At 42.8% G+C, this 57671-nt stretch carries 55 protein-coding genes (2 of these 55 only partly in view); 34 read left to right on the top strand and 21 right to left on the bottom strand.

Features of this window, described 5'->3' with window-relative positions:
- From BB427_RS10815 to BB427_RS10800, 4 genes are all read left to right on the top strand, one after another.
- Positions 1–61: the 3' portion of a hypothetical protein gene (locus tag BB427_RS10815; protein WP_069020695.1), read on the top strand. It extends 236 nt beyond the left edge of the window; the window shows 61 of its 297 coding nt (coding positions 237–297); the start codon falls outside the window, past its left edge; its stop codon occupies positions 59–61.
- A gap of 118 nt (positions 62–179) precedes the next feature.
- On the top strand, positions 180–404 hold the full coding sequence (locus BB427_RS10810; RefSeq protein WP_069020694.1) for a DUF6429 family protein: 225 nt from the start codon (positions 180–182) through the stop codon (positions 402–404).
- A 130-nt stretch (positions 405–534) separates the two neighbouring features.
- Entirely contained in the window at positions 535–990 is a 456-nt protein-coding gene (locus BB427_RS10805) for a hypothetical protein (protein WP_069020693.1), read from the top strand.
- Positions 991–1117: 127 nt separating this feature from the next.
- On the top strand, positions 1118–1669 hold the full coding sequence (locus BB427_RS10800; RefSeq protein WP_069020692.1) for a hypothetical protein: 552 nt from the start codon (positions 1118–1120) through the stop codon (positions 1667–1669).
- A gap of 292 nt (positions 1670–1961) precedes the next feature.
- On the opposite strand, the gene BB427_RS10795 is transcribed toward BB427_RS10800, so the two are convergent.
- Entirely contained in the window at positions 1962–3128 is a 1167-nt protein-coding gene (locus tag BB427_RS10795; protein WP_069020691.1) for a putative manganese transporter, read from the bottom strand.
- Positions 3129–3198: 70 nt separating this feature from the next.
- Entirely contained in the window at positions 3199–4824 is a 1626-nt protein-coding gene (locus tag BB427_RS10790) for a M28 family metallopeptidase (protein ID WP_069020690.1), read from the bottom strand.
- 258 nt (positions 4825–5082) lie between these two features.
- Here BB427_RS10790 and BB427_RS10785 point away from each other — a divergent pair, with 258 nt between their 5' ends.
- The 5 genes from BB427_RS10785 to BB427_RS10765 all read left to right on the top strand — a co-directional run bounded on the left by BB427_RS10785 (position 5083) and on the right by BB427_RS10765 (position 9619).
- Positions 5083–5883 (top strand): DUF3025 domain-containing protein, encoded by an 801-nt coding sequence (locus BB427_RS10785; protein WP_045990068.1) that lies wholly within the window; start codon positions 5083–5085, stop codon positions 5881–5883.
- Between the two features lies 1 nt (position 5884).
- On the top strand, positions 5885–6670 hold the full coding sequence (locus tag BB427_RS10780; RefSeq protein WP_010604694.1) for an ABC transporter ATP-binding protein: 786 nt from the start codon (positions 5885–5887) through the stop codon (positions 6668–6670).
- The gene (locus BB427_RS10775) at positions 6663–7871 is read left to right on the top strand and encodes an ABC transporter permease (RefSeq protein WP_069020689.1); all 1209 of its coding nucleotides are present in this window, start codon (positions 6663–6665) and stop codon (positions 7869–7871) included. The genes BB427_RS10780 and BB427_RS10775 overlap by 8 nt, the downstream gene beginning before the upstream one ends.
- 155 nt (positions 7872–8026) lie before the next feature.
- A complete protein-coding gene (locus BB427_RS10770) occupies positions 8027–9175 on the top strand; it encodes a hypothetical protein (RefSeq protein WP_069020688.1) in 1149 nt (382 codons plus the stop codon).
- A 150-nt stretch (positions 9176–9325) separates the two neighbouring features.
- Positions 9326–9619, top strand: coding sequence for a hypothetical protein (locus tag BB427_RS10765; protein ID WP_069020687.1), 294 nt, complete (start codon positions 9326–9328; stop codon positions 9617–9619).
- A gap of 22 nt (positions 9620–9641) precedes the next feature.
- Here the strand turns inward: BB427_RS10765 and BB427_RS10760 are convergent, their stop codons facing one another.
- From BB427_RS10760 to tsaA, 3 genes are all read right to left on the bottom strand, one after another.
- Entirely contained in the window at positions 9642–10442 is an 801-nt protein-coding gene (locus BB427_RS10760; RefSeq protein ID WP_010604698.1) for a UDP-2,3-diacylglucosamine diphosphatase, read from the bottom strand.
- A gap of 130 nt (positions 10443–10572) precedes the next feature.
- Entirely contained in the window at positions 10573–12300 is a 1728-nt protein-coding gene (locus tag BB427_RS10755; protein WP_069020686.1) for a proline--tRNA ligase, read from the bottom strand.
- Positions 12301–12431: 131 nt separating this feature from the next.
- On the bottom strand, positions 12432–13139 hold the full coding sequence (gene tsaA, locus BB427_RS10750; RefSeq protein WP_069020685.1) for a tRNA (N6-threonylcarbamoyladenosine(37)-N6)-methyltransferase TrmO: 708 nt from the start codon (positions 13137–13139) through the stop codon (positions 12432–12434).
- A 156-nt stretch (positions 13140–13295) separates the two neighbouring features.
- Here tsaA and BB427_RS10745 point away from each other — a divergent pair, with 156 nt between their 5' ends.
- From BB427_RS10745 to BB427_RS10735, 3 genes are all read left to right on the top strand, one after another.
- On the top strand, positions 13296–13478 hold the full coding sequence (locus BB427_RS10745) for a hypothetical protein (RefSeq protein WP_045990062.1): 183 nt from the start codon (positions 13296–13298) through the stop codon (positions 13476–13478).
- Positions 13478–13765, top strand: coding sequence for a hypothetical protein (locus BB427_RS10740; RefSeq protein WP_039495966.1), 288 nt, complete (start codon positions 13478–13480; stop codon positions 13763–13765). Before BB427_RS10745 ends, BB427_RS10740 begins: the two co-directional genes overlap by 1 nt.
- 251 nt (positions 13766–14016) lie before the next feature.
- Positions 14017–15066 carry an energy transducer TonB gene (locus tag BB427_RS10735; RefSeq protein WP_069020684.1) on the top strand — a complete coding sequence of 350 codons (1050 nt, stop codon included), beginning with the start codon at positions 14017–14019 and terminating at the stop codon, positions 15064–15066.
- Between the two features lie 41 nt (positions 15067–15107).
- On the opposite strand, the gene BB427_RS10730 is transcribed toward BB427_RS10735, so the two are convergent.
- A complete protein-coding gene (locus BB427_RS10730) occupies positions 15108–15587 on the bottom strand; it encodes an acyl-CoA thioesterase (RefSeq protein ID WP_010372647.1) in 480 nt (159 codons plus the stop codon).
- A gap of 83 nt (positions 15588–15670) precedes the next feature.
- Positions 15671–17320 (bottom strand): electron transfer flavoprotein-ubiquinone oxidoreductase, encoded by a 1650-nt coding sequence (locus tag BB427_RS10725; protein WP_069020683.1) that lies wholly within the window; start codon positions 17318–17320, stop codon positions 15671–15673.
- Positions 17321–17496: 176 nt separating this feature from the next.
- Between BB427_RS10725 and BB427_RS10720 the strand changes: the two genes are divergently transcribed.
- The 4 genes from BB427_RS10720 (at position 17497) to BB427_RS10705 (ending at position 20627) form a co-directional block, all read left to right on the top strand.
- On the top strand, positions 17497–18249 hold the full coding sequence (locus BB427_RS10720; protein WP_017217459.1) for an electron transfer flavoprotein subunit beta/FixA family protein: 753 nt from the start codon (positions 17497–17499) through the stop codon (positions 18247–18249).
- Positions 18246–19172: an electron transfer flavoprotein subunit alpha/FixB family protein gene (locus BB427_RS10715; RefSeq protein ID WP_045990058.1), complete on the top strand. Its 927-nt coding sequence runs from the start codon at positions 18246–18248 to the stop codon at positions 19170–19172. Before BB427_RS10720 ends, BB427_RS10715 begins: the two co-directional genes overlap by 4 nt.
- Before the next feature lie 100 nt (positions 19173–19272).
- Complete coding sequence (gene fos, locus BB427_RS10710; protein ID WP_069020697.1) at positions 19273–19680, top strand: fosfomycin resistance glutathione transferase; 408 nt, start codon at positions 19273–19275, stop codon at positions 19678–19680.
- Positions 19681–19772: 92 nt separating this feature from the next.
- Positions 19773–20627: a pirin family protein gene (locus BB427_RS10705; protein ID WP_069020682.1), complete on the top strand. Its 855-nt coding sequence runs from the start codon at positions 19773–19775 to the stop codon at positions 20625–20627.
- A gap of 44 nt (positions 20628–20671) precedes the next feature.
- Here BB427_RS10705 and BB427_RS10700 read toward each other — a convergent pair whose 3' ends face one another.
- Entirely contained in the window at positions 20672–21742 is a 1071-nt protein-coding gene (locus tag BB427_RS10700; RefSeq protein ID WP_069020681.1) for a DUF3083 family protein, read from the bottom strand.
- Between the two features lie 248 nt (positions 21743–21990).
- Between BB427_RS10700 and glnS the strand changes: the two genes are divergently transcribed.
- The 8 genes from glnS (at position 21991) to BB427_RS10660 (ending at position 30110) form a co-directional block, all read left to right on the top strand.
- On the top strand, positions 21991–23655 hold the full coding sequence (gene glnS, locus BB427_RS10695; protein ID WP_039495953.1) for a glutamine--tRNA ligase: 1665 nt from the start codon (positions 21991–21993) through the stop codon (positions 23653–23655).
- A gap of 56 nt (positions 23656–23711) precedes the next feature.
- Positions 23712–25538 carry a protein kinase domain-containing protein gene (locus BB427_RS10690; RefSeq protein ID WP_069020680.1) on the top strand — a complete coding sequence of 609 codons (1827 nt, stop codon included), beginning with the start codon at positions 23712–23714 and terminating at the stop codon, positions 25536–25538.
- Positions 25539–25614: 76 nt separating this feature from the next.
- Positions 25615–26088, top strand: a complete 474-nt coding sequence (locus tag BB427_RS10685; RefSeq protein WP_069020679.1) for a DUF1203 domain-containing protein — start codon at positions 25615–25617, stop codon at positions 26086–26088.
- A gap of 144 nt (positions 26089–26232) precedes the next feature.
- Positions 26233–27507, top strand: coding sequence for an RNA polymerase sigma factor (locus tag BB427_RS10680; RefSeq protein WP_069020678.1), 1275 nt, complete (start codon positions 26233–26235; stop codon positions 27505–27507).
- A gap of 131 nt (positions 27508–27638) precedes the next feature.
- Positions 27639–28484, top strand: coding sequence for a YciI family protein (locus BB427_RS10675; protein ID WP_069020677.1), 846 nt, complete (start codon positions 27639–27641; stop codon positions 28482–28484).
- A gap of 184 nt (positions 28485–28668) precedes the next feature.
- Complete coding sequence (locus tag BB427_RS10670) at positions 28669–29058, top strand: YciI family protein (protein ID WP_069020676.1); 390 nt, start codon at positions 28669–28671, stop codon at positions 29056–29058.
- Positions 29059–29072: 14 nt separating this feature from the next.
- A complete protein-coding gene (locus BB427_RS10665; RefSeq protein ID WP_069020675.1) occupies positions 29073–29426 on the top strand; it encodes a DUF1428 domain-containing protein in 354 nt (117 codons plus the stop codon).
- A 54-nt stretch (positions 29427–29480) separates the two neighbouring features.
- Positions 29481–30110 (top strand): glutathione S-transferase family protein, encoded by a 630-nt coding sequence (locus BB427_RS10660; protein WP_069020674.1) that lies wholly within the window; start codon positions 29481–29483, stop codon positions 30108–30110.
- Positions 30111–30200: 90 nt separating this feature from the next.
- Here BB427_RS10660 and fur read toward each other — a convergent pair whose 3' ends face one another.
- The 5 genes from fur to BB427_RS10635 all read right to left on the bottom strand — a co-directional run bounded on the left by fur (position 30201) and on the right by BB427_RS10635 (position 32647).
- Positions 30201–30647, bottom strand: a complete 447-nt coding sequence (gene fur, locus BB427_RS10655) for a ferric iron uptake transcriptional regulator (protein ID WP_010372691.1) — start codon at positions 30645–30647, stop codon at positions 30201–30203.
- Positions 30648–30750: 103 nt separating this feature from the next.
- Positions 30751–31278: a flavodoxin FldA gene (gene fldA, locus BB427_RS10650; RefSeq protein WP_010372695.1), complete on the bottom strand. Its 528-nt coding sequence runs from the start codon at positions 31276–31278 to the stop codon at positions 30751–30753.
- A gap of 14 nt (positions 31279–31292) precedes the next feature.
- Positions 31293–31571 (bottom strand): LexA regulated protein, encoded by a 279-nt coding sequence (ybfE, locus tag BB427_RS10645; RefSeq protein ID WP_010372698.1) that lies wholly within the window; start codon positions 31569–31571, stop codon positions 31293–31295.
- Positions 31571–31792 carry a DUF2788 domain-containing protein gene (locus BB427_RS10640; RefSeq protein WP_010372701.1) on the bottom strand — a complete coding sequence of 74 codons (222 nt, stop codon included), beginning with the start codon at positions 31790–31792 and terminating at the stop codon, positions 31571–31573. Before BB427_RS10640 ends, ybfE begins: the two co-directional genes overlap by 1 nt.
- An 87-nt stretch (positions 31793–31879) precedes the next feature.
- Complete coding sequence (locus BB427_RS10635; protein WP_069020673.1) at positions 31880–32647, bottom strand: alpha/beta fold hydrolase; 768 nt, start codon at positions 32645–32647, stop codon at positions 31880–31882.
- A 136-nt stretch (positions 32648–32783) separates the two neighbouring features.
- Between BB427_RS10635 and seqA the strand changes: the two genes are divergently transcribed.
- The 7 genes from seqA to BB427_RS10600 all read left to right on the top strand — a co-directional run bounded on the left by seqA (position 32784) and on the right by BB427_RS10600 (position 43892).
- Positions 32784–33332: a replication initiation negative regulator SeqA gene (gene seqA / locus BB427_RS10630; protein ID WP_069020672.1), complete on the top strand. Its 549-nt coding sequence runs from the start codon at positions 32784–32786 to the stop codon at positions 33330–33332.
- Positions 33333–33345: 13 nt separating this feature from the next.
- On the top strand, positions 33346–34983 hold the full coding sequence (gene pgm, locus BB427_RS10625) for a phosphoglucomutase (alpha-D-glucose-1,6-bisphosphate-dependent) (protein ID WP_069020671.1): 1638 nt from the start codon (positions 33346–33348) through the stop codon (positions 34981–34983).
- An 82-nt stretch (positions 34984–35065) separates the two neighbouring features.
- Positions 35066–36100 (top strand): succinylglutamate desuccinylase, encoded by a 1035-nt coding sequence (gene astE, locus BB427_RS10620; RefSeq protein ID WP_069020670.1) that lies wholly within the window; start codon positions 35066–35068, stop codon positions 36098–36100.
- A 351-nt stretch (positions 36101–36451) separates the two neighbouring features.
- A complete protein-coding gene (locus BB427_RS10615) occupies positions 36452–37669 on the top strand; it encodes a thiamine pyrophosphate-dependent dehydrogenase E1 component subunit alpha (RefSeq protein ID WP_069020669.1) in 1218 nt (405 codons plus the stop codon).
- Positions 37669–38646, top strand: a complete 978-nt coding sequence (locus BB427_RS10610) for an alpha-ketoacid dehydrogenase subunit beta (RefSeq protein ID WP_010604720.1) — start codon at positions 37669–37671, stop codon at positions 38644–38646. The genes BB427_RS10615 and BB427_RS10610 overlap by 1 nt, the downstream gene beginning before the upstream one ends.
- 9 nt (positions 38647–38655) lie before the next feature.
- Positions 38656–40227, top strand: coding sequence for a dihydrolipoyllysine-residue acetyltransferase (locus tag BB427_RS10605; RefSeq protein WP_069020668.1), 1572 nt, complete (start codon positions 38656–38658; stop codon positions 40225–40227).
- 737 nt (positions 40228–40964) lie between these two features.
- Positions 40965–43892: a TonB-dependent receptor domain-containing protein gene (locus BB427_RS10600; RefSeq protein ID WP_069020667.1), complete on the top strand. Its 2928-nt coding sequence runs from the start codon at positions 40965–40967 to the stop codon at positions 43890–43892.
- A gap of 313 nt (positions 43893–44205) precedes the next feature.
- Here BB427_RS10600 and BB427_RS10595 read toward each other — a convergent pair whose 3' ends face one another.
- The 7 genes from BB427_RS10595 to BB427_RS10565 form a co-directional block, all read right to left on the bottom strand.
- Positions 44206–44454 carry a lipoprotein gene (locus BB427_RS10595; RefSeq protein WP_045988508.1) on the bottom strand — a complete coding sequence of 83 codons (249 nt, stop codon included), beginning with the start codon at positions 44452–44454 and terminating at the stop codon, positions 44206–44208.
- A 12-nt stretch (positions 44455–44466) separates the two neighbouring features.
- Entirely contained in the window at positions 44467–45291 is an 825-nt protein-coding gene (locus tag BB427_RS10590; protein ID WP_069020666.1) for a CsiV family protein, read from the bottom strand.
- The gene (mfd, locus tag BB427_RS10585) at positions 45288–48761 is read right to left on the bottom strand and encodes a transcription-repair coupling factor (RefSeq protein WP_069020665.1); all 3474 of its coding nucleotides are present in this window, start codon (positions 48759–48761) and stop codon (positions 45288–45290) included. The genes BB427_RS10590 and mfd overlap by 4 nt, the downstream gene beginning before the upstream one ends.
- Before the next feature lie 16 nt (positions 48762–48777).
- Complete coding sequence (locus tag BB427_RS10580; RefSeq protein WP_069020664.1) at positions 48778–49668, bottom strand: carbon-nitrogen hydrolase; 891 nt, start codon at positions 49666–49668, stop codon at positions 48778–48780.
- A gap of 5 nt (positions 49669–49673) precedes the next feature.
- On the bottom strand, positions 49674–50711 hold the full coding sequence (locus BB427_RS10575; RefSeq protein ID WP_069020663.1) for an agmatine deiminase family protein: 1038 nt from the start codon (positions 50709–50711) through the stop codon (positions 49674–49676).
- Positions 50712–50825: 114 nt separating this feature from the next.
- A complete protein-coding gene (locus tag BB427_RS10570) occupies positions 50826–51392 on the bottom strand; it encodes a hypothetical protein (RefSeq protein ID WP_069020662.1) in 567 nt (188 codons plus the stop codon).
- A gap of 66 nt (positions 51393–51458) precedes the next feature.
- On the bottom strand, positions 51459–53327 hold the full coding sequence (locus tag BB427_RS10565) for a methyl-accepting chemotaxis protein (protein ID WP_175401272.1): 1869 nt from the start codon (positions 53325–53327) through the stop codon (positions 51459–51461).
- 164 nt (positions 53328–53491) lie between these two features.
- On the opposite strand from BB427_RS10565, the gene BB427_RS10560 reads away from it, so the two are divergent.
- Positions 53492–54451, top strand: coding sequence for a DUF4382 domain-containing protein (locus BB427_RS10560; protein WP_069020660.1), 960 nt, complete (start codon positions 53492–53494; stop codon positions 54449–54451).
- 83 nt (positions 54452–54534) lie between these two features.
- Here the strand turns inward: BB427_RS10560 and ald are convergent, their stop codons facing one another.
- On the bottom strand, positions 54535–55656 hold the full coding sequence (ald, locus tag BB427_RS10555; RefSeq protein ID WP_010372751.1) for an alanine dehydrogenase: 1122 nt from the start codon (positions 55654–55656) through the stop codon (positions 54535–54537).
- Positions 55657–55795: 139 nt separating this feature from the next.
- On the opposite strand from ald, the gene lrp reads away from it, so the two are divergent.
- Together lrp and BB427_RS10545 are read left to right on the top strand one after the other, a co-directional pair.
- Positions 55796–56275: a leucine-responsive transcriptional regulator Lrp gene (gene lrp, locus BB427_RS10550; protein WP_010372754.1), complete on the top strand. Its 480-nt coding sequence runs from the start codon at positions 55796–55798 to the stop codon at positions 56273–56275.
- 114 nt (positions 56276–56389) lie between these two features.
- Positions 56390–57671 carry the 5' portion of a DNA translocase FtsK gene (locus BB427_RS10545; RefSeq protein ID WP_069020659.1) on the top strand. Its footprint extends 1328 nt past the window's final position, so only the first 1282 of its 2610 coding nucleotides appear in the window; the start codon lies at positions 56390–56392; its stop codon lies off the right edge, out of view.

The raw sequence follows: 57671 nt of genomic DNA, 5'->3' as shown, positions 1-57671 counted from the left end.
TGGGTTAACCAAAGAAGAGCTTAGTGCAGCTGCAAGTAAGTTAAAAATAGCAAAATGGTAAATCACATAACAAACACAGCAACCGAAAACCGCAAGCAATGGCCTTGGAAAGCAGGCCATTAAGACGCTTGCGTTTCCGGTTCTGTGGGCGTTATGCCCATCAGGTTTTGGAGTGTTGAATGAATATAGATGAAAATAAAATAGATGAAGCAGCTTTAGCTTTATTACATCTCACTTTGCATGATTATGGCCGAGCTTGGAAACAAATTGACTGGGAAGTTATGAATAGGCTTTATGAAAAAGGTCTAATTTGTGATCCGGTTGGTAAGGCAAAGTCAGTGCAATTGACCGATGAAGGCATTAAGCAATCAGAAGAGTTATTCAAAAAGCTTTTTTCAAAATAGAAGCTATTGGTCATATAACAAAGCAAATTAAAAGCTCGGATAAAAAACAGTTGGCTTTGTTCGTGCCTCACAAATTTTAGCCAACTATTATTAGCCGTTTATTTGCGGCGTTAGAAGCCTATGAGAACTTATGCCTCGTCGTAGAGAATTAAAAGGGGTCGCAAATAACCTCGCTGAATTATTGAGTGGTCGCAATAATGATTACTTAGGCTATTGGGCTTTAGGTCAGCTATTTTTATTTGCTCAAAAGCATGAAGTAGATATGATCTCGCTAGATTTAGTAAATTGTACAGGCGATATCAGTTCACCCTTATTAGAAGATATGTGCAAGTATATGAGTTCTGAAATTACGCGAATACTTAAAGCGCATAAGCTACCCGATGAATGGGTGAAATCAATTTCAGCTAACTTTAGCTTTAATCAAGAGTATCAGGAAAAATATCATTACTGGCGCTCATCGTTAGGCAAACCCTACTTAGTTCAAGTAGAAATTGAAACTGACTTAGGGTATGTAAATAAGGCTACTCAAGGGGGCAATGTACAGCCTCACGACCCTTTAAAAGAACAACGGAGAGGCGGCTTCTAACAAGGCCGTTAAACCAAGGACACAAAACAGCAGGCTTGTGCTCCTTCGTCGCCAATTTTAGCCAACTATTTTTAGCCGTTTATTTGCGGCGTTAGTTTGCAACCATATTTAAGCGCATAGAGGCACTATGGATAGAGTTAAAGTTGTAGCTATTAGCGGTGCATCTGGATGCGGTAAAACATCAACTGTCAGGCAACTATCCAGTAATTTCGATTGCCCTTTTTTACATTTTGATGATTACGTTCATAAATTCAGCTATCCACAAGACATGAAAAAGTGGCGTGAAAATGGTGCCGACGTATCCGAAATCAATACGCCTGATATGATCATTAAGCTTCGGCAATTAATTGAAGGCAATTACTCGTATATTTTTGTCGAAGAGCCATTTGGTAGAGAACGCAGCTGTATTTCTTCGTTGATAGACTATGTGATTTTACTTGATCAGCCTATGGATATTTGTCTTTCTCGGGTTGTTAGGCGAAACATTGAACACGGCTCAAATGATTCACATAGTTCAGTTCTTAAATATCTGGGTAATTACGAAGGGCACTTCAGAGATATTTATATTGAAACGGTAAATCAAGTTCGTAAAAACTGCGACCTAATAATTCAGGAAATTTGCCCTGTTTCAGTAAACGTAGATATTGTTAGCAAGTGGCTAAAAAGTAAAACAAACTAACAAGCGGCTGTTGTGCCCTTTCAGGGCTGGGACGGCCTTTTCGCTGCTTTGCGGCTACAAGTCCGCCCCAAAGCCGGGCGCTAGCCCATAGAAATTTTTATGCGAAACTCACCTAATACAGCCGACGACCTAAAACACTTTTGTCCAAAAATAAGTATATTTGACCGCCCGCTATTCGCTCTTTTCGGCCATTAATTAGTTACGGACGGTCAGATTTGGTTGAACTCATAACCCTAAACAGCCAGATCGTGCTTGAGCCAGCGTCAGATCACTTCGTCGACGTGCTCAAATATTAAGCCAAATTAATGTAGTAGAGGCCGTAGCCCACGATAAATGCAGGCACTGCAGAGTAGATAGTGGCAAATAGCGCCGCCCTTGGTGCCAGTGCTATCGCTGGAAATAACGCATCGCCATCGTTAGCAACGGCATTGGCCGCCAGGGCACTAAATGGCACGACGCCTTGCAGGTACAGCGTTGTAACAACAATTTGGGGCCCACAGCCTGGTAATAATCCGACAAGAATGGCCACCAGTGGTGCATACAGCGCATAGTCTTTAAACCAAACCGCGAGATCAAGCCCTAAATACGCAGTAGATAGCTCGTAAAGCAAAAAGCTTGCAACGACCCAAGCGGTCACAAAGTGCGTGTCCTGTAGTACTCTAGTGAGTTTTGACGGAGGGTCGCATTCACCTTCTTCACAGGTGATATCTTTATAGCTTACGCCTTTTGAATTAAGTGCCCACACACACACAGCAAAAAGACACAATGCTGCTCCAAGCCAAGCAATTTCTGTATCAAAAGGTGCTAAGTCGACGTTAAAAGCAATCGCGAGCGCAATTGCAAGGCTAGGCAGTAAGCCCAGCTTCCACACCTTACGGCTTAGACTAAACGCACGGCTCGCGTGTAAGGTTTCTTCTTCGACCTCATTGATGGTCTGCGGGACACAAAAGTCGGGTTGATGAATTAAGTGCACACATAGCCCACTCACGATACCCACACCAACCCCCATCGCAATGATAGTAAGGCCTGTCAGGGGCTCTTTGGCGAGTAGCAAAAACGCAGCATCTCCCATCGTCGCAGTAAGCACTGCGACAACTGAAGCAAAGCTCGCTTGTTTTTTGGTAAATTGGGTGACCACGATAATCGCACCACCACAGCCTGGCAGCGCGCCCAATATTGACGCCATGGCTATTTCGAGAATAGGGGATTTGGTACTCAGATAACTGAGATTAAGCTGTGGAATTCTGTCAACAAGAAAGTAGTACACGAGCAGGGTAGCGGCAACAAAAACGCTGACTTGAAAGAATGCATCACTCAGTGCGCTGACCACAATTGGTCTCGCCGTTTCAAATGCTAAAAGTACAATAATAACGAGGGGTAAAATTAGCCGTTTGTTGAACAATAAACTCACCTTAGCGCCATGTGCTGGTTGAGAGTATCGAAGTAGAGATGAAAACATAAAGTGCAACCCGTGTATTGTCTAAGTTGCACTTTAATTTCATTTTAAATGAAAATCAATATCATTTGCATTATTTTCTTTGAAACTCTGCCGTTGCTTTCCATTTCGGCCACGCGTCTTGCTCAGAGACATCATAGCCAACTTTAAAGAACAGCTGTAGATCTTGTATCGCGCCGCTTAAATCCCACTCTTCACGGTAGCGGTCACACGGCTGATGATAACAACCACGTAATACTAAACCCATACGTTTACGGTAGGTTTCAGTCTCTTCGTCACGTGCTTCGGTTCCACCACCGGCGTACATGGCAGGCACACCCATGTTCGCAAATGCGAAGTGATCAGAGCGATAGTAACCACCAGCGGCAGGACGTGGATCCCCTGAAACGACACGGTCTTGCGCTTTTGCTGCGGTTTCTAGCATTTCATCGAGTTCGGATTTGCCAATCCCAACTACGCTGATGTCTTTTACTTTACCCAATAAATTTAGGCTATCCATATTGATGTTAGCAACGGTTTTCTCTGCTGGAATAACAGGGTTTGCAGCATAAAATTTAGAACCTAACAGACCTTGCTCTTCAGCCGTCACAGCCAAAAACGTAATTGAACGGCTAGGGCGAGCTGGCAGTTTAGTAAAGGCTTCAGCTACCTCAATCATACCGCCTGTGCCGCTGGCATTATCATGCGCACCGTTATAGATCTGATCGCCTTTACGGTTTGGATCGGTACCTAAATGATCCCAGTGTGCTGAGTAGATGATGTGCTCGTCAGACTTATTACTACCTGGCAGGGTGGCGATAAAGTTATACGAAGTTGATTTTTTGATGGTGTTTTTGACGGTAACTGACGCGCTTAGGTTGCCCATATCAACGTGGTATGCGCCTTCAGCAGCTTTTTGCTTTGCAGTGTCAAAATCAAGTCCTGCCTTTTGAAACAGCTCTTTAGCAACGTCTACCGTTACCCAACCTTCAACCGCAACGCGGTCCATATTGTTATTTTCTTTTTGGAAGCCAAACTGTGGGCCACTCCAAGAGTTTTCTACTACGCTCCAAGGATAAGAAGCCGGCGCTGTTTCATGAATAATGATCGCACCTGCTGCGCCTTGGCGTGAAGCTTCTTCGTATTTATACGTCCAACGACCATAATAGGTCATAGCTTCACCGGTAAATTTACCCGACTCAGGATTAGCAAAGCCAGGATCGTTTACTAGCATCACCACTGTCTTGCCTTTCACGTCTAGGCCTTCGTAGTCATTCCAGTCGTACTCTGGAGCATTTACGCCATAGCCAACAAAAACCAGCTCTGAATCTTTGATTGACTCGAGTTCGCTGATACGGGCCGAGCCCATCACCATGTCTTTTTTATATTCGTAGTTTTTGCCACCGATAGTTAACGTCATATTAGGATCGGCTTCAAGCGAAACAAGCGGCACTTCTTGTAAGAAGCTGTTGCCATTACCAGGCTGATAGCCAAGCGCTTTAAAATGTTTGGTTAAATAGGCAAGCGTTAGCTCTTCACCTTTTGTTGACGGAGCACGGCCGCCAAACTCGTCAGAGGCAAGGGTTTTAATATGGACTCTGAGTTGAGCATCATTAATACTATTGTATGCAGTATCGATGTCTTGGGGGCTATTGCTAGTGCTAACACAGCCCGCCAGCACCGCCATAGATAGAGCGCTGAGCGTCAGTTTAAGTTTCATAATTGCCTTTCTTTTACTTGTTAGGAACCCATAAGTAGTAACATAAAATGCGTAAAAGTTCGAGCGGGACAAGATGGCTAGAGGAGATAGAAATGAATGAAAATCCGTAGCTGGAACAGAACACTGCACAATTTTTAATAATTATCTTAATTTTAGCATGCGATTTAGCCTGTTACGCTCATTTACAATTGGCTTTTGCCAAGTATCAGGCGCTTCAGTAAAATAGTCGGCTAATTGTATGATAAGTATCTCAATCAAATGAAAAAGTTTACAGCGCCTGAGGCGTGGCAGGTTGCATGTTTACATGCTGAGCCATTTTCCCATTTAAATCAGCTTTTTGACTTAAAAAGTCAACAAGACTGGCCAAGCCCCGAGTGGTTGTCTTCGCACGTAAACAGCATTAGCTTGCAACAGTATGATACCCGCTTTGTGGCCGATGAAACGATAGACTTTGGCGATAAATACTATGAAGAGATTATCTTTGAAACCCATCAGGTACCGACGCGTAGTCAAAACTGGCACGACTTATTTGGTGCGTTGATTTGGTGTTTATTCCCAAAAACAAAAGCTTTGTTAAATGCCCTACATATCGAAGAAATAGCACAGTTTGGTTTAAAGCAGCGAAGTAAAAAGCGCAATGCGTTAACACTTTTTGATGAGTGTGGTTTGGTGTTGGCAATCGATGATGATAAATGGCGTGATGCCTTTAAATCACACCAATGGCAGAATGTATTTTACGATAATCGCTCAGAATGGCAGCAAAACCTAAAGCCTTTTGTATTTGGTCACGCAAACTACGAGATGCTAACCAATCCCTTTATTGGGTTAACGGGAAAACTGGTGTGTATCAATGTCGATGCCACATTTTGGCAACTTTCATTAAGCGAACAATATCGTTGGTTAGATGATAAATTGGTCGCACTGATCAATGATGGGCTGCTTGAAGACAATACCAAAATGTCACCCATTCCGCTGCTTGGGATCCCAAACTGGCATGAGCCACAAGATTTAGAATTTTATCAAAATACGGACTATTTCAGGCCGAAAAGAAGGAAATAGCATGATAGCTATCAATGGATTAAAAAAACGCTTCGCCCTGACTCGCGAACACAAAAAGAAAAAGAGTCAGACGGATCCTCGCGAGCGTGATGGTTTTTTTCACAGTGTAGAAGAGGTTAACCTGCACTGTGGGCAAGGTGAAGTACTTGGATTGCTCGGCCCCAATGGGGCGGGAAAAACCACCACTTTGCGTATGCTCTCAACTGCACTGACGCCGGATGCCGGTACTATCTTAGTGGATGGTCAGGATATTGTGAAAAAGCCTGTTGTTGCACGCAAAGCCATCGGTTTTTTATCAGGGTCAACAGGGTTATATGGACGTCTAACCGCCAAAGAAAATGTTGAATATTTTGCACGACTTCATGGTTTAAAAGGAAAAGCATTAAAAGCGAAATGCGATGAGCTGTTTCAGCGCTTAGAGATGGAGACCTTTCTAGATAAAAGGGCTGAACACCTATCGACCGGTATGAAACAAAAGACCAATATAGCAAGGGCGGTGGTACATAGCCCTAAAGTCGTGGTACTAGATGAGCCTACGACAGGCCTTGATATTATGACCACACAAACGGTTATCTCTTTTATTCGCGACCTCAAAGCGCGTGGTACACCCGTTATATTTTCTACCCATCACTTAGATGAAGTCGCGTTATTGTGCGATAGGGTGTCTGTTATCGATAAAGGGATCACCTGTTTTGATGGCAGTTTGGCTGAGTTTAAAGCAAAGGGGCAAAGTGAAGAGCTAAATCAGGCATTTTTGAATTTGTTAACGGGAGCACAGCATGTTTGAGGTATTTTTAAAAGAAATTAGAGAGCTGCTGCGCGACCGCAAAACACTGTTTTTTGTGATTGCACTACCGATGTTGGTATTTCCCGTGGTTATGGCTTTAGTCGGCTTTATGGCTTCACAAGCCGCCATGGAAGCGAAGCAAGAAGTCCATACGTATTACATCGTAAATGAAGCTTATGCTGAAAAGTTCTCTGAGCAGGTTTTTTATCATAAAAGTTTTAAGAAATATGCTGGTGAGCTCAAGCTTGATAGTGTCGAAGCGCTGAGTGATGCGGTACGAAGAGGCGTGATCGATGTTGGGGTTTTTATTCCATCCGATCCGGTTGAAAATCTAGAGTCTGGCGTAAAAAGTGAATGGAAAATCGTGTTTAACGATGCGCAATCTATCAACTTTATTTATGACCGTTTGTCTAAACTTGCTAAGAAGTTTTCTGATGAACTCAGAGCGGCGAAGTTAACCTCACTGGGGTTGTCGCAAGCGGAGCAAGTGGCAGTGCTCCAGCCTATATCGATTACTAAAGTGGATACTGCTGACAAACGCGAAAATTTAGGCGAGAAGTTAGGTGCGTTTATCCCTTACATGTTAATTCCGTTGGTATTGATGGGGGCAAGCTATCCAGCTATTGATTTAGGCGCTGGAGAGAAAGAGCGTGGCACCTTAGAGACGCTGTTATTAACACCAATCTCACGCACAGAGCTGGTGTTAGGTAAGTTTTTAACCGTATTGAGCAGTTCAATATTCTGTGCGCTTATCACGGTTTCCAGTATGGCGCTGTGGATAGGGATTGCCAGTAGCTTTGTCGAACTAGATGTTATTAAAAACGCCTTCTCGTCGGTTGCATTATTAGACTTTGTGTTGATTTTTGCGTTGTTGCTTCCTGTTGCTGTGATGCTTTCGTCGCTAACACTTGCCATCTCAATTTACGCCAGAACCTTTAAAGAAGCACAAAACTACATGGGGCCACTTAGCATGGGGATCTTCATTCCCATTGTGATGTCTTTAATGCCAAATATGGAGTTAACCGCAAAAACCGCATTGATCCCAATTACCAATGTCGCATTAGCGATTAAAGAAATCATCAAAGGCACAGTTGATTATGGCTACGTCGCATTAATTTTTGGCGCTTCTGCCGTTCTAGCGGCGGGGTTACTCGTGTGCTGCGTTAAATGGTTTAATAAAGAAACCGTTTTGTTTAGGTAAAGCTTCAGTTAGGTGTGAGTCATTGAGAATTATGGCGTTTTTCTGTACGATAAACGCCTTGTTCAGCGTTTAACTTTTTGTAATTTAGTCTTCTACCTGTTTAGGTAGCTTGTGCAAGTAGTAGGTTTCAATATTAGTCACTCAAGGAATGTAGGATGACATCAACCACGGTACTTAAGTCAGTCAGTGAATCAGTTACTAACGGCATTGCCATTTTATTCTTGTTATCGTCGGTGTTGCACTTAGTCGGGTCAAGTTTTTTGGAAGCTCCGATCTACTTAGTGATTTCATTGTTACTATTTTCATACCGTAATCGATTGATGTTTGACCCTGCACAAAAGCAGTTTGTTATCACTAAACAACTATCGTTATTGAATGTAAGTGTTTGGCGAATAGACGAGTGTGTGATACCGCTTGCTACTGTGACTGATGTATCTTCGGGTGGAAACAAGCAACTCAATTATATTGGTATAAGTTATCTATCAGAAAGTGAGGAGCCTGCGGTCTATTCATTTTCGTGTTTGCGGCAAGCTGATAAACTCACCGCGCTTTTGTCTGCATCAGGTCTTGACCATAACGTTCAACCGACGGCAGATGCGGATGCAGATAGAAGATCAGCTACGCGCTCAACTCCAACTAGCCTTGCAAGATTATTTCCTTTATTTATGAATAGCAATCGCGATATTGAAGCACGATTCTCCGTGTTACGATGTGCACTCCCGACGCCTAAGCATAAGCTGCATATAGTTTGGATGGTGGTAGGGGCTTTTGGTCTAATGACCTGCTTTATTCTTTACTCGTCACAAAATTACTTTGCTGGTTTAGTATTTTTGGTGCTCACGTATTTGAGCTATTGGTTGACGTCTTTACTCATCAGTAATAAACACTATTTTGTTTACCAATCGCCCTGTAACCAAATTAAGGTTGAGGAAAATAGTTTGCTGCTACCTGCGTTACTGTTTACAGATAAACAAGCACGAGAGGTAAAAAAGGATGAAGTTAACGATATTAAGGTACACTGGAATACGTTTACAGTTAGCGACTTGGATAGGTTAACCGCGTCGACTCGTCGTAATCATATTGTTGATTTGATCTTTGATACTGAGTATGGCGCAACGATTTCACTCTCTGGTATGAGCGTAGAAGCTGAGCCACTCTTACTTGCGTTAACGCATTGGCAATATCCTTTGTCTATTGAGCGTACGGATAAAGCGGTGTTCCCAATGGTGAGGCACTTTCAATATGGTATTTTTGTGTTTATTTTGGGTATAATTGTTTGGGCAATGACCACATTTGTGATATAACGCACCTGACGAGAAGCGGAGATTGTTTTCATAAAACGTCTTTTTAAGTGATAAAGCTTGGGTAATTCCCCATTCTTGGGCAACAAGTATTGTTAACAAACGGCGATTGTGTATTTCGAATATAACTTCGCTAAAAATAAGTGAAAGCATATGAAGAAAAATCAGGATTGTCCTCAAGCGCTGTTTGAGGACATGTCGCGAAAGGAAGCGATACTAAAAGAGTTTAATTCGCTGAGGCCTAATAATAAGCGACGATTCTACCAGATCATCGGTATGCTAACGGCAGTCGTATTTTTAATTTATCGCTACCCAGAAATTATTGAACAACCCGTTTTATACATCTTTTTGATTTTAATGATGAGCTTAAGCGCAGAGGCATACGTGCAAAACAAGCGTGTCAATAAACGCATCGATTTACTGCATAAGCTATTAAAAGAAGAGTGACCGGAAGAACTGAAGCCGCTAACTAAGCGGCTTCAACATTATCGGTTTTAACATTGTCAATTTCAACTACGTTGAGTACGGACTGTACATCTGACCAATGCAGCAATTCGATACGACCTTCTTGGTTTTCAACCAATGCCGTGCAGTTTTCTATCCAATCACCATCGTTGCAGTACACAATACCATCTACGACACGGATCTCTGGTTGGTGGATATGCCCGCAGATAATACCGTCGACACCTTGTTTCTTCGCTTCATGAATTGCTGCATTCTCGAATGCGGCAATGGCCTCTCTGGCTTTATGCACGCGTTTTTTCAGCCAAGATGCAAGCGACCAATAATGACCGCCATATAAGCGCCGTACACGATTGGTCCAGCGATTTAAGAAGAGTAGAAAATCATAAGCGGCATCCCCAATGATACTGATCAATTTGTTGTATCTTGTTGCCGAGTCAAAATCATCACCGTGTAGTAATAAAAACCGCTTACCTGCGGAAGTGGTATGAATAAAGGTTTTATGCACTTCGACTTTAAAAAGCGTTTGTCCAACGTAGTTTCTGAAGGTTTCGTCGTGATTACCCGGTATGTAGATAACGCGTGTACCAGATCCCGCTTTTTTTTGTATGCATTCTAATACCTGATAGTGGGATGGATCCCAAAAAAACTGGCGTTTCATTGACCATAGATCAACGATATCACCAACCAGATAGAGTACATCACATTCAGTTTTGTTGAGAAAATCTAGCAAGAACTTCGCTTTACAGTCCTTGTAGCCCAAGTGTACGTCTGAGATCCAAATACTCGGATAGTATGTTGTTTTCATGGCTTGGCTCTTTAGCGTAATAATGACAATGCTAAGAGGCAAAGATGACAGTGGCGGGGCAGTTAGGAGAAGCTAATATGACAAAAGAGCATACACCTGTATGCTCTTTTATTATACAATTTACGTAGGCTTATTTGCTTTTAATTGCATTAACGATTGTTTCAACCGCAGATCCAATATCCAGCATTAGTTTTTCGCCAGTTTGACGATTTTTCAGCTCAACCTTATTTTCATCAAGGTTACGCTCGCCAATCACTAGGGTATAAGGAATACCGATAAGTTCCATATCGTTAAACATAACCCCCGGACGCTCTTTACGGTCGTCGAATAACACATCAATTCCCGCATTTTGTAGATCTGCATAGAACTTTTCTGCGATCTCTGGAATACGGTGAGACTTATGCATATTCATTGGCACGATTGCCAACTCAAATGGCGCAATAGCAACAGGCCATTTGATACCGTAATCATCGTTATTTTGCTCGATTGCTGCGGCAACGATACGAGAAACGCCAATACCATAACAACCCATGGTTAATGTTTGGTTTTTCCCTTCTTCGCCAAGTACACCAGCTTTCATCGCTTCAGAGTACTTAGTACCAAGTTGGAACACGTGACCTACTTCGATACCACGTTTGATAAGGATTTTACCTTTACCACAAGGGCTTGGATCGCCTTCAACCACGTTACGGATATCTTCAACAGTATAAGCGCTTACGTCTCTGTCCCAGTTGATCCCACTGTAGTGAACACTATCTTTGTTTGCACCAGCAACAAAATCAGCCATGATAGCTGCGCTGCGATCGACAATAACAGGCATTGAAAGACCAACAGGCCCCAAAGAGCCTGGTTTTGCACCAATAGTGTTAACAATGTCTTCTTCGCTCGCCATCTCTAGCGGTGAATCCACTAGTGCTAATTTCTCAGCTTTAAGCTCATTTAAATCATGATCGCCACGAACGATAAGTGCGACAAGGCCGCGTTTACCATCTTCGTCTGGGGCGCCATACACGATGAGTGTTTTCACACCACGGTGTGGTTTAACGCCATGTTTCGCTTTTAGTTCAGCGATGGTGAAAGCTTCTGGTGTGTCAAACGTGTTAAGTTCTTTACTTGGCGCTGGGCGAGCTTCAGTTGGTGCAAGCGCTTCTGCCTTTTCAATGTTTGCAGCGTAGTCACTTTCATCACTGAATGCGATTGCATCTTCACCAGACTCTGCAAGTACATGGAACTCATGCGATAGGTTACCGCCAATTGAACCACTGTCAGCAATAACAGGACGGTAGTCAACGCCTAAACGATCAAAAATGTTACAGTAAGCTTGGAACATCTTGTGATACGTTTTTTCAAGACACTCATCAGTCATGTGAAATGAATAGGCATCTTTCATGGTGAATTCACGCGCGCGCATCACACCAAAACGTGGACGAACTTCGTCACGTACTTTCGTACTGACTTGATAAAGTGTGATCGGCAGTTGCTTATAGCTGTTGATTTCGCGACGTACAAGATCAGTGATCACTTCTTCATGCGTTGGACCAAGTGCAAATGGACGGCCATGACGGTCATTAATACGAAGTAGTTCAGGACCAAACTGTTCCCAACGACCTGACTCTTCCCATAGCTCTGCAGGCTGGATCACTGGCATTAGCAGCTCTATCGCTCCCGCTTTGTCCATTTCTTCACGGACAATTCTCTCTACTTTGCGGAAAACTTTTAGGCCTGATGGTAGCCAAGTATAAAGACCTGAAGCCAATTTACGGATCATACCCGCTCTAAGCATTAGCTGGTGGCTTACCACCTCTGCATCAGACGGCGTCTCTTTTAGAGTCGCTAATATATATTCACTCGTACGCATTCTTATTCCAGTATAAGTTACTTATTGTTCTCTTATTGGCGGCTATTCTAGCAGTGCAGTAGCCGCTTAAAAAGCTTTAATACCTAAACATCTTCATAATTTATAAGTTTATTGGCAAGCCGCTGAATTTACTATTTTGCTAACGAAATTTCAGTGACATGGTTATGCTCACCATCCACTGTCCAGCGGATATTAAAATCATACAAACTCATACCATAGTCCTGCTGTGATGTGCGTTTCTTTTTATAAGCTGGACGAGGATCTTGCTTCAGTACATTGGTAATGAATTGCTGAAGTTCAGGATAGCTTTTTTGTTTTTCAATAAAAACAATAGCCTCGTCTGAGAAACTAACAGACATTTGCGTTTCTGGCCGAGTATCAGCAAAGCCTGCTGTGGCATCCACCAAGGCATCTGAATAGGGGAGATACGGCTTTATATCAATGATTGGTGTACCGTCCAATAAATCTACACCGGAGAGCAACAGATCCAGCTGACCATTTTTATATTCTACGCCCTCAAGCTTTACTGCACTCATGCCAATCCCGTTGGGTCGAAAAGTCGCTCTAGTCGCAAACACGCCTTTACGTTCATTGCCACCGAGTCTCGGAGGGCGTACAAGCGCAGAGTAGCCCTTATCAGCGGTTTCATGAAAACGAAACAACAACCAAATATGCGTGAACGCTTCAATACCACGAACAAATTCTTCGCGATTGAATTCACCAACAAATCTAAGCTTGGCTTTTGCCTCTGGGACAAGCCTTGGTTGTCTCGGGATAGCGAACTTCTGTTTATAAGGAGATTGGATAAAGCCGATGGGCTCGATAGTGATTTGTTCCACTATGGTCTCTGTTTTAATTAAGATGAGCGAAGTTTACTATTGATCCTGACTTTCACAAAATCCTGCTCGTAATTAGCCCTGTAATGTCATGTAATTCATTTATTCAGATTTTTCGCATAACCTTGTAAATAATGGAATATTGATGGAAGTCGCAACATGAATCGGTATACTTTTTCGCCCCAAAATAGCTTACGTTCGAGTTTACGCACAGATAACGAACAAATTATTGGTACTAGAGCATACGAGTACAAGCAATTGGTCGAAGACATAAAACCAATTCGAGGCTTACGAGAAAAATTACAAGCATTTAATCGCCTGAAACGAGATGAGTGTAAATAATGGAGTTTCATAGAAAGGTTGACCAAAGCTGTCAAGAAGCACTCTGCAAATCTTCTCCTCTAAAGCCTATTTTGATCCGCGCGATATCGGAGCGCAGAGCATCGTTGCAAGCAATAATTAATGATTTAACCGAAGGGGCGGTAAGTCCAACTAAAATGGATGTACTGCTCAGTCAAGAAGCGGAAAAAGTAAGCTTACAATTATTAAAAGAAGGCAACTTAAGCAAACGCGACGCGCTCGCTGCAAGTGAAAAAGCCATATTTACATTAGCAAGAAATTTGCTTTAGCGCGGCTTAACTAGCCAGCCAATATTCCCGAATGATTTTGTATCTTTAGTTCCAGTTTCCAAAGACTCTACAGCCATTACATTATCTAGCTTCCATTAAAGTGCAGGACCAGCAAGGCACGCGTTTTTCAAAGGACATACGGCTCTTATCAGAGTCAAAATCCTAAAAATATGGTCCCCATTTCAGGAGTGTTGTTGGTAATATAAAGTCTGTGCTATATTTTAGCTGCTATCAATAACGGACAATTTGATATGGAAAATTTTATTAAATCTACTTTAATGACCTCAGTTCTATTCGCTTCACTCACAACAGACGCATTTGCGCAAAGCGAGCCAAACTTACATTTATCTACAATCGTAAATGCATCGGCTGTTGAAAGAGTTGCTCCTCAGTATCCACGTAATGTTGCGTTAGTCGGCGGTGAAGGCTGGGTTACGCTGAGCTATATCATCAATGAGGATGGTTCGGTGGCGTCTCCGATAGTGGAGGATTCATCTGGACAGAAAGGCTTCGAACGCGCTGCACTGCGAGCAATCAAACGTTGGCAATATTCTCCAGCAACAAAAGATGGTAAGCCGATTAAGCAGTGCAAAAATAGTGTGATGTTTTCATTCAATATGTCAGATGCGGAAGAAGGGGCATCTCGAGGTTTTGTGAGAAGTTATCGCAACATCAATAACCTCCTTGACGAAAGTAAACTAGAAGAAGCTAAAGAACATATTGATAAACTGGCAAAAAAAGGTCGTTGGAATCGATATGAAGAAGCCTATTTTAACTTAGTAAAAGCGCGATACTTTCAACTAACAGCTGAACCTAGACAAGAACTTGAGGCGCATAGAGGGATCATCTGGCACGGCAAGGATATCGTTAAATCTGAACTCTACGCCAACGCCCTTATCAATGCAATTAAGCTCCAAACCCAGCTGCAGGAATATAAAGGAGCGCTGAAAAACCATAAAAAACTAATGGAATTAGATGGACAAGACACTTATAAGTCAGCAGTGCAACCTGTCATAGATGAAATCGTTGCTTTGATAGCGGATAAGAACAAGATGCTTGTTATTGCCGCTGAAATCAAAAATGATGATGTCTGGACACACACATTAGCCAGACCCAATTTCGCTATCGCTGAGGTTTCAGGCGCACTTCATACCCTTGAAGTACGATGTGATAACCAGTTTTCACAATTTAAATTTGCCGAAAATATGCAGTGGAATATACCGAAAAGTTGGGGTGAGTGTAATGTCGTGGTTTTTGGTGAGCCGAATAGCTCCTTTAAACTGATAGAAGTTCAATCGTAGCTGAACTTCTACACTTCAATTTTTGTTATCAAACCTTCATGTTATTTACTATCGGACAAGGTTTCTTCTAATAGCGATTCGGTCTGGATCGCTATTTCCTTCATTTTCACCGCATAGGCTTCCAATTTTTTCTCCTCTTCGGTTTTCGCTTTAAACTGAGGAATTTGAATTGGATACCCAGCTTGGTCCATGGCGATAAAGCTGATAATACAGTGATTGGTTTCGACAAGTCGCTGCGTTTTTGGATCGCCACAGCGCACCTGAATAAAAATCTGCATACTGGTGTTCCCGGTGTGGGCAATGCGCGCGGAAACTTCAACAATCTGACCCACAAGAATAGGACGGTGGAAACGCATGCCCGCTACTGAAACGGTAACGCAGTAGCTACCGCTCCAACCCGCGGCGCAAGCATACCCAGCTTGATCAATCCATTTCATGACCATACCACCGTGTACTTTACCGCCAAAGTTGACGTCGGTGGGCTCTGCTAAAAATCGAAAGGTGACGGATTGTTGTGGCATAGACTCAACTCTATTTTAAAAATATACGCTAAGTATAGGAAAGAAAGGGGCATTTCGCCCCCGCAATTTAGGATTTATTGGTATTACATGTTTGGATAGTTCGGACCACCGGCACCCTCTGGTGTGACCCAGGTAATATTTTGGCTCGGATCTTTAATATCGCAGGTTTTGCAATGAATACAGTTTTGCGAATTGATGACAAACTGCTTCGCACCTTGCTCGTTTTCGTTTACTTCATACACGCCTGCTGGGCAGTAGCGCTGTGCAGGCTCATCAAACTTAGCTAAATTCACTTTGATTGGGATATCAGAATCTTTTAACTGTAAATGACATGGTTGCACTTCTTCATGATTGGTATTCGATAAAAATACGGAAGAAAGTTTGTCAAAACTTAATTTACCATCCGGCTTTGGGTAACTTATAGTTTGCGATTCAGATGCAAGCTTAAGCTGTGCGTGATCCTGATGTTCGTCCTTAATAGTAAATGGTAGCGAACCTGAGAAAATGTTTTGGTCGATCATATTGTAGGCGCCACCCATAATACGACCTAACTTATGCATTGCTGGACCAAAGTTACGAGATTGATAAAGCTCATCATAAAGCCAACTTGCCTTAAATTTGTCGGCAAAGCTTACCAAGTCTGACGGAGCGCTCTCTTGGCCGAGTGCCTCAATGATGGCATCGGCTGCAAGCATACCGGACTTCATTGCTGTATGGTTGCCTTTAATTTTGGCAAAGTTGAGGGTACCTGCGTCACAGCCAATCAGTAAACCACCTGGGAAATGCATTTTAGGTAGGCTGTGAAAGCCACCTTTGGCGATTGCGCGAGCACCATAGGCAATGCGCTCACCACCTTCAAGTACACTTGCAAAGGTGTCGTGATGCTTCATACGCTGAAATTCATCAAATGGGCTTAGGTGTGGATTAGTGTAATTTAAGTCGATGATTAACCCGACCACGACTTGATTGTTTTCAGCATGATACATAAATGAACCGCCATGGGTATCATTGTCGAGTGGCCAACCTGTGCCGTGTACAACAAGACCTTCTTTATGCTTGCTCGGGTCTACTTGCCAAATTTCCTTAAAGCCGATGCCATAGTGTTGAGGGGAAGCGTCTTTATCCAGTTTAAATTCAGCTATAAGTTGTTTGCCTAAGTGGCCACGGCAACCTTCAGCAAATACGGTATATTTCGCTCTAAGCTCCATTCCAGGCATATAGCTGTCTTTAGGCTGGCCATCTCTATCTAGGCCCATATCACCGGTAATAATACCTTTAACTTGTTGCTCTTCAACAATTAGAGAGTGGGCGCTAAAGCCTGGGAAAATTTCAACGCCAAGTTGCTCTGCTTGCTCAGCGAGCCAACGGCAAACATTCCCCATGGAAACAATATAGTTGCCGTCATTTTTAAATGTTTTTGGTACCACTAAATGAGGCAGTTTGGTGGCATTGGTTTCATTTTTGAATAAATAAATGTCGTCACCCGTCACTTTCGTTGTTACGGGAGCGCCCTTTGCAGCCCAATCAGGGATAAGTTCGTCTAGTGCTTTGGTTTCAAATACTGCACCCGACAAGATATGTGCACCTACTTCTGAGCCTTTTTCGACTACACAGATCATTAATTCTTGTTGTTTTTCTTGAGCCTGTTGAGCGAGTCGGATAGCGCAAGACAGGCCCGCAGGACCTGCACCAACTATCACAACATCAAACTCCATGGTTTCACGTTCGACCATTATTAACCTCACACTATTTGACGGTAGATTAACTAAAGAGAGGCTTTAGTTTGATTTTCGTTAAACTAAGGTTATTTTAGGTTGACGTTTACGTCAACAGGAAGTAGTCTGAAACCAATAAAATAATTTGTTGACGTAGACGTCAGCTTAGAGAATAACCAGATGATGGAGTAACCATGAAAGTACTTGTGCCAATCAAACGCGTGATTGATTACAACGTAAAGGCAAGAGTCAAATCTGACAACAGTGATGTTGATTTGAGCAATGTTAAAATGGCGATCAACCCATTTTGTGAAATCGCAGTAGAAGAGGCGGTTCGTTTAAAAGAAGCTGGCACCGCAACGGAAGTTATTGCCGTATCAATTGGCGATAAAGCTTGTCAAGAGCAGCTAAGAACGGCGCTTGCACTGGGTGCAGATAAAGCGATTCACATTGAAACAGACGCAAAGCTTGAATCTCTGCACATTGCAAAACTACTGGCTAAGGTAGTGGAACAAGAAAGTCCGGAACTGGTCATTCTAGGTAAACAGTCTATCGATTCTGATAATAACCAAACAGGACAAATGCTAGCGGCGTTAACTAAACGTGCTCAGGGCACTTTTGCCTCTAAAGTTGTAGTTGAAGGCGATAAAGTGCAAGTGACGCGTGAAGTTGATGGCGGTTTGCAAACGGTATCGCTATCACTTCCAGCTGTCGTGACAACAGACTTGCGTTTAAATGAACCTCGTTATGCTTCATTGCCAAATATTATGAAAGCTAAGCGTAAACCACTAGACGTAATCGCTGCGGATTCGTTAGGCGTTGATTTAGCTCCTCGTATTGAATTGGTGAAAGTTGAAGAGCCAGCTAAGCGCTCTGGTGGCGTGATGGTTGAGAGCGTTGAAGAGTTAGTAAACAAGTTAAAAACAGAAGCAAAGGTGATCTCATGAGCGTATTAGTTATTGCTGAGCATGAAAATGGTGTATTGAAACCTGAAACCGCTAAGGTGGTTGCTGCTGCAACAAAAATCGCAAGCGACATTACCGTATTAGTTGCAGGTCACAATATTGCTGAGGCTGCCAATCACTCTGCACAGATCGCTGGCGTACAAAAGGTGGTTGCTGTTGACGATGCTTCATTCGAACATCAATTGGCAGAAAACACATCTGAGCTAGTTGTTGAATTAGCAAGTGACTTTTCACACATTTTGTTTTCAGCGTCTACCACAGGTAAAAATATCGCGCCACGTGTCGCGGCGTTACTCGACAAATCACAGATCTCAGAAATTATCGATGTGATTGATGCAGACACCTTTAAGCGTCCAATTTATGCGGGTAATGCAATTGCGACTGTAAAATCATTAGACTCACAAAAAGTTATCACTGTGCGTGGATCAGCATTTGATGCCGTAGAGACTCAAGCAGCATGTGACATTGAGGATCGCTCGCAAAGTATTGCCTCTCAAGTGAGTGAGTTTGTGAGCATTGAACAAACTGAATCTGAGCGCCCTGAATTAACTGCCGCACCGGTTGTTATTTCAGGTGGCCGTGGTATGCAAAACGGTGAAAACTTTGCCTTGCTAAATGGTATTGCTGACAAACTAGGGGCCGCAATTGGTGCATCGCGTGCTGCAGTTGACGCGGGCTTTGTGCCTAACGATATGCAGGTGGGCCAAACCGGTAAGATTGTGGCGCCTAACTTATATATTGCAGTTGGGATCAGCGGCGCTATTCAACATCTTGCAGGTATGAAAGATTCTAAGGTCATTGTCGCTATCAACAAAGACCCAGAAGCGCCTATTTTCCAAGTGGCTGATTATGGCCTTGTTGCGGACCTATTTGATGCGTTACCAGAGCTTGAACAGGCACTGTAACGCTTCTTTTTGTAGCTAGCCTACATCAAGAAAAATAATTCTGGTTGTTAAAGCCGTTGTACCTATGGTCGCGGCTTTTTTCATGTCTAGCGGAGGGAATGTGCTAACCGGCTTAAATCACATCACAATCACAGTGTCTAACCTAAAAACATCACTGGATTTTTACTGCGACTTGCTGGGATGCGAGCTTTGGGTAACTTGGGACAAAGGGGCATATTTAACGCTTGGTAACGTATGGCTTTGCTTATCTTTAGGTGAGGTATCTCCAAGCTCAGATTACAGTCATATCGCGTTCAATATTGCTGCCGAAGACTTTACAACTTTTTCTAAAATATTATTGGATAACGGAGTTGGCGTATGGCAGCAAAACAGCAGTGAAGGAGACTCTCTCTATATTTATGACCCCGATCATCACAAACTCGAGATCCATAGTGGTAGTTTGCAAAGTCGGTTAAAAAGTTTGCAGCAGCAACCTTATTCAGGCCTCACTTGGTACAAAGCGGTGTGATTCTATTTTCTAGAATGCTTGTATCTTTAATTGCGTATTTTACTTCTGGTTACTGAGCTCCATAATAAAACAAAACATGATGGAGCAAAGTAATGGCAATTCAACTAAATGGCAAAGCACATGACATCGGTGGTCTTTCAGTAAACCGCGTACTTCCGCAGCGTGCGAAACGTATGGTAGGTCCTTTTATCTTTTTTGATCAAATGGGCCCAGGTAACTTCAGTGCTGGTGATGGTATTGATGTAAGGCCGCATCCACATATTGGGCTTGCAACTCTCACTTATTTGTTTGAAGGTAACTTGCTCCATCGTGACTCTCTTGGTAATCAACTTGAGATCCATCCAGGGGATGTAAATTGGATGGTAGCAGGGAGCGGCATTGTACACTCGGAGAGAGAATCGTTTGAAACCAAAGCGCAATCACATACTATTCATGGTTTGCAATGCTGGGTGGCGTTACCGGAAGAAAATGCTGAAGTTGAACCCAGTTTCTCACATATAAACCGTTTTGACTTGCCTACTAGGCAACTAGAAGGGGTGATGGCTAGGGTCATTATCGGCAGTGCATATGGCTTGCATTCTCCTGTCCCAACATTTTCACCTATGTTTTATGTTGATGTGATGGCAAAAGCTGGCGGACATATTGAAAGGCCTGATCAGACACAAGAAGTTGGCGTATATGTGATTTACGGCGAAGTGGTGGTGTCGAATAAATCATATAGTGCAGGAGCATTTGTATTACTTGAAGACGACGACGCGCAATTACATTTCAATGAGAATAGCAGAGTGGTATTGCTCGGTGGAGAGGCGTTTAAAAAAGTCCCTTATATTGATTGGAACTTTGTTTCTTTTAGTAAATCCCGTATTGAACAAGCGAAGCAAGATTGGCGTGAGGGCAGGTTCGATATGATCCCCGGTGATAAATTGGAGCATATTCCTTTGCCTTAGGGTGACAAAAGTACACCCTAATAGAAAATGCTCCCTTTTATCTATTAATAGTCGTAACTAATATGCTGGAAGAAGCGTACGTTGACATCTTGCTTTTCAACATTAACAGGAAGTTGCGCAACAAAGCGTTTAATAGCCGTTTCTACGTGATTCATAAAACGACCATAGCCCATGTCTTTTTTGTCTTTGTCATTGGCAACGATCACAAAGCGAATGGTGTCCACTAGGTTTGCTTCGTTAAATAGCGAGTAAATTTGATTGTCACCGGAGCCGGTATCAAAACTCAGCTTTTGTAGCTCTCGGTTAGTATCGGACTTATCGAGTTTGGCGCTTCTGATGATAGGCAGACGGCCATCGGCTACCATTGCTACCATATTGAGCTGTTTATCGGCACAAGAAGACAGAAATGCGTCTTCTAGTGTGCGATAGAATTGTCCGTAATCACTAGGGCGCATTTGGCTTTGGAACTCTGTTTTTATTGCACGTGACACTGGAATGTTAAAGGTCGCGTAGGTCATTTCACTATATTCTTCTGGTAACGTGCAGTTTCTGGCTTGATAACGTGGGTAAAGTGCACGCAACTTATAACCATACGACTCTTTGTCACCTTTCGCTTTGGCAAATAGGTCATAGGTTAAATGTTGGTGGTCTCGGACTCTAAACTGAGGCTCTAGCGGAGAAAACCCTTCTTTAAGTGCATCAAGCACCTTTTTTACTTTGCTGTGAAAGGTCGCTGCATTGGCGCGTAATTCATTTCCCGTGGCTAAAAATAATAAGCGGATTTTACGCGCTTGGTATCCGTCATTGAGATAAGTTTGGTGCGCTTCGTGGAACTTAGGATTATAGAAAAACAAAATCTGCTTTTCTGTTTGCATAGTATAGGCTTCGTCATGGTAACGCACCACCGGCAATTTATCGTTCGCAATTACATGTACATTATGCAGCTCATATTCGTCACACAGTGCGAATAGCTGGCGAGACAAACGCTCGTAACACGCGCTGCTGGAGTCAAAACATGCATAAAATGCATCATCCGGTTTAAACTCAGCAAGAATATAGTGATTGTTCCTAGCCTTAGTAGATATATAAACACGATTCAAATTCATTGAAGCCATTACTTTTGTCCTTTCCTCGGTAACGTGACTTAAGCAGTGTTTGTGGTATAAACACTGAGATGGCGCAACTATAGGATGAAGTTGTGACGGAAATATTGCGCTAGAACAAAATTTGTCACAAAAATCTGATGAATATTTAACCGAATGAATAAATCCTGATACAGCGCAGATAATTGCTGTAAGTTCGGCTGAGTTTTTGTAATAATGCCGAGGTTAACTAAGAGCATAATTCAGAGGAAAGATTTCCTATGGCGGAAACTGAAAATCGCCCATCAAACTTTATTCGCAACATTATTGATGCGGATCTTGCCAGTGGCAAACATGCGTCCACGCACACACGTTTTCCACCTGAGCCAAATGGCTTTTTACACATTGGCCATGCTAAATCAATTTGCTTAAATTTTGGTATTGCCCAAGATTATCAAGGTAAGTGCAACTTACGCTTTGACGATACCAACCCAGAAAAAGAAGACATCAATTACGTTAAGTCGATCCAACAAGACGTACAGTGGCTAGGGTTCGAATGGGATGGCGAAATTTGCTATTCATCAAATTACTTTGACAAGCTCTATAGCTACGCAGTTGAGCTAATCGAAAATGGCAAAGCGTACGTTTGCTTCTTGTCGCCTGAGCAGGCGCGTGAATATCGCGGCACGCTGACTGAGCCTGGCAAAAATAGCCCTTATCGTGACACTTCACCTGAAGAGAACTTAGCCTTATTCGAAAAAATGAGAAATGGCGAGTTTAAAGAAGGGGAATGTGTTCTTCGTGCTAAGATTGACATGGCAAGCTCATTTATGGTGCTTCGCGACCCTATCATCTATCGTGTACGTTTTGCACACCATCATCAAACCGGTGATAAGTGGTGCATCTATCCGATGTATGACTTTACGCACTGTATTTCCGATGCGCTTGAAGGGATCACGCATTCACTTTGTACATTAGAGTTCCAAGATAACCGCCGTTTGTACGACTGGGTGCTAGATAACATCAGCATCGAGTGTCATCCGCAGCAAATCGAGTTTTCTCGTTTAAACCTTGAATACACGGTGATGTCGAAGCGTAAGCTCAATGACTTGGTTGTTAATAACCATGTTGAAGGATGGGATGACCCGCGCATGCCGACAATTGCAGGGCTTCGTCGTCGTGGTTATACACCAGCTGCAATTCGCGAATTTTGTAAGCGCATTGGCGTAACCAAAATGGACAACATGGTTGAAATGGGCATGCTAGAAGCGTGTATCCGTGACGACTTAAACGAAAATGCACCACGCGCAATGGCGGTACTTGACCCTGTTAAGCTAGTCATTGAAAACTTTGATGCAGATAAAGTTGAAATGCTACAAGCACCTAATCACCCAACATTAGACATGGGCGAGCGTGAGCTACCGTTTACCCGCGAAGTCTACATCGAACAAGAAGATTTCCGCGTAGAAGCGAACAAAAAGTTCAAGCGTTTGGTGCTAGGTAAAGAAGTGCGTCTTCGTAATGCTTATGTGATTAAGGCTGAGCGTATTGAAGAAGACGAAAACGGTAATATTACGACAATCTATTGTAGTTACGACCCTGATACTTTGGGTAAAAACCCAGAAGATGGTCGCAAGGTGAAAGGCGTAATTCACTGGGTATCTGCTTCACATTGTATTGAAGCGCCAGTGCGTCAGTATGACCGCCTATTTACTGTGCCAAACCCAGCGGCTGCTGAAGATTTCACGGAAGTGTTAAACCCAGACTCTTTGGTAACCATTGCAAATGCCAAACTTGAGCCAGCGCTTGCAAACGCTAAACCTGAACAAGGTTATCAGTTTGAGCGTTTAGGTTACTTCTGTCGTGATAACAAGTCAGAAGCGCTAATGTTTAACCAAACTGTTGGTCTACGTGATTCGTGGGCTAAGATAGAACAGCAAGGTTAATACCCAATGAGGTCGGCTAATGCCGACCTTTTTTATTGCTTTTTCTGCGTACAATTATGTCTGAAAAATCCATCCAACACTTCTATATCAACGAACAGCAGTCCATCTACTTACTGTCTCATCATGATGCAAAAAAGCACCGTCAATGGCTGAATATCTGTAAAAAACAATTGAGCCAACTTGGCTATAAACATGTTGAGGTAATTGGCTCCGGTGCATTTGGCTTCGTATTTGCTGGTACAAGTGATATGGGGAAAGACTGGGTGTTTAAATTTTCTCGGATCACGCTTGCCCAAAGTGTGCGTGATAGGCTTGAAGATGAAGGCTATATGTTGTCGCAAATTGACAACCCGATGGTGCCAAACTTCTATGCCTTCGAGCGAGTAAAAAAGCAAGGCATTTTAATGATGGAGCGTGCCCCTGGTGAAGACTTAGAAAAGATTTCACTCAAAAAGGGCCGTTTTAAAGCGCATGAGTTGGTGAGCCTCGCGCTAAAACTCAGGAATGTGTTGGTTGATTTGCGTGAGCGTCGCAATGGCATGTCTCCTCAGCCTATCGTTCATGGAGATATTAAGCCATCCAATATCGTTTGGGATGAAGCTTCCGATGGTTTCTCTTTGGTTGATTGGGGAAGTTCAGTCTATGCTCAGGTGGACGTGCATGGTGAACCCATTGCCAGCAATATCATGGATTTGATGTCATCTGATGTAAGTACGACTAATGCTCGGATGGGAGATGTGTATTTTATTGGCGATGAGCAAATGTCGGGTGCACAATCTTCTCCTCGCTTCGATGAACAAGGCGTTGCATCGACGATTTATGCACTGGCTAGTGCACAATCATGTCGTTTTGGTGCTCAGGTCATTCCTGCTAGCGCTTTGGGGCTGCCAAAAGTATTTGCGCAGGTGCTCGATGGCATGCTTAGCAAAGACAAAGCAACGAGGGATAATGCAGGGGATTACTTTGTTCGTAATATGCCAGCAATGGCAAAAATGTATTTACCAGATTTAACACTGTCAGAGAAAAAATCCCGCATTCCTTTTTGGACTTACGAAACCACAGTTAAGCCTGAAACAGTCGTCTACAGCTCACGCAAGCAGTTTTTGCGTCGTGCTGACGATAAACACAATCTAAGAGACGTAAATGACGCGCAATTAGATAGATATTATAAAGAGTTTTTGTTTGATACCGGCGATACCGAGAAAGCCTTTTTGGCCTCAATCAGCAGACTGGCAAAATATCCGGTCGTTGGTGGTCTCAGTTTTCACTGGAAAGACGCGCAGGTATTTGTTGAGTCGAGTCTTATTTTACACGATGAAACATTGAGTCTTGCATTTAAAGACGCGTTGAACGCCACCGTAATGATTGCGCAGGGGATCAAACAAAAAGGCTTGTTTAAATGCTGTTTGTTCGACGCGCGACAAACTATTCAATTGACTCGTGATGGCACCGGTGCGTTCCAATTTGACCATCTGCCAGAACTCGAGTTTAGCGTTAGCGATATTTCGAGCAATGAAATTACACGCCCGCATTCATACTTTGAAGACGGCAAAGATCCAGACGAGCAACTGCAGCTGCCCAGACAGATAATTCAATGCGTGTTCGAGTTAAATCAGATCCATCATACAGGTTGCATCATTTTTGAATCGTTGCAAGATAGGATGAAAATTCATTATTACTACCGGCTACTTGATGCTAACAAAGAGGCGCAATTTAAGGCGCTACTGACTCGGATCATGCAATATGCGGTTAGTATTCAAGATTATGGCGTAGCAGGGTTTATGAAGCTGCCCTATAAAAATACACGTGAGTTTGCTTTATGCGACCGTCAGCCTGACTTTTTCTTTCCCAAAAACCCCAAAACATTTGTTGTTAACACTTAGGTGTTAGTACCACTTCTGGCCGGTCATTAACTGCTAGTTCTTTACACTAATTACAGTGAAAGCAGGAGTGGTAAATATGACAACACAATTTCAAATTAACGCGATTGACTACAAACAATTTAAGCATTTATTTTCTTTAAGTGATGAAGAACTAGCGGCATTACATGCCAAGAAACTCGTTGTTGACGCTAAACCCGGCTATCCTTGTCGCGTTTCCCTACAAGAAGCCGAGATTGGGGAGGTGGTGGTGTTGTTACATTATCAGCACCATACTACTTTATCGCCATATCGCTCTTCTGGGCCTATCTTTGTGAGGGAAAATGCAGTACTGGCAGAGCCTAAAGTAAATGAAGTGCCAGAAATCTTGCAAACCAGATCACTGTCCATCAGAGCCTACGACAGCTTGGGTGTAATGATTGAGGCGCAAATAGTAAAAGGAATGGAAATTAAAGACTGCCTCCATACCTTATTTGATGACCATAAAATCGAATATGTGCATATTCACAATGCAAACCCCGGTTGCTTTAATTGCATCGCGAGCAGAGTATAGGAAAAAGAAGGTGGATCTGCCCAGGCTAAAACCAATCTGCTGAGTCTTTCAGAGTTGATGGTGTCAAGTTGAGGCTCTTGCTGATTTATGAAATAGTGACTATACCAATTCAAATGGCGATACCCTAGCTGACGAAGGAAAGTGATGAGCAATCAACTCACTTGCGATAGCAATGCTATTCGTAAGTCTATAGAAGTGCTGTACAAGCAAGAAAGCCGGAAAATTTACGCCACACTGATCCGCCTTCTAGGTGACTTTGAGTTAGCGGAAGAAGCATTGCAAGACGCGTTTAATGTGGCGTTAAAACATTGGCCAACTCAAGGCATGCCAGAAAACCCAGTCCCTTGGTTAATTTCTACTGGTCGCTTTAAAGCCATTGATGCAATACGTAAACAGCAACGTCAAAGAGAAAAGCTAGAAGTTGCTGCTACTGACTTGGATAGGGTTTCTGACATCGCAGGCCAAGCTCAAGAGCAAAACGCCAATGCAATTGAAGATGACCAATTGCGGTTAATTTTTACTTGCTGCCATCCGGCTATTGATCCAAAAGTACAAGTTGCGCTTACTCTGCGGGAGGTCTGTGGACTAACAACAGAGGAAATTGCCAGTGCATTTTTGGTGTCTAACACAACAATGGCGCAACGAATTGTGCGCGGCAAAGCGAAGATCCGTGATGCCCGCATTCCGTTCGAGCTGCCAGACGACACTGATTTTAACAACCGACTTGATGCGGTGCTGACAGTTATCTATCTGGTCTTTAATGAAGGATATTCAGCAACACAAGGCGAACTTGCAATACGCAGTGAACTGACTTCGGAGGCTATCCGCTTAACTCGTTTACTTTATTCTCTAACGCCAGATCCAGAAGTGGCGGGGTTACTCGCCCTGATGCTCCTGAGTGATGCAAGAAAGGCGGCGCGCACCAATGCCTGCGGCGACATCATTTTACTGGAAGATCAAGACCGAAGTCTTTGGAGTAAAGATATGATTGCAGAAGGTACGCAGTTGGTCGCTGAAATAATGCGCGCCGGTGAATATGGCTTTTACACCATTCAAGCGGCTATCTCTGCGACTCATGCTGTTGCGACAACTGCCGCGGCGACAGATTGGTCACAGATTGTTGAATTATATGCTCAGCTACACCAAGTGAGTCCGTCTCCTGTTATTGAGCTCAACCAAGCGGTTGCAATCGCTATGAAAGATGGGCCGGATGCGGGTATTACCATTATAGAGCGGCTATTTGAGCACAAAGAAGTGCAAAGATATCACTTGGCTCATGCGGCTTATGGCGAACTATTATCTCGTGCTGGCAGAACGGCTAGTGCGATTAATGCATTTAAAACGGCTCTCAACTTAACAACGCAATTACCAGAGCAAAGAGTTCTCAAACAAAAGCTTCTCAAGCTCGGTGAAAATTAATTAAGAAAATTTTCCTTACTTTGTCGATCTCTAGAGAATGCATTCGACTAGATTGTATAGAGCACTTTATATATTAAAACCGCAGGTAACCTTTGGTTATCCAGCTCTATTTAACAACAGGAGAATTGACGATGAAAGTAATGGTGATTTTAAAAGCGAGTGAAGGGTCTGAAGCAGGGGAGTTACCAACCGCGGAATTAATGGCTGCGATGGGAGAATTCAATAATGCATTAGTTGATGCTGGAATAATGACTTCTGGTGATGGTTTAAAGCCGAGTAAAGAGGGAGTTCGCGTTCGCTTTAAAGGCGAAGAGCGCATTGTAACTAAAGGGCCTTTTGCAGAGACTAATGAGTTAATTGCGGGTTATTGGGTTTGGGAAGTAACATCAATGGAAGAGGCACTAGAATGGGTTAAGCGCTGCCCTAATCCTATGAATGAGGAATCTGATATTGAAGTTAGACCGTTTTATGAAATGGCTGACTTTGCAGATATCGATCCCAGCGGCGAAATCCTCGAAGACGAAGAACAATTAAGACAAAAGATTGCGATGCAAACTGCACATGTTTGCAATTATTTGTTTTTTGCAGGGCGTACCGAAGAGGCACTTGAATACTATCAACAGCACCTATATGCCAAAGTCGGTCTGCTTATGCGCTTTAACGAAAGTCCAGATCCTATTCCTGATGGTGCGATACCAGAAAACTTCTCAGATAAAGTAATGCATTGTGAGTTTAGTATTGGCGATATGAAGGTTTTTGCATCTGACGGCTGTGGTGATGATGCTTCGTTTGCAGGATTTAGCCTGTCTATAACCATTGATTCTGAACAAGAAGCTCACCGGGCATTCAATGCTCTAGCTGATGGTGGCACGGTCAGAATGCCATTACAAGAAACATTTTGGTCTCCCCTTTATGGTCAAGTCGTTGATAAATTCGGTGTTGCGTGGATGGTGATGTTACCTAGTAATACTAATTAACCTGAGCTGCGGATTCTCTGGCTAGACAAGGAAAAAACTAAGTTGTGCTTTAGCAACAATGAGTTGGAACATTCCTTATCCAAACCTCAGGTTAATTAACTTTGAGCACGGAATATCTAAGTGAAAGCGAGCAGCAAAAGACGCTTGCTATTCAGATACTAATTAATAAGGAGCTGGACACACTATGAAATATGTCGCTTTGGTTTATTACGATGAACAAGCAATGGAAAAGCTCTCACAAGATGAATGGGACGCACTTAACCGTGAATGCATCGCGTGCGGGGAATCATTAAAAGAGCGCGAGCAGATGATAGGGGGTAATGCGTTACTCTCAACTCAAAGTGCGACAACACTACGGATACGAGCGGGTAAAGTCGATATTACCGACGGTCCATTTGCAGAGACTAAGGAGCAGCTTGCGGGGTTTTATTTACTAGAAGTTAAAGACTTAAATGAGGCTATCCAAGCGGCTAGCAAAATTCCGCCTGCACGCTATGGCAGCATCGAAATTCGACCTGTTCGCGAGTTGCAAGACGAGAATAATGTCAGCTATGAAGCACAAAGACGAGGATAATAGAGGGGTCAAAGATGAGTTATATTGATGGTTTTGTATGCGCCGTACCTACCAATAAGCGCGAAGAATATCGTGCGCACGCCAGTAAAGCGGCAAAAGTGTTTAAAAAATTTGGGGCAGAACGCGTTGTCGAGGCATGGGGGGATGATGTTCCTGATGGAACGCTTACCTCTTTGCCACTGGCTGTAAAGTGTAAGCCTGATGAAACTGTGGTGTTTTCCTGGATCACTTGGCCTTCAAAAGAAGTCCGTGATGCTGGAATGGCAGAAGTATTTAAAGATCCTATTTGCGATCAAGAAGCTAATCCAATGCCGTTTGATGGTAAAAGGCTTATCTATGGTGGCTTTAAGACAATAGTAGAGTGTTAACCTTAGTTATTAAATTGGGCTGAGTTATCAGTCCAATTGACATGGAGCTGATATATGCCGAACTTTACCATTACCACGTTTGATTGGGTGCCTGAGCTGCCAAGAGGGTATGTCAGGGACATTCGCTTGCGCTGGGCGCTAGAAGAGGCGGGCATACCCTATGATATAGAACTTACCGCTTTCAATGAACGAGAAAATACGCATTATTTACATCAACCATTTGGCCAAGTTCCTTGGCTTAGCCATGAAGATAAGGAAATATTCGAAAGTGGTGCTGGTCTGTTATACATCGCTGAACATAGCGATGAATTAATATCCACAGAGAATAGGTCATCGGTAATACAGTGGTTATTCGCCGCGCTCAACTCTGTAGAAATGGCAACTCTTCCATGGACAATTTTGAAATTTTCTGGAGATACTTTTGAGAGTGATGGCAGCAGAGCGATAGCGCGATTTTTACATAGTCGCTTGAAACACATGAATGAATATCTTCGGGGAAAAACTTGGTTGGCTGAGCAATTTTCTGTTGCAGACATCGCGATGGCTGATGTACTTCGTTTGGTCGATAGGTTTGATGGGCTAAAACAATATAGCTATTGCCGAAAGTATCTAGAGACTTGCGTTTCTAGAGCTGCTTTTAAAAAAGCATACAAAGATCAGCTGGAATTGTACTCTACGATATAGTGACCATATAAATGGAAGGTGGTGTTTATGCAGCAAATTAAAAAAGCCAGCAATTTGCTGGCTTAATGCTTAAATTGGCGAAAAGGTAGGTTAGTTACCATTTTCCTCAGCGTACTTTTTGCACGCTTCTTTATCTTCACACTCACCGTATAGATATAGTGAGTGATTTGTTAGCTTGATGCCATTGCTGTTCGCGATTTCTTCTTGGCGTGTTTCAATAACGTCATCTTCAAATTCGACAACTTTGCCACATTTTAAACATACCAAGTGATCATGGTGCGTGCTGCCAGACAGCTCGAAAACAGATTTACCGCCTTCAAAGTGGTGACGTGTTACAATACCAGCATCATCAAATTGGTTTAGTACGCGATATACCGTAGCTAGGCCAATTTCTTCACCTTTGTCTAATAAGATCTTGTACACATCTTCTGCGCTGATGTGTTGATTATCAGGAGACTGAAGGATCTCTAAAATTTTGATGCGTGGAAGCGTTACTTTTAAACCAGCCTTTTTAAGCTCTAAGTTGTGATCAGTCATTAAATCTGTCTCAATCTGTTAGTTATAATTTGTCTTAGGTCAATATTCACGACGCTATACCTAAGAATAACTTGCTCGGGCAGCAAGTGCAAAGCAAATGGAATTAATCTTCCAGCTCGCTTAAGCACATTTCGTCATATACTTGTGCACACCATTGTTTAACTCGTTGCTCTGTTAGCTCTGGCTGACGGTCTTCATCAATACCAAGACCAACAAATTTACCATCTTCAACTACAGCTTTTGACGCTTCAAAGTCATAACCATCGGTAGACCAATGGCCAACAACAATAGCACCGCGTTCGGTGACGATGTCGTTGATCATGCCCATCGCATCAAGGAAGTATTCAGCATAATCTTCCTGATCGCCACAACCAAAGATTGCAACGAGTTTGCCTTCGAAATCGACTTCTTCAAGCTCAGGGAAAAAATCATCCCAGTCACATTGCGCTTCACCGTAGTACCATGTTGGAATACCGAACAGTAGTAAATCGAATTCAGCAATCTCTTCTTTACTACTTTTAGCAATGTCTTTTACGTCAACGAGCTTTTTACCTAGCTCTTTTTGAATCATTTTAGCAACGTGCTCTGTATTACCAGTATCACTGCCGAAAAAAATACCTACGCTTGCCATTAATTGCTTACCTTCTATCTATTAACCGCTAACTTTTCTTGTAAGATGGTCTCGATGAGTGCACTTCGACTAATGTTTTGCGACTCTGCCATATCACTTAGCGCTTGATACAACTCTGATGAAACCTTAAATTCTACCCTTTTTAGGCCACGAGCACGATCTCTCTTTATTTGATTGCGCTTGTTAACCTTTAACTGCACTTCTCGTGGCAGTGGATTCGTCTTAGGACGTCCGGGACGTTTTTCATTTTCAAATAGGTCGATAGTCGTTCTATCTGTTTCAGCCTTGGCCATTATCCAACACCTGCGCCTTGCCAAAACACTTGGATCAAGCCTTTTGCTATAAATCCAGAGCAACCAAGAAACAACACCAGCCAAACGATATAGCGTCCGAACTTTGGCACGTCACCTTTTTTCAGTACGTCCTGAATCGCCATACCGATGAAAAAGAATATACCAGCTAGCGCAAACCACAGCCCTAGCGTTTCAAATTCATTTATAAATTGACTGACCATCTGAGCTCTACTCAATACTTAAACGGCGGCTACTATAACATAACCTAAATGCATAAATTAAGTTTATAACGGTAAATTCGATTCGTTTTATTGAAGAAAATCAATAATTGAGCGATTTACCGCTTCGGGCTTTTCAGCATGTAGCCAATGGCCCGCACCTTGTATTATTTTTGCTCGCGCATTTGGGAAAAAACGAGCGATGGCATCCCTATGCTCAGGCAGGATGTAGTCAGAATTATTCCCTTTAATGAACAAAGTATCGCACAAACAGGAATGAGTTTCATTAATATTTGATGTGACTGTATCGTATTTTTCAGTAATTACATCTAAATTGAAACGCCAAGCAAGTTTGCCTTCTTCATTTTTTGCTAAACTTTTGAGCAAAAACTGACGCACGCCGACGGTTTCAATATACTGCGACATAATGGTATCTGCTTCACTACGACTTGATACATCACTTTTTTGCACTTCGTTCAGCGCAGCAATTATTGCATCATGTCTTGAGTGATAGTCAACAGGTGCAATATCTAATACGACAAGTTTGTTGATGCTTTCTGGGAATAACTGGGCGAATTGCATTGCCACTTTACCACCCATCGAGTGACCAACGAGGTGTATTTTATCCAGTTTTAACTCATCCATTAGTGCTTTGACGTCATTTGCCATTATTGGATAGGACATTTGTTCATCATGAAAAGAGCGACCGTGGTTTCTCAAATCGACGTTAATCACATTGAAATGTTCAGCAAGTGCTTTTGCCACCACATTTACATTTTCCAAAGAACCAAATAGTCCGTGCATAACAAATACACTAGGTTTGGCTTGGTCGCCAATTTGTTGATAGTTTAACTGCATAAATCCTCCAAATTTGGCGCTAATTGTGACATTGAAGAGTAAAAATGCAAAGCCATAGAGTAATAAGTTAAATTTGGATATACTAAGTGACAATTGAAATGAGTTGCTCCTAATTAGCATAGATGACAGGAAACGCATGAAAAAGATAGAAATAGATGACGAGCTATATCAATACATTGCAAGTAACACACAAAGTATTGGAGAAAGTGCTTCTGAGATTTTACGTCGTTTATTAAAACTTACTCCTGGGACAGAATCTAAACCCGTCGCACAGCAGGAAGAAAAACAAGTACAAGAAATTGCAGCTGAGTCACAAACAAAAACACGAAGCCAACCTGTAAAGCCAGCAGCGAATGTCTTTAATATTCTAAATAAAGAAGAGCTCGCCATGCAAAAAGGTGTAGTCGGGCGCTTTTTGTTTATCCTATCGGCGCTCCATCGTACACATAAATCCGAATTTAATAGTGTGCTTGAAATTAAGGGCCGCGATAGAATTTACTTCGCTACGAGTAAAAATGCTCTACTCGAAAGTGGTAGCAGTATGAACCCGAAAAATATTGCAGACAGTGAATATTGGGTGATGACAAATTCAAATACGACTAGAAAGAAAATGATGCTTCATGAAGTAGCTAAGGTGTTAGGTTACACAGATGAAGCTGCCGAGAAAATTAGAGACTACCTATAAGTAAGGAAATCTTATGGCGATCCATCCGCAAGCTGGCAAAAAGGTATCGAAAGAATTATTGGTAAATGTACCTAAGCTGGTTTCATCGTACTATTTAAATGAGCCTGACTTAGAAGCGCACCCAGAGCATTGTGTCGCCTTTGGCACAAGTGGCCACCGAGGTTGCTCACTCAATTTTAAGTTCAATGAGTCGCATATTCTGGCTATTACTCAAGCGATTTGCGATTACCGTAAAAACAACAATATTTACGGTCCGCTTTTTCTTGGTAAAGACACCCATGCGTTGTCGGAAGCCGCTTTCAACTCGGCTATTGAGGTCTTGGTTGCCAACGAAGTACAAGTTATCACACAAGAAAATGATGACTACACACCAACCCCTGTGATCAGCCACGCGATTGTCTCGCACAATTTAAACAATCCACACGAGCTTGCAGATGGCATTGTGGTGACGCCATCACATAACCCGCCAGAAGATGGCGGGTTCAAATATAACCCACCAAATGGTGGACCGGCCGATACCGATGTCACCAAATGGATTGAAGATAGAGCCAATCAGCTACTACTCGAAGATTTGGTTGAAGTTGAGTTATTCCCGTTTGCGAAAGCGAGAAGATCTGGATTTATTAAGTATGAAGATCTGATCACACCATACGTTCAAGACTTGGGTAATATAATTGATATGGAAGCCATTGCTCGAGCCGGAGTTAATATTGGGGTGGATCCTCTTGGTGGTTCAGGTGTTAATTTCTGGCCTGTAATAGCCAAACACTACGACTTGAAGCTAACGGTTGTAAATGACGTCGTCGACCCAAGTTTTGCCTTTATGCCACTTGATAAAGACGGCAAGGTGCGCATGGACTGTTCATCACCTTATGCAATGGCTAATTTGATAGCACTGAAAGATGACTACGATATCGGTATTGGTAATGACCCAGACTTCGACAGACATGGCATTGTCACACCTGATGGCCTGATGAATCCTAATCACTTTTTAGCGGTTGCAATTGACTACCTCATTAAACACCGAGGCTGGAAGAGCTCAGTAAAAATCGGTAAAACATTGGTATCTAGTGCCATGATTGACAAAGTGTGTGGTGCAAATGGTCGAGAAGTTTACGAAGTGCCAGTTGGCTTTAAATGGTTTGTAGACGGGTTAGCAGCTGGAGAGCTCGCATTTGGCGGTGAAGAGAGTGCTGGCGCAGCGTTTTTAAGAAAAGACGGCACCACATGGTGTACAGACAAAGACGGCTTTATCATGGGGTTACTTGCCGCTGAGATCCTAGCTGTTACGGGTAAATCGCCATCTCAGCATTACCAAGCATTTGAACAAGCATTTGGTGCGCCTGTATACAAACGTATTGATGCACCCGCAAATACTGAGCAAAAAGCAAAGCTCAAGGCATTGAGCGCGGACAATATCAAGGCGGACACCCTAGCAGGTGATAAAATTACTCAGATATTAACCAATGCCCCTGGTAACGGCGCGGCTATTGGTGGCCTTAAAGTCGTTACCGAAAACGGTTGGTTTGCGGCGCGCCCATCGGGCACTGAAGATATCTACAAAATTTATCTTGAATCATTTAAAGGTGAAGCGCATTTAGCTGAACTTGAACATGAGGCAAAGACATTGGTTGACTCAGTGATTAGTTAACAAAAAGCTTCTAAAAGCCATACTCCTCGTATGGCTTTTTTGTATCCCAATGCGGATTATTCAACAACATCAATTTGGAATTATGACGTACTTAGCAGAATTAAAACAAAGCGGTGACTTTCTTACTATCACAAGAAATAACGAATTTACACTCGAACCCGTAAACTTCACTTTAGACAACGGTACCTTGGTTGAAGTCCATGATACTGGTGTGATCCAGTTTACGCCCGCGGGTGAAACAACGAAAGATATTGTGCTATCGAGCGCTGTGCACGGCAATGAAACCGCGCCAATTGAGATATGTGATGAGCTTATCCAACATATTATTACCGGCAAGCTAGTGTTGGCGCAGCGGGTGTTATTTATTTTTGGTAACCCGAAATCCATTAATATTGGCCAGCGTTTTGTCGATGAAAATCTAAACCGTCTATTTAACGGTGCACATAATCAAGAAACAGATAACCCCGAAAAGGTCCGAGCTCAAAAGCTAGAAGGTTATGTTAGGGCTTTCTTTGAACAGGGCGGTGACGAGCGCTATCGTTGTCACTATGACCTTCATACCGCTATTCGAGGGTCTAAAAACGAAAAGTTTGCAGTTTATCCGTTTTTACATGGTAAGCCGTGGAAGAAATCACAGCTGCAGTTTTTATTGTCATGCGGTGTCAATACCGTATTAATGATGCGCTCGGCGGCGACAACATTTAGTTATTTTTCTTCTTACCAGTTTGGGGCCGATGCTTTCACTATCGAACTTGGGCAGGTGAAGCCATTTGGTGAAAATAACATGGCGAGCTTTGCAAAAACCAAGGAAACTCTAAAAGCATTAATTAGCCAAGAAAAGGTAGAATATAAAGAATTTAATGCAGATGAATTTGAGCTGTTTACCGTTCATCGTACTATCAATCGTACTCAAGCCGAGTTTTCTTTTCCATTCCCTGATTCTGCAGAGAATTTTACAGGCTTTTCGAAAGGTGAATTACTAGCGACGGACGGAGATAAGCAGTATTTCGCTGAGGTTGAGGGCGAAGCTATTATCTTCCCAAATGCCAATGTTGCTTTGGGGCAACGTGCATTACTAACCGTTGTACCGTTAGAGGTTGATGAAAACTTCATATAAATCATAGATGTAAAATTCTACTTGCCTTCGTATCAAAATCTTTCCAAAAACATTGATGCATTTTCACGGTTATTCATCTAGGATTAGTTGAATAACCGTTTACGTTAACGTAAAGTTGAAACGCTTTAATTTAATTTACTTACTTAAATCGCAAATATTATTCAGTCTTTGATAAGTTGTTAGACCAGTTATTCATACTAACCACGAATGTGATCAAGACCAATTAACACAATCATAAATGCGAGGTGAGTTAAGACTCTTTTCGTCTTACGCAATCTGAAGCCAGATCTCGTATGAGAAAGTCGGGTTTGAACTCCGTAAGTTTGTTATGACAACAAGAGAAGGTAGGTTATGACTAACCCCAATAATATATCCTTAAATATCAGCCACGCGCTGGAATTTATAGATGGTCATGCACTCAATATCCCTACATTAAAGATTTTAAGTGACCAAGGCGATGTTTTAGACGGTGCAACAGCACCAGATATTGATAAAGAAACGGCATTAAGAATTTACTCTACAATGCGGTTTATTCGTTTACTTGACGAGCGTATGCAAGGTGCTCAGCGTCAAGGACGTATTAGCTTCTACATGCAATGTCTTGGCGAAGAAGCCGCTGTTACGGCAAGTGCTGCAGCGCTAAAAGAAGATGACATGATCATGGCTCAGTACCGTGAGCAAGCCGCAATTCACTATCGTGGTTTTTCGCTTGAGCAGTTCATGAATCAGTTGTTCTCGAATGAGAAGGACTTAGGCAAAGGCCGCCAAATGCCTGTGCATTATGGTTCTAAAGAATTACATTACCTGACTATTTCGTCGCCGCTAGGAACGCAAATTCCTCAAGCAACGGGCTATGCGTACGGCCAAAAGTTAAAACACATTGATAAAGAAACCGGCGAGCTAACGTCTAAAATCGATAACGTCACGATTTGCTATTTTGGCGAAGGTGCTGCGTCAGAAGGTGACTTCCACGCTGGTCTAAACATGGCAGCAGTACATGGTTCACCAGTTATCTTCTATGCACGTAATAACGGTTATGCGATTTCAACACCTGCGGATGAACAGTTCAAAGGTGATGGTATTGCCGCTCGCGGTGTGGGCTATGGTATAAAAACTATCCGTGTGGATGGTGCCGATGCGCTTGCCGTTTACGCCGCGACACAAGCTGCGCGTAAAATTGCAGTTGAAAACGGTGAGCCTGTGATGATTGAATCTATTGCATACCGATTGGGTGCGCACTCTACTTCTGATGATCCGTCTGGTTACCGTACTAAAGACGAAGAAGCTGAATTTAAAAATAGTTGCCCGGTAAATCGATTTAAGCAATGGCTTCTAAAACAAGGTTGGCTGGATGAAGCCCAAGATGATGCGGAAAAAGAAAAAATCCGTGAAGATATCTTGGCTGCATTGAAGGTTGCAGAGAAAGTACAGAAGCCTGCATTAGAAGATCTGGTCTCAGATGTTTATGACACGCCAATTCCATCGCTGCAGAAGCAATATGATGAATTGAAAGCGCATATTAAAGCTTATCCAGACGCATACCCAGTCACAGCAGGGAGAATTAAATAATGGCTAAAATGAACATGCTACACGCCATTAATTCGGCGCTAGATATTACGATGGCGGAGCATCCGCAGGCTTGTATTTTTGGTGAAGACGTTGGCTACTTTGGTGGTGTATTCCGTGCAACTTCAGGCCTTCAAGAAAAATACGGAAAACACCGTGTTTTTAATACGCCATTGACTGAACAAGGTATTTTGGGTTTTGCCAATGGTCTTGCAGCGTTTGGTGCCCCTGCGCTTGCTGAAATTCAATTTGCGGATTATATCTTCCCAGCATTTGACCAAATCGTGAACGAGTCGGCCAAGTTCCGTTATCGCTCAGGTAATGAGTTTGATGTGGGTAACTTAACAATTCGTACGCCATACGGTGGCGGTATTGCAGGTGGTCTATATCATTCACAATCACCAGAAGCTTACTTTGCACATACACCTGGTCTTAAAATTGTAGTACCGCGTAACCCGTATCAAGCAAAAGGCCTACTACGTGCTGCCATTAAAGACGATAACCCGGTTATTTTCTTTGAACCTAAGCGTTTATATCGCGCTTCTGTTGGTGAAGTGCCAGAAGAAGATTACAGCATCGAGCTTGGTAAAGCCGAAGTGATTAAAGAAGGTACTGACATAACGCTATTGGCTTGGGGCGCGCAGATGGAAATCATCGAACAAGCGGCGCAAAAAGCTGAAGAAGCGGGTATTAGCTGTGAAATAATCGACTTAAGAAGCATTCTTCCTTGGGATATGGACACGGTAGCCAAGTCCGTGGTTAAAACGGGTCGTTTGGTCGTGAGCCACGAAGCGCCAATCACGAATGGTTTTGGCGCTGAGATTGCAGCAACCATACAAAAAGAGTGTTTCCTGCATTTAGAATCTCCAATTGAGCGAGTTTGTGGATTAGACACGCCATATCCTCTAGCACTTGAGAAAGAATATGTGCCAGATGCACTTAAAGTGTTCGCCGCTATCAAACGTTCTATGGAATTTTAAGGATAAGTTATGGCTAAAGAATTTATCTTACCAGATATTGGTGAAGGCATCGTAGAGTGCGAAATCGTCGAGTGGTTGGTGGCTGTTGGTGACGAAGTAAAAGAAGATCAACCTATTTGTGACGTAATGACGGATAAGGCACTAGTGCAGATCCCCGCAGTACATGACGGTGTGATCACTAAGCTGCATTACGAAAAAGGTGAAATTGCAAAGGTGCATGAACCTTTGTTTGCAATGGATGTTGCCGGCGAGCAAGCTGCTCAGCCGGAGCAATCAGCACCTCAATCCTCGCCAACAACTTCAACCAGTGCTGTACTAGAAGACTTTATCTTACCAGATATTGGTGAAGGCATTGTTGAGTGCGAAATTGTTGAATGGCTTGTCGCTGAAGGTGATGAAATCAAAGAAGATCAGGCCGTTTGTGATGTAATGACTGACAAGGCGCTAGTGCAAATTCCAGCCAAGTACGATGGTATTGTTGAAAAACTCTATTATCAAAAAGGCGAGATAGCACAGGTGCATAGTCCGCTATTTCAAATGAAGTTGGCGTCATCTCACGCCGGGAAATCAGACGATCCAATCGCTGATGTCCACAAGCCTAAAGAAAGTAAAGCACAAGCTGTTACTGCAAACGATGAGGCTACGCGTAGTTTGCCGAAAAATGGTAAAGCGATTGCCTCTCCGGCAGTACGCCGCAAGGCGCGCGAAGTTGGTGTTGACCTCTCTGAAGTGCCAGGCTCTGGTAAAAATGGTCGCGTTTATAAAGAGGACATCGAACATTTCCTTGAGCACGGTGTAAGTGACGCTTCGACCACGAATGAAGCTAGCACAACGGTACAGCCTCAAACGCAAAAACCGACTCCTACTTCAGAAGGTGGTAAAAGAGTTGAGCCTCTACGTGGTATGAAAGCGGCGATGGCCAAACAGATGGTGGCCTCTGTTTCGACGATCCCACATTTCACATATTGCGACGAGATTGACTTAACCGATTTAATAGCGCTTCGTGGTGCTTTGAAAGAGCAATATGCCAAACAAGGTGTGAAGCTTACGATGATGCCATTTTTTATTAAGGCGTTGTCACTTGCTCTCAACGAATTCCCAATTTTGAATGCAAAAGTAAATGATGACTGTACGGAAATCACTTATTTTGATGACCACAATATTGGTATGGCAGTGGACAGCAAGCTGGGTCTTCTAGTGCCAAATATTAAATCATGCCAAAGCAAATCGATTGTTGAAGTTGCCCAATCTGTTACTAAACTGACAGAAGCGGCGAGAGAAGGGCGTGTATCTCCTGATTCACTGAAAGGCGGTACTATCTCAATCTCAAACATAGGGGCGATCGGCGGTACTGTTGCGACACCGATTATCAATAAACCTGAAGTCGCTATCGTTGCACTTGGCAAAGTTCAGCAGTTACCACGCTTCGATGCACAAGGTAATGTGGCTGCACGCTCTATCATGCAGGTAAGTTGGTCTGGCGACCACCGTATTATTGATGGCGGCACGATCGCACGTTTCAATAATTTATGGAAAACCTTCCTAGAGGAACCAGCTAAAATGATGATGGCAATGCGCTGATCCTTGTTTTTGCTAGTTTCTACTTGTTGTAAAGGGCCTTTACGGCCCTTTTTTGATTGCCTCAAAAGCTAGGGGGTTCTATTTACATGTATAGCTTAACGAGTAAGCTGGATAGCAAAATGCGACATAAGTTTCAAATAAATAAAATTATCAATTGGGCTAGAAAAACATTCCAGACGTATCCTTACAGAAATCAAAATTACCTCCCCATGGCTTTTGCTTAAGTGTTCACTTTGATGATAGAGAGAAAGCTATGTAGTTTTAGGTGCATCAATTTTTAACTGCTTTATTAAATTTTAATGACGCTTTCGCTGTTACTTATTACTAATTTGAAAAGTTGAACAATCAGCTACTTTTCTTTCCACCCTATTTCAAAAAGTCATTTTACAGCAAAGTTGCTATTTGCTTCTCTATGGCAGGTGCTAGCAACACCACTTCAAAAATATTGCGGCTGTTTGTGTTGCAAATTAGTTATTCTTGTTTTGGTTGCGATTTCCAACTGTGGACATTTTTCAAATATTCATATAATTCAATACATTAAGTAAACCTCGGTTTTTTGTGTTTTTGTTCTGATATCTTTACAAACTATCTTTGTGGATGAGGTTAGACTCAGAATGGCAGCTTTAAATCTGTTTTTAAAAAAGGTAAAAATGATTGGTTAGTTTGGTTAATAGCCATACATAACCACTAAAAATATTATTTAAAATAATAATTAATATCATCAAAGGGAAATTTTAATGTTTGCTAAAAACAAAGTACTTAGCTCTATTCAAATGTCTTTTCTTGCTGCCGCAACACTATCAGGTTCGGTAGTTGCGGAAGAACAAGAAAAGGAAGCTAAAGATTTAGAAAGAATACAAATCACGGGGTCTCGTATTGCACGCTATGAGCTTACTCAACCTTCACCTACCATTACATTAACAGGAGAACAAATTGAGCAAGCAGGTATTCCGGACTTAGCACAAGTGCTATCTGAACTTCCAGCTATCGGTGCAACAGGTACATTGAGAGCAAATACAGGAAGTAGTGAAAATGCAGGTTCAAGTACGATTGATTTACGTCGTTTGGGAACTGACAGAACATTAGTTTTAGTAAATGGTAAACGTCACGTAGCTGGTCAACAAGGTTCAGCGGTTGTTGACCTATCTACTATTCCAACTTCAATGATTAAACGTGTTGAAGTTATTACTGGAGGCGCATCGGCGATTTATGGCTCAGACGCAGTATCCGGTGTAGTAAACATTATTACGAGAGATGATTTTGAAGGTCTAGAGCTAAAAGTAGGTTACAGTGACTCCTTGCACGGGATTGGTAACAGAAATAAAACATTCAGCCTTGTCGGGGGAGTGTCAACTGCAGATGGCAAAGGTAATGCGACCGTATATATCACGAAGGATTCAGTTGATGAAGTGATGGAACGAGATATGCCACATTATTCAGAGAATGGGACTGTCAATAACCCCGCAAATACAGGGGAATATGATGGCATCCCAGATAAGTTATGGGCGCCAAATATCTTGTCTGAGTGGATAAGCCAGACGGCAGTGTTAGACTACGCTAGCACAAACTATACGTTTGATAATGCAGGTAATGGTCAATTAATGCCGGTGCGAGATCTGTCTAACACTGCGGCTTTTGGAAGCTTTCCTGATGGCTGTGAATTATGTTTCTCGACTACTCGATATGAGAACTTTCTTCCAGAACGAGACAAGGTGAGTGTAGGATCATTCTTTAACTACGAGATTAACGATAACGTTAAGTTCTATTCAGATGTTAAGTATGTTCGTTCTGATATAGTTCAGCAAAACCAACCGGCATATCGATTTGGCGATGGTGATACAGTTAACTTACTAGAAAACCCATTTGTTGCTCAAGAAACCATTGATTTCTTCGCTGCGAAAGATATGCAAGTTGTTGGCATAAATAAATTCTTTGATGAAATAGGAAATAGAGAAGCTCGCAATAAACGTGAAACGTTTAGACTTGTATCAGGAGTTAAAGGTGAATTTACGTTGAGTGATACGTTGTTTGATTATGATGTGTATTACTCATATGGTCGAACAGAAAATGATCGTGTTCTTGCAAATGACTTTATCATAGGTAACTGGATTGCTGCGTTGGATGCTGTTATTAACCCAGAGACCGGTAAGGCAGACTGTCGAGCTAATGTGCCATCTATGCAAGGTGAGGGATACACTAGTCCAGCAACGGTAGATGTGAATAATTGTGTGCCTTATAATCCGTTTGGCTATGACCAAGCTTCTGAAGAAGCAAAAGCCTGGATAAGTGCGGATGTGACCCGTCAAGATACAATTAAACAAAGGTATTTTGGTGGTTCAATATCATTCGACAGTGGCGAATGGTTTGAATTACCAGGCGGCGCGCTAGGTATGGCTATTGGCTATGAAAAGCGATGGGAATCATCAGGTTCAGTTACCGATGAATTGACAAAATCCGGTGCCTTAGATCAATCTGCGACTCCTGATACTTTTGGTAAATACGACGTGTCAGAATGGTTCGTGGAAGTTAACTTACCTATATTATCAGATACTTTCTTAGCACATGATTTAAACATTGATGGCGCATTCAGAAGAGCCGACTATTCACATGCGGGTGAAGTCGACGCATGGAAAGCAGGTTTTATGTGGTCACCTGTTGAAGGGTATAGCCTCCGTGGTACCTACAGTGAAGCGGTTCGTGCCCCAAATGTAACAGAGGCGTTTTCTCCCAGAAGTCCTGGCAGGAGACAAGTTTGGGACCCATGCGATGCATCACGACTTTCTAATAACCCAAATAGACCAGCAAACTGCGCAGCCCTTGGAATACCGTCTAATCACATTGGTCAAGATAATGCGAGCAAACGGGTTATACTAGGTGGAAATGAAAACTTAACGCCTGAAGAGTCAACTTCATTTACGCTTGGTTTTGTTACGACCGCCTTTGAAAATTTCTCTTTTAGTATTGATTACTATGATATTGAAATTACGGATGCAATTCAGTCGATTACACCGCAAACCGTAGCAGATAACTGCGTTGACGGTCCAGATCTGGACCCAGTTTATTGTTCTCAAGTTACACGAGATCCAAATAATAATTCAATAACCTTTGTCGAATCTGGCTATCAGAATACGGCTAAGCTTGCGTTGTCTGGTGTAGAAGCTGATTTCAATTATAGTCTAGACTTAGCTGATTTCTCGTTGCCTGGAAATGCTAAGATTAATTTCTTTGTAAACCATGTCTTAGAGTATGATTCATATGAATTCCAAAAGAACCCAAATGTTAGAGATCGCGAAGATGGTGAGATAGGTGATCCGTCATGGCAGGCTACCTTCAGAGCAACATACCGACTGGACGACCTATCTGTCACGTGGAGTAGCCGTTTTATCGATAGATCAGCAATTATTAACTTAAAAGAAACATATAATGCGGAAGGGAAACCCGAAGGTGATACGGAGGAAGATTTACCATACCCTTATGCTCCTAGTATGCTGTACCACGACCTATCCGGACGTTACTTTGCAAGTGATGATTTGACGGTGGAAGTTGGGGTTCGTAATATTTTCGATAAAATCTTACCTGAATATGTAGGTGGTGCAGGAGCTGACTCGGCTATCTATGATCCTTGGGGTCGAAGAGCATTTGTTAATCTGACCTATAATTTCTAATGTTTGAAGTCGGATTAAGATCACTTTACTGTGTAAGGCTGATCAGTTAAGAAACTTCAAACCAGTTGTTCGATTTTTAAAGGGACTTTGAAATCCGATATTAGGTAACTAATATCGGATTTTTTATTTCTTTAAAAGTCAGCTCGCAGCGACTCTTAAGTCACGCAATACACTTTCACATGGCAGGCTCGGTCGATATTTAAATTCAATAATAGAGAAGGCTGTGGATTTTGGGGGGGACAAATTTTTAACACTTTCATCGATAGGGGAGTTAAATGCCTTCACCGATGATGGAAAAGGCATTGAGTAAAACTTACTCTAACCCTTTTTTAGAATACAAAGTGACTTTATCAGAAAGCAGCGTCACTTTAATGTGCTTGTCTTCGCTTCCCCAAATGCAATTGGTGTGTAGCGTTTTTTCTTCACATTTATCAGCAGAGCCAAGAATGTTCTCAACTTCAGCTTTGTCCATGCCTACTTCTAGCTTGTTGTAGTTTTCTAAACTTACTTTAGAACAGCCGACTAGGGTGAGTAGCGCAGCAGCAGTTAGTAATTTTTTCATAGGGTTGCCCGTCTAATGTTTGTATTTTCTTATTTGAAAGATGACCCCAAGTTTGGGGTGATCTAAGTAATGTATGTCGCCGCTATACACGCGTGTATATTGAGACATACGAGCAGTACGAATATCGTTACCGTCTTCGTACTTTAAATCTAAATCTGTGGTCACGTAAAGGTAATGTCTCACGTGAATTTTAATCAAGCCTTCAAGTTGCCAATGCACTTGCTCTTTTGATTCCTGAATACTAAATCGGTTCGATAGTGACGAAAACTGATCGTCATTTTCTATTACGCTATAACTGGATGGTGACGCAAACTGTTTGCCAGCAATAATTTCGATATTAGGCGCACGTTTGTTACTTTGTTCCGGGAATCGCCAACCTGTGTGCAACAGTGGCTTGAGTCCTTTACGTTTTAATTCAGCGACTTTGTTAGAAAAATTAAACTGTGACTCATTCAATAAATAAATTGAGTCCATATGTTCTTGTGGCTCTACTTGCGGTGAAAGAGGCAAAGTGCCGAATTTTTCAACATAGTTTGCATCTGGATCGCAAGAGCTGGAGCGCGCACCCGATGTTAATCCACGAATAAAATCGTGCTCAGCGAACTGCTCACTGCCTTCCAAGCATAGTTTATAGCCGGTGGTATTAAAACCGTCGAGTAATAGTGACTTGATGTTTTTTTGATTGAGCGGCTCAGGTTCAATACTAAAGTCTTCTCGCAAAGAGAAACTAGGCTCTTGCTCAAATGCTATCATTTCTACTTCAAACCAACGGGTGGCATGTGCAGACGTGCTGCTTACCAAAGCCGCTAGGATGGCCAGACTTTTTATTGTTTTCATGCTACAGCCTTTTTCTCAAAGTCATCAATCATCGCATTAACCAGTTTCAATCTCTCTTGGCCATTTTTTTCTTCGATCAGGAACTTCAGTTTATTCGCGCCTTCCATTCTATAGGTTGACGGGCTACTTTGTATCAATCCTATGATGAATGTTGGGTTAACTTTTGTATGACTACTGAACTCAAAGAAGCCACCCTTGGGGTTTGCCTCGACCTTGTTAATGCCCAATTGAGTTGCCTTTAGCTTAACAGACTGCACCGCAAAAAGGTTTTTCGCCGCATCTGGCAACAGCCCAAAGCGGTCGATTAATTCGATTTGCAGCTCATCGAGTTCAGCCAGTGATTTAGTGCTTGCGATGCGTTTATACATGCTAAGGCGAATATTTACATCATGAATGTAATCATCCGGTAGCAGTGCTGGGAACTTAAGGTCAACTTCGCTTTGCTGCTGGAGTAGGTTATCGAGTGTCGGCTCTTTGCCATTTTTTAAGGCTTCAACTGCTTGTTCCAGCATTTCCATATACAGCGTAAAGCCAACGGTTTGAATTTGACCGCTTTGGTCGTCTCCCAGTAACTCACCCGCTCCACGGATCTCTAAATCGTGGGTGGCAAGGGCAAAACCTGCGCCTAAGTCTTCGAGTTGTTCTATAGCCTGTAAGCGCTTGACCGCGTCTTTAGTTAAGGCTTGGCTATTCTTCGTGAGAAGGTATGCGTATGCTTGGTGATGGCTTCGTCCTACACGGCCGCGAAGCTGATGTAACTGTGCCAATCCGAGTTTATCGGCTCTATCCATTATGATGGTATTAGCAGAGGGGATATCGATACCGGTTTCAATAATGGTTGTACACACAAGCACGTTATACTTTTGGTGGTAGAATTCGCCCATTAGGTGCTCAAGTTCTTTTTCACGCATTTGCCCGTGGGCAGTGGTGACGTTGGCTTCTGGCACGAGTGCCGAGATATCAGCGGTGATTTTATCTATCGTCTCGACGTTATTGTGGAGGAAGTAAACCTGTCCACCGCGCTTGATTTCACGCAGAATTGCTTCGCGGATAAGCTCGTCGTTTCGCTCTCGCACAAAGGTCTTTACTGCTAATCGTTTGGCTGGCGGTGTCGCGATAATAGAGAGATCACGCATCCCACTCATTGCCATATTCAGCGTACGTGGGATTGGGGTAGCGGTCAGGGTAAGAATGTCGACATCCGCTCTAAGCTGCTTAATTTTTTCTTTTTGCCTCACACCAAAGCGGTGCTCTTCGTCAACAATCAACAGACCCAAATCGGCGAACTTGATGTTTTCTTGAATAAGCTTATGGGTGCCTATCACAATATCAATTTTGCCTTCTTCAAGTTTTTGTAACGTTTCTTTTTGTTCTTTCGCTGAGTTAAAGCGCGAAAGCACACCGACTTCAACAGGCAGATCGGCAAAGCGGTCTTTAAAGTTCTCGAAGTGTTGTTGGGCAAGGAGCGTAGTTGGCACTAAGACAGCCACTTGTTTGCTATCGTTGACGGCAACAAATGCAGCACGCATGGCCACTTCGGTTTTACCAAAGCCAACATCACCACAAACGAGTCTATCCATTGCTAGGCTTGATTGCATGTCTGCAAGTACGGCTGTGATTGCATTGCGTTGATCGTCTGTTTCTTCAAATGGGAAGCTATCAGAAAAGTCTCGATAGGCGCTCGCATCTAGCTTAAATGCATATCCCGGTTTACTTTGACGCTTTGCGTATATGTCTAGGAGTTCAGCTGCAACATCTCTGACTTTTTCAGCCGCTTTACGTTTTGCTTTTTCCCAGGCGTCATTACCCAGTTTATGAAGTGGTGCAGAAGCTTCTTCACCTCCTGAGTAACGACTGAGCATATGAAGTGAAGAAACAGGCACATAAAGTTTAGCGTCATTGGCATAGATGATAGTCACAAACTCGGTCGCAATACCCGCTGCATCTATGGTTTCTAGCCCTAAATAGCGGCCTACACCATGATCTAAATGAACAATAGGTTGACCTTCTTTTAACTCAGCGAGGTTTCGGATCAGGGCATCTTGCCCTTGTTCGTATTTATGTTTACGGCGGCGCTTTTGGGAGATCTTAACACCTAACAGCTCTTGCTCGGTGATGATAGACAGCGATTTTTTATCCAGTAGTTTCACACTGGTAGCAAGTGGAGTGACGACCACACCAACATCTGAGTCGCTAGAGACAAACTCTGTAATGCGTTTATAAGGCTTAAGCTTTAGACCTGTTGGTTTTAATAAGGTAAGCAGTGACTCTCGTCGGCCCTCTGATTCAACACTGAATAACACCCGAGACTTTTGCTTTTTCTCAGCAGCGATGTAATCGAGGATTTTTTGATATGGATTAGCTTGTTTATGCTCAATGCGGACATCGTCGATTAATTCCGCTGCGACATTGTTATTGCCCGCTTTGGTTCCTAGCATCGCTTGACTAAGCTTTATTCGAGAGAAGCCGTTAAGGCCTTCAAACAAGGTCTCTATAGGCTGATATAGCCTGGCTGGTGAAAGTAGCGGACGAAGTGGGTCAACCCGGCGACTTTCGTAGCGTTTAGATACGTCCTGCCAAAAGGTTTGCGCTGCAGATTCAATGTCGCCAAAAGGCATAAATACAGTATCTTCAGGCAGATAGTCAAACACCGTCGCTAACGAATCAAAAAAGAGCGGTAAATAGTACTCTATACCCGCTGGCCAGTTCCCTTTACTGACTTGCATATAAATACTGTCTTTTTCACTACTTGCGCCGAACGCTTCACGGTAATTAATTCTAAAGCGTTCAATGTCTTCTGCATTGGTTGGGAATTCGTGCGCCGGTAATAAATCGATAGCATCAATCTCATCATTTGAGCGTTGGCTTTCGATATCAAAATGACGAATGGAGTCTAACTCATCATCAAAGAAATCGAGTCTAAAGGGGAGTGGGCTACCCATGGGGTATAAATCAATAATGGAGCCTCGAACAGCAAACTCACCATGCTCCATTACCTGCTGAACATGACGATAACCCGCTTGAGTTAAGGTATCACGCAAGCTTTGTGCGTCTACTGTGTCACCTTTTTTTACCTGAAGGCTCATGCCGTGGATAAAGCTTGGTGGTGCGGTACGTAGCATGAGGGTTGAAACAGGAATGATGAGTACGGATTGCTTTTCCTGTTTGAGTGTATTTAGCGTCGCAAGACGCTGAGAAATAATGTCTTGATGTGGTGAAAAGTGATCATAGGGTAATGTTTCCCAGTCAGGAAACATCATGACAGGCGTATCTTTTAAAAGATACGCCAGTTCATGTTCAAGGCGAAGTGCAGAAGGTGTATCGGGGGTGACCAGTACAACTAAGTTGTCATGTTGTTGGATGTGCTCACTCAAACACAGTGACAAGCTACTGCCAACCAAATTACCCCACGAAATTTTATCCTTGTTTGATTTTACCCAAGGTAAATTGTTCCATTGCACATTCGCCATTGATTACTCCTATTTATTAATCGCGATAAATTTTGCAAAGATCCTGATAGTGATCGATTCGTCTGTCTCTTAAGTACGGCCAGATGCGACGAACAGATTCACTGCGTGCAATATCAACATCAACAACCGAGACTTCCTCAGCTTGTTCAGATGCATGCAATAACATTTCGCCTTGTGGACCGGTAACAAAAGAATTGCCCCAGAATTGAATACCTTCACTTTGACCTGAAGGGTCTGATTCATGGCCAACACGGTTAACGCTAATCACAGGTACTCCGTTCGACACTGCATGTGCACGCTGTGCAATTATCCAAGCATCTCGTTGACGAATTTGCTCTGCTTTGTCATCGCGAGGATCCCAGCCAATTGCCGTTGGGTAAATTAAAAACTCAGCGCCCGCCATTGCCATCAGGCGTGCACCTTCTGGGAACCATTGATCCCAACACACCAGTACGCCTAATTTGCCTACAGAAGTCTGAATCGGAGTAAAGCCCATGTCGCCAGGAGTGAAGTAAAACTTTTCATAAAAACCTGGGTCATCAGGAATATGCATTTTACGGTATTTGCCGGCGATCGTACCATCAGACTCAAGTACAACTGCGGTGTTGTGATAAAGCCCTGTTGCACGCTTTTCAAATAACGACGCAACGATGACAACATTCAGCTCTTTTGCAAGTGCGCCTAGTGAGTCTGTGCTTGGGCCTGGAATGGTTTCCGCTAAGTCGAAGAGATCAGTGTCTTCAGTCTGGCAAAAATACAAGCTGCGGTGCAATTCTTGTAACACGATAAGCTTAGCACCCTGACTTGCCGCTTTTCGGATACCGTCACAGGTTTTCGCAAAGTTGTTTACGAGATCTGTAGAGTTGCTATGTTGAACAATACCAACTTTGATGTTTTTTTCAGTCATGGTACTTACCTTAAAAAACCTTTTGGTAACTGCATCGTAATACAGTGCAGGCTACCGAATTGATGGATGATTGGTAGGCAGTTAACGCCAATTACCGTTCTTTCTGGGTGGGCAAGAGAGACTTTGTCCAGTGCTTCTTGATCTTTGTCGTCGCCATAGATAGGTACTAACACCGTTTTATTCAAGATCAGATAGTTTGCATAGGTTGCAGGTAATCTCTCACCCTCATTATCAAATTTAGCGCTAGGCCAAGGTAAACTAATCAAACGGTATGGATCGCCATTTGGGGTGCGGAATGTGCGTAGCTGCTGTTCCATTTTATTAAGGGCATCATAGTGCTCGTCTGATTTGTCGTCGCACTTTACATATACCAAGGTGTTATCCGGTGCAAAACGCACTAAAGTGTCGATGTGACTATCCGTATCATCACCGGCTAAGTATCCGTGATCTACCCACAGGAATGACTCAGCACCTAACTCTTTTTGCAACAATAGTTCTAATTCGGTTTTACTTAGATGTGGATTGCGATTTGGGTTCAACAGACACTCTGAAGTAGTCAATAGGACATTGGACTCGTTGATCTCAATACCGCCGCCTTCAAGTACCACGTCAACTTTTTCAAAGGTACAGTTTGGGTTGAGGACCTGTTTTGCAAGCTGCTGATTGATCTTATTGTCTAAATCCGCAGCAAACTTGTTACCCCAACCCGTAAAGGTGAAATCTTTAATACATAGATTTCCCGTACTTGTTTGCGTCGTAAGTGGACCGTGGTCACGGGCCCAGGTGTCATCGCAAGGCGTCACAACAAAGTGACACTTGGTTAAGCTAACGTCAGCTGCGCCGAGTAGGTTCTCGATATGCTGTTTTAGCGCTTCATTATGCGCCACGATAACGACTTCTTGAACTTGGGTAATATGTTGGCAAAGTGCAACGTACACAGGTTCAACGTCACTGAGAATGTCGCTCCAATCGGTATCAGAATGCGGCCAAGTAAGCATGATAGCGTCTTGTGGTGCCCATTCTGGGAGTAAAGTAAAACTCATTAAATCATCACCATATAATAATAAGCCTATAGTTTATCATTAACCTCAGGTGTGTCAGTAAGTTTTGTGAAGATAATTGAGCATTTAAAGAAGGCACTTAATGCGTTAAATGCCTTATTGGTCTTTTTGCTGCTTTAGCTTAAGTTGTCTGGTCTGGGCGTGTAAGCTCGCCCGTACGAGCAACTCTTGATCCGCTTCTCTAATAGCGGTAAAGGCGAGGGTGAACTTACCATCTTGCTTGGCAATGACCTCTGAGTAGCAAAAGATAGCACTGGCTTCATTACGCAAAAATATTTTAGTTCGTAACGATTGCCCGACCTCATAATCTGCTTCTAACGTTGCGGTCAGGCCGCCGCCGCCGTAGCTGTCACAAAATAGATGACTGTCGTCAGGCTCTTCAGTTGCGAGAATATGGCTGATAATTAAATCAATCTTACGTGATTGCGCCTGCAAATAAGCTGCTAACTCATTGGCAATATCACCCAGATTACGAAGTGGTCGCAGGGCATTAAGATCTAACTCATTAATTTCGTTCGCGAGCTTAAATAGCGGCGGAATTGCAGCTTCTAATTGATATTCGTTTTCTGGAACCATATTGTCATCAACTGGGTAGAGGTTGATCTGAACCTGTTCAGCTATCTGAAAATACTGTTCAAATGATTCCTGCAAATTCGCTTTCATGTTTTATCTCTTGGCATCGCGCCGCTTTACAACTGTCTCTATAGTAACGGTTTAGTTTACCGATAATCAAACTTTGAATTGCTCAAGTAGTTGTTCTTGGGTTGTTATCTTTTCTACTTGAGACTGCATGGTGGCATCTACGCTCTTAGCTTCGCTATACACCGACTCAGAAATACCACGAATTGATGAGCTACTGCTATTCACGTTATTTACAATGTCATTTTGCTCATTCAGCATATCAGCAATACGAGAGTTCAAATCGACAATATGGCGAATGGCACTACGCATATCTTCAAGCGCGGCTCGAGTTTGCTCTGCCTTTTCAACCGTTTTATCGACATAATGTTGGCTTTGCTTCATTACAGTAACCGCGCTTTCTGAACCTGACTGTAGTTGACTTATCATTCCACGGATTTCAGTTGTGGCTTCTTGTGTTCTTTGTGCAAGCGATCTTACTTCGTCTGCAACGACGGCAAAGCCGCGGCCAGACTCACCGGCCCTTGCGGCTTCAATGGCAGCATTGAGCGCTAGGAGATTGGTTTGCTCAGCGATGCTGTTGATAACCGATAATATTTGCTCAATAGCTGTAGACGAGCTTTCTAACTCCGTAACTACGGTCATTGCCGAACTGATTTGATTAGATAGCTCTTGAATTGTCTCTGTTGTTTCTGCAACGATTTTTTCTCCTTGGCGAGCAACTTGATCGGTGGTTTTAATTGCTTCAGCGGCCTCATGGGCAGATTGAGTTACTTGATGCTCAGTTGCAGACATGTGTGTTGTTGCTTCATCAAGCACTTTGATACTCGCTAATTGCTCTTGAATCGAAAGTTTGGCTTTATTTGCAACCTTAGATGTTTGTTGAGCATCGTTTAAAACTTCATGGCCTAGACCCTGAATATTTGCTATTAGAGACTGTAAGCTACTGGTAAAGGCATTAAAATTTTGCGCCAGTGCTGCAAATTCGGGTTCATGCTCGGTATTTAATCGTACGGTTAAGTCCGCATTACCGCGTGCGATAGCAGCCATGGCGGTGTTGATTTCATCAAGCGGCTTTAATAATAAGCTAATCACAAAAGAAAGTAGCACAGTCGCGAGTGCCACAGAAATAAAGGCAAATATGGCTGCATCTCTTTGCAGTCGTGAAAGTGCAGCAAAAACGGTGTCTTCATTCAGCATCACCCCTAAATACCAATCTAAGCCTTCGACCTCTTTAAACTGTACTAATTTGTCTTCGCCGTTGACTTCAACGTATTGAATATTTTCTGAGATACTTATGTCACCGAGAAATGTACGAGAAGACTTACCATTTAGTTTTACATCAGGGTGTGAGATAGTCGACCCGTCTTTACTCACCATAAAGGCAAAACCTGCGTCTAGCAGGTTAAACGAGTTAATCATTTCGCCGAGTTTTGCCAAACTAACGTCGTAAAAAATCGCGCCGTTGAATTGGCCTTGTTTAAACACTGGTGCACCGATTGATACCACGATTTCGTTACTTACCGCATCAGCGTAAGGTGCTGTGATAATGAGCTTTCGTGCAGTTTTTGCGTCAGTATACCAAGGCCGCTTTCTCGGGTCCCAGTTTGCACCAGGGTTCCAATTTGGATCGCTAGCGACATATTTTCCTGTTTGCTCTTCGCCATAACCTATCAGTAGGAAAGAGGTTGTGAGCTGTGGCTGCGAGAGGATAGGAAAGGCTGCGTCTAAGGTGTCAGTGGAAGCCACGAGATTGGTAGCAAGGGCGGCGAGATCGGTTGCTCCTTTCATCTGCGCAGTGACAGTGTTACCAATTCCTTGAATTATTTCATTCACACTTTGTTCGGCTTGCGCTTTGATTGCTGATTGCACGGAAATGTATTGAATAACAGATAAGATCAGTAATGCTGCAAGCAGCACAAGCGCAGAGACGGATACGACTTTGTGTTTAAACTTCACGGCCACACTCCAATAAGTTTGATACATTAAACTTATGACATTTAATAAGAAAATGCCAAATCTTCTGCGTTGATTTGAGAGTATTTCAAATTATTGCGTTTATATTAATTATTTATTCATGGTGCAATTCCTATTCTTTAATACTTAGAAGAGGAGAAAACATCATGTACAAACCAGTTTTAACAGCAATTGCCTCGGCAATGATACTCGCTGCATGCGGTGGCGGTTCAGGTTCTGACTCAAACGACAACAACACCACGCAACCAACCCAAAAAACCACCGTAAGTGTTGGTGTATCAGATGCCGCTGTGAATAATCTTGCAGAGGTAAACCTTGTTATTCAACGGCTGACACTTAGAGCATCTGGAAAAGAAGATGTCACATTTGATACCTTAGATGCGCAGGGTAATCCAATGAAAATCAATCTGCTTGAATATACGGGTGATGATATCTATTTGGTTGTAAATGACCAAGAGATCGATGCTGGTGATTATGAGTGGATCAGAGCCGATGTTGTAAACGGTAGTGCGGGGTCTAATTTTGATTTAACCTCTAGCGTGCGTTTTTTAGATGGTAGTCAAGCACCATTAGCCGTAACCCGTAAAGGCAACGATGGTGTAGGTGAAATCCAACTCAATAACTTCTCGTTAAATGAAGGTGAGAACCAAATCGTATTGGAGTTTGACTTAAATAAGGCGCTGTTGAAGCGCGGAAATGATGACACCGTTTATCTAAAACCAACAGCCGTCCGTTTGGAAAATCTGTTAACCAGTTTCGAGATTGAGGGCATGGTTAGCGAGTCTGTGAAAAATGCATGTATAGCAGATAATGCGGACCTAGCTCCTCTAGTCGGAGAGTACAAACACGTTGTTTATCTTTATAAAGCGGATGTTGCAGTGCCTGGCGACATCAGTGATGAAGATTCAGCGCCAGTAGCAACCGCAAACTTAGATGCCGAGAGTGAATATGAGATAGCATTTATTGGTTCTGGAGATTACAAAGTAGGGTATTCGTGCCTAGGACATTTGGATGATGCCGAAACGATAGATGCAGATTTTAGTTTATATCAAACAAAAGACGTTACGTTAACGCAAGATACAGAAGTGAATTTCGAGACAAACTAATTTCATTTAGTCTTTTAAGCGAATTAGTATAGCAGCAAAAAAAGGGCTTCAATTGAAGCCCTTTTTACTACTTAAATTCAAAATTAAGCATTTTCTAGTGCAGCGCGCGGGTCAACATATTCCATGTTGAAGCCTTCTGCCACTTCTTTACACGTTACTTGACCTTTCAGAACGTTTAAGCCGTCCATAAAGTGTTTGTCATTTAGTAGCGCTTGTTTGTAGCCTAAGTTTGCAAGCTTGATGATGTACGGAAGCGTTGCATTGTTAAGTGCAAACGTTGAAGTACGAGGTACAGCACCTGGCATGTTAGCTACACAGTAGTGAACTACGTCATCAACAATGTATGTTGGCTCTGCGTGTGTAGTCGCCTTAGAAGTAGCAATACAGCCACCTTGGTCAATTGCAACGTCAACGATAGCAGCACCAGGCTTCATTGCTTTGATGTGTTCTGCAGTTACAAGCTTAGGAGCCGCTGCACCAGGAATTAGTACGCCGCCGATCACAAGATCTGCTTCTAGTACGTGCTTTTCAAGTGCGTCAGCCGTTGAGTAGATAACTTTAGCTTGGCTACCAAACTGTGCATTCAAAGAACGTAATACATCAATGCTACGGTCAAGAATAGTAACGTCTGCGCCTAGACCTACAGCCATTTGCGCTGCGTTACGACCAACCATACCACCACCGATCACAACGACTTTAGCTGGTTCAACACCAGGTACGCCACCTAGCAGCATACCACGGCCTTCACGTGACTTTTCAAGCGCTTGAGCACCAGCTTGAATTGACATACGACCAGCAACTTCTGACATTGGCGCTAGCAGTGGAAGACCACCACGCGCATCAGTTACCGTTTCGTATGCGATACAGATAGCACCGCTCTTGATTAGATCTTCTGTTTGTGGAAGGTCTGGTGCTAGGTGAAGGTAAGTAAATAAGATTTGATCTTCACGTAGCATTGCGCGCTCAACAGCTTGAGGCTCTTTTACTTTAACAATCATATCAGCAGTAGCAAAAACTTCTGCCGCTGTGTCTAAAACTTTAGCACCAACTTGAACATAATCTTCGTCAGTAAAACCAATGCCGATACCAGCATTTGTTTCAACAACGACTTCGTGACCGTGATTGATTAGTTCACGAACGCTCGCAGGAACCATACCAACGCGGTATTCGTGGTTTTTTATCTCTTTAGGTACACCAATAATCATAATATTCGCCTCAAAATAAGAACGGGGTAAAATTTTTGACTATTATATTTACCTATAGCCAGTGTGTCTCACTGTTTTAATATTTCAATGCAGTGATATACTCTGAATTAATGAATCATTCAGGATAAAAAACTACACTATGTATCAACAACTAGACAGAATCGACAGAAAGATTTTAGTCGAACTTCAGAAAGATGGCAGAATTTCGAACGTAGAATTAGCCAAGCGCATAGGATTGAGCGCTACGCCTTGCTTGGAGCGCGTTAAAAAGCTGGAGCGAGAAGGATTTATTCGAGGTTATAAAGCCGTAGTCGATCCTGCTAAGCTTGGACAGGGACTTTTAGTGTTTGTTGAAGTTACAGTGAATAAAAACTCGCCTGATGTGTTCGATAGATTTAATCAAGCAGTAAAGCAGCATGACGAAATTATTGAATGTCACCTTGTGTCCGGTAGTTTCGACTATTTATTAAAGACACGAGTGACCGACATGTCAGAATATCGCGGAGTTTTAGGAGAAATTTTACTTAAACTGCCAAACATCAGTGAAAGTCGCACTTTTGTGGTCATGGAAGAAGTAAAAGGAGAAGAAGGAGAAGTAATAAAACCTTGTGCACCTTGAGGTATTTCTTGGTAAGGTGTAAGTATATACAGCAATACTAACGCAAATCACTAATTTGCTGACGTTTTGGGCGTTTATAGTCCGGAAAAGAAACAGAAAAAAGGTTTAATTACAATGCGCTTAAATGGTGTGCAACGCCTCTTAGAGACAGGTTTGATTGTAAGCACGGCTGCAGCAATATTTATGTTGTGTGCGTTGATAAGTTTCGACCCAGCCGATCCTGCTTGGACTCAATCCGGTGAGTACGTAAAAGTAAACAATATAACGGGTGCTGCCGGAGCTTGGCTGGCAGACATTATGCTACTGAGTTTCGGCTGGTTGGCATTTTTGATCCCAGCTGCGCTGCAGTTTCTTGGTTATCTACTATTTAAAAAGCCGCATAAGCTACTGCAACTCGATTACACCACGCTAGGTTTACGCCTAATTGGCGCGACACTGTTTATTACCTCTGCAAGTGCAATTAGCAGCATCAATTTCGATGATATCTATAATTTCTCATCTGGTGGGGTAGTAGGGGATGTGGTTGCTGGTGCAATGATGCCTGCCTTTAACTTTACCGGTACTTCTATACTATTACTGTGCTTTTTCTTTGCCGGAATGACATTACTTACCGGTGTGTCTTGGGTTGAATTCGTTGATTATTTAGGTGAAAAGGTACTCGCCGGCTTTAGATGGTTACGCGATAGGCTGACAGCAGAGCGCAATATAGAGCAAACGCAGTCAGTTTCACAGAAACCGGAGGGTGCTGGCACCAAAACGGATAGAGTAGAGAGTGAGACACCAATAATAGCTAGCGAGCGAAAAGATGATCTTGAGCAGACTCTCCAGCAACAAACCGATACGGAAATTAATATAGATTTCGATGCTGAAGAAGAACCCAGTGGACTTGGCAAATTAAAAGATAAATTGTTCCGCAAAACGAACACTGAACCTACACCTCAATCCACGTCTGCACCGCACTCTGATCTACAAGAGAAGAAAGAGCCGTCGGTATTTGATGAGCTAGATGATATTCTAGAGCAAGAAATCAACTTTTCAGCGATAGAGGATGAGCCACTGGATACTGTCGCGGCATTAAATGCCTTGGATGAAGCACCAGTGCACGAAACCAAAGTGGTTTCTCCGGCAAGGCCACTTAAGTCTAAAGCACCTGAAAAGGCGGCCAACGGTTATCAGCCTCCACCAAGCGCAAAAGAGCAATTTGAAGCGCTTCTAGAAGCTCAGCCACCTGCAGATCCATTGCCGTCATTAGATCTCTTGGATAGGCCGGACAAGGCTAAGAATCCAATTTCGCAAGAAGAGTTAGATCAGGTCTCGCGGTTAGTTGAAACTAAGCTATTAGACTTTAATGTCCAGGCACAGGTAGTTGGTGTGTATCCAGGCCCTGTCGTTACGC

It is taken from the genome of Pseudoalteromonas sp. BMB (genome assembly GCF_001709235.1).
GTDB classification, from domain to species: Bacteria; Pseudomonadota; Gammaproteobacteria; order Enterobacterales; family Alteromonadaceae; genus Pseudoalteromonas; species Pseudoalteromonas maricaloris.
This window is presented reverse-complemented; position numbering and strand designations above follow the sequence as displayed.

Bases quoted from the DNA above. Each gene is read 5' to 3' on its own strand.
- BB427_RS10705 (WP_069020682.1), top strand. From the start codon at position 19,773: ATGGCAATTCAACTAAATGGCAAAGCACATGACATCGGTGGTCTTTCA.
- BB427_RS10715 (WP_045990058.1), top strand. From the start codon at position 18,246: ATGAGCGTATTAGTTATTGCTGAGCATGAAAATGGTGTATTGAAACCT.
- BB427_RS10700 (WP_069020681.1), bottom strand. From the start codon at position 21,742: ATGGCTTCAATGAATTTGAATCGTGTTTATATATCTACTAAGGCTAGG.
- BB427_RS10780 (WP_010604694.1), top strand. From the start codon at position 5,885: ATGATAGCTATCAATGGATTAAAAAAACGCTTCGCCCTGACTCGCGAA.
- BB427_RS10795 (WP_069020691.1), bottom strand. From the start codon at position 3,128: ATGTTTTCATCTCTACTTCGATACTCTCAACCAGCACATGGCGCTAAG.
- BB427_RS10740 (WP_039495966.1), top strand. From the start codon at position 13,478: ATGGAGTTTCATAGAAAGGTTGACCAAAGCTGTCAAGAAGCACTCTGC.
- BB427_RS10615 (WP_069020669.1), top strand. From the start codon at position 36,452: ATGACTAACCCCAATAATATATCCTTAAATATCAGCCACGCGCTGGAA.
- BB427_RS10675 (WP_069020677.1), top strand. From the start codon at position 27,639: ATGAAAGTAATGGTGATTTTAAAAGCGAGTGAAGGGTCTGAAGCAGGG.
- pgm (WP_069020671.1), top strand. From the start codon at position 33,346: ATGGCGATCCATCCGCAAGCTGGCAAAAAGGTATCGAAAGAATTATTG.
- BB427_RS10610 (WP_010604720.1), top strand. From the start codon at position 37,669: ATGGCTAAAATGAACATGCTACACGCCATTAATTCGGCGCTAGATATT.
- BB427_RS10725 (WP_069020683.1), bottom strand. From the start codon at position 17,320: ATGGTCGAACGTGAAACCATGGAGTTTGATGTTGTGATAGTTGGTGCA.
- BB427_RS10685 (WP_069020679.1), top strand. From the start codon at position 25,615: ATGACAACACAATTTCAAATTAACGCGATTGACTACAAACAATTTAAG.
- BB427_RS10640 (WP_010372701.1), bottom strand. From the start codon at position 31,792: ATGGTCAGTCAATTTATAAATGAATTTGAAACGCTAGGGCTGTGGTTT.
- fldA (WP_010372695.1), bottom strand. From the start codon at position 31,278: ATGGCAAGCGTAGGTATTTTTTTCGGCAGTGATACTGGTAATACAGAG.
- BB427_RS10590 (WP_069020666.1), bottom strand. From the start codon at position 45,291: ATGAAAACAATAAAAAGTCTGGCCATCCTAGCGGCTTTGGTAAGCAGC.
- BB427_RS10785 (WP_045990068.1), top strand. From the start codon at position 5,083: ATGAAAAAGTTTACAGCGCCTGAGGCGTGGCAGGTTGCATGTTTACAT.
- BB427_RS10595 (WP_045988508.1), bottom strand. From the start codon at position 44,454: ATGAAAAAATTACTAACTGCTGCTGCGCTACTCACCCTAGTCGGCTGT.
- BB427_RS10680 (WP_069020678.1), top strand. From the start codon at position 26,233: ATGAGCAATCAACTCACTTGCGATAGCAATGCTATTCGTAAGTCTATA.
- BB427_RS10665 (WP_069020675.1), top strand. From the start codon at position 29,073: ATGAGTTATATTGATGGTTTTGTATGCGCCGTACCTACCAATAAGCGC.
- BB427_RS10720 (WP_017217459.1), top strand. From the start codon at position 17,497: ATGAAAGTACTTGTGCCAATCAAACGCGTGATTGATTACAACGTAAAG.
- BB427_RS10800 (WP_069020692.1), top strand. From the start codon at position 1,118: ATGGATAGAGTTAAAGTTGTAGCTATTAGCGGTGCATCTGGATGCGGT.
- BB427_RS10660 (WP_069020674.1), top strand. From the start codon at position 29,481: ATGCCGAACTTTACCATTACCACGTTTGATTGGGTGCCTGAGCTGCCA.
- lrp (WP_010372754.1), top strand. From the start codon at position 55,796: ATGTATCAACAACTAGACAGAATCGACAGAAAGATTTTAGTCGAACTT.
- BB427_RS10775 (WP_069020689.1), top strand. From the start codon at position 6,663: ATGTTTGAGGTATTTTTAAAAGAAATTAGAGAGCTGCTGCGCGACCGC.
- seqA (WP_069020672.1), top strand. From the start codon at position 32,784: ATGAAAAAGATAGAAATAGATGACGAGCTATATCAATACATTGCAAGT.
- ybfE (WP_010372698.1), bottom strand. From the start codon at position 31,571: ATGGCCAAGGCTGAAACAGATAGAACGACTATCGACCTATTTGAAAAT.
- fur (WP_010372691.1), bottom strand. From the start codon at position 30,647: ATGACTGATCACAACTTAGAGCTTAAAAAGGCTGGTTTAAAAGTAACG.
- BB427_RS10600 (WP_069020667.1), top strand. From the start codon at position 40,965: ATGTTTGCTAAAAACAAAGTACTTAGCTCTATTCAAATGTCTTTTCTT.
- BB427_RS10730 (WP_010372647.1), bottom strand. From the start codon at position 15,587: ATGCCACAACAATCCGTCACCTTTCGATTTTTAGCAGAGCCCACCGAC.
- BB427_RS10580 (WP_069020664.1), bottom strand. From the start codon at position 49,668: ATGACTGAAAAAAACATCAAAGTTGGTATTGTTCAACATAGCAACTCT.
- BB427_RS10755 (WP_069020686.1), bottom strand. From the start codon at position 12,300: ATGCGTACGAGTGAATATATATTAGCGACTCTAAAAGAGACGCCGTCT.
- BB427_RS10805 (WP_069020693.1), top strand. From the start codon at position 535: ATGCCTCGTCGTAGAGAATTAAAAGGGGTCGCAAATAACCTCGCTGAA.
- BB427_RS10570 (WP_069020662.1), bottom strand. From the start codon at position 51,392: ATGAAAGCGAATTTGCAGGAATCATTTGAACAGTATTTTCAGATAGCT.
- BB427_RS10765 (WP_069020687.1), top strand. From the start codon at position 9,326: ATGAAGAAAAATCAGGATTGTCCTCAAGCGCTGTTTGAGGACATGTCG.
- BB427_RS10635 (WP_069020673.1), bottom strand. From the start codon at position 32,647: ATGCAGTTAAACTATCAACAAATTGGCGACCAAGCCAAACCTAGTGTA.
- BB427_RS10810 (WP_069020694.1), top strand. From the start codon at position 180: ATGAATATAGATGAAAATAAAATAGATGAAGCAGCTTTAGCTTTATTA.
- BB427_RS10560 (WP_069020660.1), top strand. From the start codon at position 53,492: ATGTACAAACCAGTTTTAACAGCAATTGCCTCGGCAATGATACTCGCT.
- BB427_RS10735 (WP_069020684.1), top strand. From the start codon at position 14,017: ATGGAAAATTTTATTAAATCTACTTTAATGACCTCAGTTCTATTCGCT.
- BB427_RS10690 (WP_069020680.1), top strand. From the start codon at position 23,712: ATGTCTGAAAAATCCATCCAACACTTCTATATCAACGAACAGCAGTCC.
- BB427_RS10790 (WP_069020690.1), bottom strand. From the start codon at position 4,824: ATGAAACTTAAACTGACGCTCAGCGCTCTATCTATGGCGGTGCTGGCG.
- BB427_RS10760 (WP_010604698.1), bottom strand. From the start codon at position 10,442: ATGAAAACAACATACTATCCGAGTATTTGGATCTCAGACGTACACTTG.
- ald (WP_010372751.1), bottom strand. From the start codon at position 55,656: ATGATTATTGGTGTACCTAAAGAGATAAAAAACCACGAATACCGCGTT.
- BB427_RS10670 (WP_069020676.1), top strand. From the start codon at position 28,669: ATGAAATATGTCGCTTTGGTTTATTACGATGAACAAGCAATGGAAAAG.
- BB427_RS10605 (WP_069020668.1), top strand. From the start codon at position 38,656: ATGGCTAAAGAATTTATCTTACCAGATATTGGTGAAGGCATCGTAGAG.
- glnS (WP_039495953.1), top strand. From the start codon at position 21,991: ATGGCGGAAACTGAAAATCGCCCATCAAACTTTATTCGCAACATTATT.
- astE (WP_069020670.1), top strand. From the start codon at position 35,066: ATGACGTACTTAGCAGAATTAAAACAAAGCGGTGACTTTCTTACTATC.
- BB427_RS10745 (WP_045990062.1), top strand. From the start codon at position 13,296: ATGAATCGGTATACTTTTTCGCCCCAAAATAGCTTACGTTCGAGTTTA.
- BB427_RS10770 (WP_069020688.1), top strand. From the start codon at position 8,027: ATGACATCAACCACGGTACTTAAGTCAGTCAGTGAATCAGTTACTAAC.
- mfd (WP_069020665.1), bottom strand. From the start codon at position 48,761: ATGGCGAATGTGCAATGGAACAATTTACCTTGGGTAAAATCAAACAAG.
- BB427_RS10575 (WP_069020663.1), bottom strand. From the start codon at position 50,711: ATGAGTTTTACTTTACTCCCAGAATGGGCACCACAAGACGCTATCATG.